The sequence below is a fragment of the Variovorax sp. AB1(2024) genome (assembly GCF_037482385.2).
Taxonomy (GTDB): domain Bacteria; phylum Pseudomonadota; class Gammaproteobacteria; order Burkholderiales; family Burkholderiaceae_C; genus Variovorax.
The window spans coordinates 1,580,500-1,638,170 of the sequence record NZ_JBBHKP020000001.1 but is presented as its reverse complement, the minus strand read 5'-3'; the positions used below and the strand labels follow the sequence as shown (position 1 = coordinate 1,638,170).

Below are 57,671 nucleotides of genomic sequence, written 5' to 3'. Positions count from 1 at the left end.
CGGCGTCTGGTCCGGCAAGCTGCAGAAGGGCTCCTGCGGCCGCGAATTCAGAGGAACGTGGCGCGACGCCACGGATGAAAGCACCCACCCGTTCGTGCTCAGCAAGACCGCCGCCCCAGAGGAAAAAAAGCCATGACGACGAAACGACCCCACATCCGGCTGCGCGAGCTGGCCGCCCTGGCCGCCTGCCTGGGCGGCGCCGCCGGCGCGCAGGCGCAGGCCGTCGACAAGCCCGCGAGCCCGCTGGCCGATTCGCAGCTCACCTGGCAGCAGTGCACCGCGCTGGGCGCCAACAACGAGGCGCGGCTGGCCTGCTTCGACCGCTGGGCGCAGCAGCAGACGCTGCCCTCGGTGTCGGTGCCCGTGGCGCCGCCGGTGCTCGCGAGCACGCAGCCGCCGGTGGACGGCACGATCCCGGCCACGCGCGTGGTCTCGGTCGCCACCACCGAAGGCTGCCGCGACCGCCAGTACTCGGCGCTGTCGCGCTTCTGGGAGCTGGAGAACGCCACCGACTGCGGCACCTTCGGCTTTCGCGGCTACCGGCCGCTCACCGTGTCGGTCTCGGCCGCCACCAACAAGCCGCAGACGCCCACCTCGCCGTCGCCCGACCACACCGGCCAGCCCGTCGCCTACCAGGCCAACGAGATGCGCATCGGCCTGTCGGTGCGCACCAAGCTCGCCCAGGGCCTGCTCACGCAGGGCGACCCGGTGAGGAAAGACTCGCTGTGGTTCGCCTACACGCAGCAGTCGACCTGGCAGCTGTTCAACGGCGCCATCTCGCGGCCGTTCCGCACCACCGACCACGAACCCGAGCTGATGTATGTCTACCCGACCGACTTCAAGCTGCCCGGCGGCTGGCGCTGGCGCTATTCGGGCCTGGGCATCGTGCACCAGTCGAACGGCCAGAGCCTGCCGCTGTCGCGCAGCTGGAACCGCGTCTACCTGATGGGCGGCGCCGAACTGGACGACCGCTTCACCATCACCGGCCGCATCTGGAAGCGCATTTCCGAGAGCGCCGCCAAGGACGACAACCCCGACATCGCCGACTACATCGGCCGTGCCGAAGTCACCGGCCGCTGGAACCTCGACCGCGACAACCAGCTGGCCGTGACCGTGCGCAACAACCTGCGCGACAGCGGCCGCGGCTCGATCCGCCTCGAGTGGCTCAAGGCCATCGGCGATCCGACCAAGAGCAACCTGCGCTTCCACACGCAGCTGTTCTCGGGCTACGGCGACACGCTGGTGGACTACAACCGTAAGCGCACGGTGCTCAGCATCGGCCTCAGCCTCGTGGATTTCTGACCTCTTTCATACGCAGACAAAACCAATGAGCGCAGACCTCACCCCCGTCGACGACACGCAGCGCGAGATCATCGCGGCGCTGCATGTCGCGCCCGTCTTCGATGCCGCCCGCGAGCTGGAGCGCCGCGTCGACTTTCTCGCAAGCTACCTGAAGCAGATCGGCCTGAAGACGCTGGTGCTGGGCATCAGCGGCGGCGTCGATTCGCTGACCGCCGGCTGCCTGGCGCAGCGCGCGGTCGAGAAGCTGCGCGCCACCGGCCATGACGCCACCTTCATCGCCATGCGCCTGCCCTACGGCGTGCAGAAGGACGAAGCCGAGGCGCAGGCTTCGCTCGCCGTCATCAGGCCCGACCGCACCATCACCGTCGACATCCGCCCCGCGGCCGACGGCATGCTGGCCGCGCTGAAGGCCGGCGACCTGAGCTTCCGCGACGCGGCACATGAAGACTTCGTGCTCGGCAACATCAAGGCGCGCGAGCGCATGGTGGCGCAGTTCGCGGTGGCCGGCGCGCACGACGGCATCGTCATCGGCACCGATCACGCGGCCGAGGCGCTGATGGGCTTCTTCACCAAGTTCGGCGACGGCGCGGCCGACATCACGCCGCTCACCGGCCTGAACAAGCGCCGCGTGCGCGCTGTGGCGCAGCTGCTGGGCGCGCCCGATTCGCTGGTCTACAAGGTGCCCACGGCCGACCTCGAATCGCTGGTGCCCGGCAAGCCCGACGAAGACGCCTTCGGCGTGACCTATGAGCAGATCGACGATTTCCTCGAAGGCAAGCCGGTGTCGGCCGAGGCGCGCGCAATCATCCTGTCGACGCACCGCAAGAGCGCACACAAGCGCGCGCTGCCCGTCGAGCCCCCGGCACCCGCCGCGCTCGGCTGAAGCTGGCGGCCACTCTGTGGCCCGGCCGCTCCTGCCGGGGCCCGGAGGGGCGCGGTGTAGACTGCTAGGTTTTTCGATTTGACGGTAATGGTGCAAGCGTCACGGCGCACAGGTTTCACCGGTTCGCCGCTCGTGCGCTTGCTTTCCAGGCTGACCGACAGCGACGTCGGGCAACCCCGGCAGACGACCGCGGAGCGGCTGAGCCAGTGGTTCGGCTGGACCGACGACATCTCGCTGTCCGCGGCGTTGAACGCCGGCCCGGCGAGTTCTCTCTCCAGTGCAAAAAAAGCCTCCTCGAGCGCCGAGGAAGCCGAGTGCGCCCGCGTGCGCGCCGCGCTGACCAAGGCCATCGCCTCCGACGGCGCGGCCCCCGCGGACGCCACCGACTTCGCTCCGCTGCGCCAGCGCTACCTGGCCCGGCAACAGGCGATGGAAGCCGGCATCGGCCCGCTGCGCAGCCGCCTGCGGACCACGCTGGCGGGCCGTTCGCAGGCCATGGCCAAACTGGCGGCGGTCGACGTCGTGATGGAGCAGGTGCTGGCCGTGCAGGAACGCAGCCTGCTCTCGGGCGTGCCCGCGCTGCTGGAGAAGCGTTTCAGGCGCCTGCGGCAGGCGGCGCTGGAGGCCCAGGCCGAACAGGCCACCGAACCGGCAGCCGATCAGACAACGCCGGACCCGTCTGCCGGTGCCGCGTGGCAGGACGTGTTCCACAAAGACCTCCAGGACGTGCTGCTCGCCGAACTGGACTTTCGATTTCAACCGGTCGAAGGGCTGCTCGAAGCCCTTCGCATGAAGCAACCAGGCTGACATGACCAGATTTCTTCCTCACGCTGTGTTCGCAGCGGGCTTGGCCGTCGTGGGCTGGGTCGCCGTCGGCTACGTCGGCGCGAACCCGCTGGCGCTGGCCGTCACAGCGCTCGTCGCTGCGTTCTATCTGATGGGCGCGCTCGAACTGCGCCGTTTCCAGCAAGCCACCGACACCCTGTCGCGCGCCGTGGCCGAACTGTCCGAAGCGCCCGCCAGCCTCGGCGCCTGGCTCTCCCGCCTGCCCGCCTCGCTGCAGAACGCGGTGCGCCTGCGCATCGAGGGCGAGCGCGTCGGCCTGCCCGGCCCCGCCCTCACGCCCTACCTGGCCGGCTTCCTGGTGCTGCTGGGCATGCTCGGCACCTTCCTGGGCATGGTGGTCACGCTCAACGGCACCGGCCTTGCGCTCGACAGCGCGACCGACCTGCAGGCCGTGCGCTCGTCGCTCTCGGCACCGGTGAAGGGCCTGGGGCTGGCCTTCGGCACTTCGGTGGCGGGCGTGGCCGCCTCGGCGATGCTGGGCCTGATGTCGGCGCTGTGCCGGCGCGAGCGGCTGCAGGCCGGCCAACTGCTCGACAGCAAGATCGCGACCACGCTGCGCGTGTTCTCGCAGGTCCACCAGCGCGAGGAATCGTTCAAGCTGCTGCAGCAGCAGGCGCTGGCCATGCCCGAGCTGGTCGGCCAGCTGCAGGCCATGATGGCCGCGCTGGCGCAGCAGAGCCAGGCGCAGAACGACCGCCTCATCAGCAGCCAGGACAGCTTCCACGGCAAGGCCGAGGCGGTGTACGCCGGTCTTGCCACTTCCGTCGACCAGTCGCTGCGCCAGAGCCTGACCGAGAGCGCGCGCATCGCCGGCGCGGCGATCCAGCCGGTGGTCGAGGCCACCATGGCGGCCATCGCGCGCGAGACCGCCGCGCTGCACGGCACGCTCTCGCAGACCGTGCAGCAGCAGCTCGAAGGCTTGTCGAGCCGCTTCGCGGCCACCACGGCCGGCGTGGCCGACACCTGGCAAGCCGCGCTGGCCGAACACCGGCAGACGAGCGAAGCCCTCTCCGGCGAAGTGCGCGGCTCGCACGACCGCTTTGCCGAAACCTTCGCGCAGCGCTCGGCCGCGCTGGTCGACAACGTTGCCGCGCAGCTCGAACGCACCGTGGGCAGCGTCTCGCACACCTGGAGCGGCGCGCTCGCCGAGCACCAGCGCGTGAGCGAGAAGCTCTCGGCCGATTCGCAGCAGGCGCTGACCGCCGCCGCCGCCACCTTCGAACAGCACTCGGCCTCGCTGCTTCGCACCGTGGGCCAGGCGCATGCCGAAGTGCAGACCGACATCGCGGCGCGCGACGAACAACGGCTGGCCGTGTGGACGCAATCGCTGGCGGCGATGGCGGCAGCCCTGAAGGAAGAATGGCAACAGGCCGGCACCCATGCGGCAGGCCGGCAGCAGCACCTGCTCGACACGATCTCGCAGGTGTCGTCGCGCGACGAACAGAAGCTCGCTGCGTGGACGCAGTCGCTGGCTGCGATGGCGGCGGCGCTCAGGGAAGAATGGCAGCAGGCCGGCGTGCATGCGACCGGCCAGCAGCAGCTGCTGCTCGATTCGATCGCGCAGATTTCGTCGCGCGACGAACAGCGCCTCTCTGCCTGGACCCAATCGCTCGCATCGATGGCCGCGGCGCTCAAGGAAGAATGGCAGCAGGCCGGCGCCCACACCACCGGCCAGCAGCAGCAACTGCTTGACGCCATCTCGCAGATTTCCTCGCGCGACGAGCAGCGCCTCTCTGCATGGACGCAGTCGCTCGCATCGATGGCCGACTCGCTGAAGGAAGAATGGCAGCAGGCCGGCGCGCAGTCCGCGAGCCGGCAGCACGAGCTGCTCGAACAGGTGGCGCAGACCGCGCGCGAGATGTCGTCGCAGACCGACGCGCACGCCAAGGCCACCGTCGCCGAGATCGCCCAGCTGCTGCAGGCCGCCTCCGAGGCCCCGCGCGCGGCGGCCGAAGTGGTCGCCGAGCTGCGCCAGAAGCTGTCGGACAGCATGGCGCGCGACAACGCGATGCTGGAAGAACGCAGCCGCATCCTCGAGACGCTTTCCACGCTGCTCGACGCGGTCAACCATGCCTCCACCGAGCAGCGCGCGGCGGTCGACTCGCTGGTGGCCGCATCGGCCGAGGTGCTGGAGCGCGTGGGCGGCCGCTTCACCGAACAGGTCGAGGCCGAGACCGGCAAGATGACCGGCATTGCCGCGCAGATCACCGGCGGCGCGGCCGAGGTGGCGAGCATGGGCGAGGCCTTCGGCCTGGCGGTGCAGATGTTCAGCCAGTCGAACGACAAGATGGGCGCGCAGCTGCAGCGCATCGAGGCCGCGCTCGGCAAGTCGATCGCGCGCAGCGACGAACAGCTGGCCTATTACGTGGCGCAGGCGCGCGAGGTCATCGACCTGAGCATCATGTCGCAGAAGCAGATCGTCGAAGACCTGCAGCAGCTCGCCAGCCGGCAGGCCGCGGTGGGCAGCGAGGCGTGATGCGCGACGACATCGACGAAAGCGGCCTGGAGCCGGGCGTGCCCGTGTGGGCCGTCTTCGGCGACCTGATGTCGGGGCTGCTCGGCGCGTTCGTGCTGATTCTGGTGTGTGCGCTGGGCATGCAGATGGAGCTTGCGTCCAAACTGGAAACCGAAGTGCAGCAGCGGCGCGCCGAGGCGCAGCGCCGCGAGCAGCTCGAACAGGCGCTGGCGGGCCCGCTCGCGGCCGGCCGCGTGACGCTGAACAACGGCCGCATCGGCATCAGCGGCAATGTGCTGTTCGCCTTCAATTCCGCCGACCTACAGCCCGAGGGGCGGCAGTTGCTCAAGAGCCTGTCGGCGCCGCTGGCCGCCTACCTGGGCAGCCGCGACGAGATCCTGATGGTCAGCGGCTTCACCGACGACCGGCAGATGCGCGGCGACGCGCGACGCTTCGCGGACAACTGGGAGCTGTCGGCCCAGCGCGCGCTCACGGTGACGCGCGCGCTGATCGAGGAAGGCATGCCGTCGTCGTCGGTGTTCGCGGCGGCCTTCGGCTCCGAGCAGGCGGTGGCGTCGAATGCCGATGCCGAGGGACGCTCGAAGAACCGGCGCGTGGAGATGGCGCCGACGCCGCGGCCGTCTTCCGCCGGCACCGCCAACGCGAAGCGCCGTGAATAGCCAGGAGGAAGTCAGCGCCGGCAACGTGGCGGCGGTCCAGGCGTGGATTGCGCGCGGCGACCACCGCTTCGACCCGGTGCGCTTCCGCTTCATCGAGGCACTGGCCCGGCGCGCGGACACGCACGAGGGCGAGGCGCGCCGCCTGCTCGACGAGCGCGTGGCCACGTTGCTCGCTGCGTATGGCAAGGACATGGCGGCCGCCCGTGCGGCAGCCGCAGCGGACGGGCCGCAGGATGCACGGCAGCAGCCGCGCGAACGCAGCGCCCTCGCGGAACTGGTCGACCACGCCGCCCAGAATTCGCCCCTCCCCGCCGGCATGCAGGCGGTGCCCGCCGACGCCGCGCCCGGCCAGTCGCCCGCGCTGGAACTGAAGACGCTGCGCTACTTCCGCAGCACCTGGTCGAAGCTCAGCGCCGACCTGCGGCTCACGCAGTCGCTGGCCAAGGTGCCGGAGAACGCGGGGCCGCTCAACTCGCACCACCTGGTGCACCGCGCGCTCACGCTGATGCGCGACCTGTCGCCGGAGTACCTGAACCACTTCATGTCGTACGTCGACACCTTGTCGTGGGTCGAGCAGGCGAACAGCGCCAGCGCCTCGGCCGCCGCGAGCACCACGCGGGCCGAGGCCAGCGGCAGGAAGACGGCGCGCGCCGGCAAGGCCGGCTGACGCGGCAGGTGCTTTCGCGAGCGATCTCGGGCACAGTGCCGACCGGGAGAAGGTGACCGGCGCGGCGGCAAGGTGCAAGATCGCGGGCCGGTGCATCGACGACACACGGGCAGAACCCACGCGAGGATCCATGAGACAAGACATGCGACAGACCTTCGACGCCATGCGCGCCGCCAGCCTGCGCGCCCAGACGCCGCCGTGGCCCGAACGCGCCGACCGCCTGCAGCGCCTGCGCGCGCTGGTGAAGGACAACCGCGAAAAGATCGCCGCCGCCATCAGCGCCGACTTCCACCACCGTGCGTTTCAAGAGACCGAGCTGGCCGAGGTGTTCCCGGCGCTCGAGGGCATCGCGCACGCCCTGCGCCACGGCAGGCACTGGATGCGGGTGCGCCGCCGCTCGACCGGCCTGTGGTTCAAGCCCGCGTCGTCGAAGATCATGCCGCAGCCGCTGGGCGTGGTCGGCATCGTGGTGCCGTGGAACTACCCGCTGTACCTGGCCGTGGGACCGATGACGGCCGCGCTGGCGGCGGGCAACCGCGTGATGGTGAAGCAGTCGGAGTTCACGCCGCGCTTCGCCGAGCTGTTCGCGGCGCTGGTGGCCAAGGCCTTCGCGCCCGACGAGATCGCCGTGGTCAACGGCGACGCAGAGGCCGCGCGCGAGTTCTCCGCCCTGCCCTTCGACCACCTGCTCTTCACCGGCTCGACCGCCGTGGGCCACCACGTGATGCGCGCGGCCAGCGACAACCTCACGCCGGTGACGCTGGAGCTGGGCGGCAAGTCGCCGGCGATCATCGGGCCCGGGGCCGACTTCGACAAGGCGGTGGAACGCATCCTCGTGGGCAAGACGCTGAACGCGGGCCAGACCTGCATCGCGCCCGACTACGTGCTGGTGCCCGAGGGCCAGCAGCAGCGCTTTGCCGACAGCGCGCGGCGCGTGTTCGCGTCGATGTACCCGGACCTGGGCAACGGCAACACCGACTACACCAGCATCGTGAGCCCGCGCCACTTCGCGCGGCTGCAGGAGCTGGCGGCCACCGCCCAGCAGGAAGGCGCCGCGGCCGTGCCGCTGTCCGACACCGCGCCCGATGCCGCCACGCGCCGCTTTCCGCCGGTGCTGCTGACCGGCGTGAAAGACGGCATGCGCGTGATGCGCGAAGAGATCTTCGGCCCGCTGCTGCCGGTGCTGCCCTACGCCGGCATCGACGAAGCCATCGCCTACGTCAACGCGCATCCGCGCCCGCTCGCGCTCTACCTGTTCGAGAAGAACGGCGCGACCATCGACCAGGTGATGCGCCAGACCGTGTCGGGCGGCGTGTCCATCAACGACACGCTGCTGCACATCGCGCAGGACGACCTGCCCTTCGGCGGCGTCGGCGCGAGCGGCATGGGCGCGTACCACGGGGAGTACGGCTTCGAGACCTTCTCCAAGCTGAAGCCGATCTTCCGGCAGTCGGCGTTCAACGGCGCGGGGCTGCTCAAGCCGCCGTACGGCAAGACCTTCGCGCGGATGATGAAGCTGTTGGTGCGCTGAACCGCCAGCGCACCGCGCGGCGCCGCTATGTAGCAGTCTAGCGACAAAGTTCCAGTTTTATTGCATACGAAAGGTAAAGATTACAGTCCATTGCTATTGAGAGTTATTACCATTCGCGCAGCCGTGACGCATGTTTCTCCTTTGTGAAAAGCCCAGCGTGCAGCCAGCCAGGCGTTCGTCCAGGCGGCCAAGCAAGAGACACGGCCGACAACAACTCTCAGAGGACTATGAACTACGTCAAGAGCCGCAAGCATTCGCCTGCGCGTTACCTTTCTGGCCGCATGGCCACCACCGCCACACTGGTCGCCATCGGCTCGGTGTCCGCGCATGCCCAGGGCACGCTGAACGAAGTCCGCGTCGAAGCCTCGACCGACTACAAGGTCGAGAAATCGGCCTCGCCCAAGTTCACGGCGCCGCTGCTGGACACGCCCAAGTCGGTCACCGTCATCCCGCAGGAAGTGATCCGCCAGACCGGCGCGACCACGCTGGTCGACGCGCTGCGCACCACGCCCGGCATCACCTTCGGCGCCGGCGAAGGCGGCAACCCGGTGGGCGACCGCCCCTTCATCCGCGGCTTCGATGCGCAGAGCGACACCTACGTGGACGGCTTGCGCGACGGCGCGGCCCAGACGCGCGAAATCTTCAACGTGGAGTCGGTCGAGGTCGTGAAGGGCCCGAGTTCCGCGTTCGGCGGACGCGGCTCGGCCGGCGGCTCGGTGAACATCATCAGCAAGGCGCCGCAAGCCGAGAACTTCTTCAGCGGCACCATCGGCCTGGGCACCGATTCCTACCAGCGCGAGACGCTGGACATCAACCGCAAGATCTCCGACAGCGTCGCGGCCCGCCTGAACCTGATGAACTTCAAGTCGGACATCGCCGGGCGCGGTCCGGTCAACGTCAAGCGCTGGGGCGTGGCGCCGAGCGTGACCTTCGGCATGAACTCGCCGACGCAGGTCACGCTGAGCTACTACCACTACGAGACCAACGACCTGCCCGACTCGGGCATCCCCTTCAACAACCCGTTCACCTCGGGCGTGTACCTGAACCGCAACGGCGACGGCCAGCCCATTTCGGTGCCGCGCGGCACCTACTACGGCCTGGTGGGCCGCGACTACCAGCGCACCAAGGTCGACGCCGGCACCGTCGACGTGAAGCACGACTTCGGCGGCGGCCTGGTGCTGCGCAACGTCACGCGCTCGAGCACCTCGACCAACGACTACATCTGGTCCCAGCCCGACGACAGCCGCGGCAACTTCCTGGTCAACGGCAACGTCTGGCGCCGGCCCAACAACCGCGCGTCCGACTCCGAGTCGCTGGTCAACCAGACCAGCCTGACCGGCAAGTTCGAGACCGCCGGCATCAAGCACAGCTTCACCACCGGCATCGAGCTGGGCAAGGAAGCCACCACCAAGGGCAACTACCTGTTCCTGCAGGACGCGAAGACCGGTTTCGAGACCTACCCGCGAACGGGCGTGAGCGGCCTGAACTGCGCCGTGGGCTCGGGCATCCGCAGCAACTTCAACTGCACCTCGGCGCTCAGCCCGACGCCGTACGACCCGTGGACCGGCGCCATCACCAGGTCGCCGGCGGTGACCGAAGTGAAGACCACCACCAGTTCGGTCTACGCCTTCGACACCATCGAGTTCAACCCGCAGTGGTCGCTGAACCTCGGCCTGCGCTGGGACGACTACAAGACGCGCGCGGTCACGCCGGCCTACATCGCGCCGATCGCGACCACGGCCTCCGTGCCCAGCAATGCCCTGAGCGGCTCGACCAGCGTGTCCGTGCCCGCCGGCCGCATGGTCCCGGGCATCGAGCTCGAGAACAAGGCCTCGTTCCTGAACTACCAGGTCGGCGCGGTCTACAAGCCGGCGCCCAACGGCAGCATCTACGTGTCCTACGGCACCTCGTCGACTCCGCCCGGCACCGACGGCGGCGACGGCGCCGACGGCATCAGCGCGGCCATCCGCAACCTGAAGCCGCAGGAAAGCCGCAGCCTCGAACTCGGCACCAAGTGGGAAGTGCTGGACCGCCGCCTGGTGCTGACCTCGGCGATCTTCCGCACCGACATGAAGAACGCCCGCGTGGTTGCGGCCGACGGCTCGACGCAGAACGTCGGCAAGAAGCGCGTGGAAGGCATCGAGTTCGGCGTGGCCGGCAGCATCACCCGCGACTGGCAGGTGTTCGGCGGCTACACGCACCTGAACGCCAAGCTCACGGACAACGGCTACACGCTGTCGGGCACGACGTACGTCGCCTCGCCGTTCAACGGCAACATGTTCCCGAACACGCCGAAGGACAGCGCGACGCTGTGGACCACCTACACCGTGATGCCCGGCCTCACGATCGGCGGCGGCGCCACCTACGTGAGCAAGCAGTACGGCAACGTCAACAACACGAAGTGGATTCCTTCCTACGTGAAGTACGACGCGATGGTGAGCTACGTGGTCAACAAGAACCTCAGCCTGCAGCTGAACGTCCAGAACCTGACCAACAAGTACTACTTCGACAAGGCCTATGCGTCGCACTACGCGACCGTTGGCGCGGGCCGCTCGGCTTCGCTGACCGCATCGTTCTCGTTCTGAAGCGGCACAGGGCACCCGCGGGTGCCCGCCTGTTCCTCGTGCCGGTCCCGGCCGGAGCATTCATACTCGGCGGCAAACGCCGGCCATGGATGGCTCCGGCGACCGCACGATGGAACCCAACCTCCCCTTCCTGCAGATCAGGAACCTGCGCACGCGCGGCGCAGGCGCCATCGACCTGAGCGCCGCGCGCGGCGAGTGCATCTGCATCCTCGGCAAGTCGGGCTCCGGCAAGAGCGTTTTCCTGCGGCTGGTGGCCGACCTCGACCCCGGCGAAGGCACCGTCACCCTCGACGGCATCGGGCGCAAGACACTGAGCGGCCCCCAATGGCGCCGGCGCGTGGTCTACCAGGCGGCGGAGCCCGCATGGTGGGCGCCCACCGTGGCCGCGCATTTCCCCGACGACACCCATGCCCGGCTCGGCGGCTGGATGGAAGAGATCGGCCTTTCCCCCGGCCTGCTCGACACCGAGATCCCCCGCCTCTCGACCGGCGAGCGCCAGCGCCTGGCGCTGCTGCGCTCGCTCGCGCGCGAGCCCGCGGTGCTGCTGCTCGACGAGCCCACCGCGTCGCTGGACACCGAATCGACGCTGGTCGTCGAGGCACTGCTGGCCCGCCGGCTGGCGCAGGGCCTGACGATCCTGATGGTCACACACTCGCGCGAGCAGGCCGCGCGCATCGGCCAGCGCCGCTTCGAGATGGCGGACGGCCAGTTGAGGAGCATGCCGTGAACGCCACCATCCACCTCGACGCCACCGACCTGATGCTGGCCACGCTGCTGGTGCTGCTGAACGCCGGCGCCTCGCTGGCGCTGCACCTGCGGCTGCACCGCCAGGTGCTGTGGGCGGCGGCGCGCATGGTGGTGCAACTGCTGCTGGTGGGGCTGGTGCTGCGCTTCGTGTTCAGCGCGGCGTCGCCGACTGTCACCCTCACCATCGTCGTGCTGATGATCCTCGCTGCGGCGCGCGAAGTGGCGGTGCGCCCGTCGCACCGGCTGGCGCGCGGCGGCAACTTCCGCATCGGCGCGGCGGCCGTGGGCATATCGAGCGTGGCGACCGTGGTGCTGGCGCTCATGACAGCGATCCGCCCGCAGCCCTGGTACGACCCGCGCTATGCGATACCGCTCATGGGCATCGTGCTGGGCAGCGTGCTCAATTCCGCGAGCCTGGGCCTGGACAGCTTCTTCGAGGGCGTGACCACCGGGCGCGCGCGCATCGAGGCGCAACTGGCGCTGGGCGCGACCATCCACGAGGCGCTGTCGGAGCTCACGCGCTCGTCGATACGGCGCGGGATGATCCCGATCATCAACCAGATGTCGGCCGCCGGCGTCATCACCCTGCCTGGCATCATGACCGGCCAGCTGCTGGCCGGCATGGACCCGGTGGAAGCCGCCAAGTACCAGATCCTGCTGCTGTTCCTGCTGACCGGCGCGGGCGGCCTGGCGGCGGCGGGCTCGGTCTACATGGCGGCGCGCTCGATGACCGACGAGCGCCAGCGGCTGCGCTCCGACCGCCTGGGCTGAGGCCGGCTGCGACACTGCTTCCCCGTATTTCTTCCTGCTTCACTGGAGACAAGATGGCTATAGACACTTTGCACATCGGCGTGGTCGGCTGCTCGGCCGAAGGCGCGGCGCTGTGCTATCGCACGCTGTGCGTGGAAGGCGCGCGCTACCTCGGGCAGCCGCATGCGCACCCGGAGGTCTCGGTGCACACGCACTCGCTCGCCAGCTATGTCGACTGCCTCGACCGCGGCGACATCGACGGCGTGGCGCAACTGATGCTGTCCTCCGCGCACAAGCTCGCGGCAGCCGGCGCCGACTTCCTGATCTGCCCCGACAACACGATCCACCAGGCGATGCACCGCGTGCTGCCGCAATCGCCGCTGCCCTGGCTGCACATTGCCGAAGTGGCGGCGGCGGAAGCCGCGTCGCGCGGCTTTCGCCGCGTGGGCGTGCTGGGCACGCGCTGGCTGGTCGACAGCGAGGTCTATCCGCAGGCGCTGGCGGACGCGGGCCTCGCCGCCGTGCGGCTCGATGCCGCGGAGCGCGCGGAAGTCGGCCGCATCATCATGGACGAGCTGGTGTGCGGCGTGTTCCGCCCCGAGTCGACGGCGGTGCTCCAGCAGATGATCGAAGCGCTGAAGGCGCGCGGCTGCGATGCCGTCGCGCTCGGCTGCACCGAGCTGCCGCTGGTGCTGAACGACGGCAACTCCGCGCTGCCCACGCTCGACTCCACGCGCCTGCTCGCGCACGCGGCGCTGCGCCGCGCCACGGCGCGCTGAGGCCCCTCGGCCCCTGCCGCTCAGAACTTGCCGAGCACGTTCAGGAACCAGCCCTTGCTGCGGTAGCTCATGTCGGTGAGGTTGTCCGAGTAGTCGGTGAAGTTGTAGCCCACGCCCACCTTCAGGTTCTCGTTGACGTGGTAGTACGCCGCCGTGACCCAGCCGTTCTTGCGGTCCTGCAGTTCCCTGGCGCGCAGCGAGCGCCACTCGACCATCCAGTCCCAGTTGCGCACCAGCTTCCAGTCGACGCGCAGCACCGCGAGTTCGGCCGAGCTCTTGAACCACGGCGCCGAGCTGTCGCGGCTCGCGCGCAGGTCGCCGCGCCGCCAGGCGTACTTGCCGCCCAGCGTCCAGCGCTCGTTGAGGTCCCAGGTGGCGTCGATGGCGAACACGTGGCTGCGCTGCTGGTAGTCGACGGCGGTGGTCGACACCGTGCCCAGGCTCGAATCGACGCCGCTCGACACCACCTGCCCCGGCGACGACAGGTCGTACAGGAAGGTGTACTTGAACAGCAGGTTCAGCCGGTCGTTGAACGCGGGGCGCAGCGCGTAGCCGAGCATGGCCTCCGTGTACTTGGCCGCGGCCAGCACGCCGGTGCTGCTGTCGCTGTCGGCCCAGTTGAACTTGCCGAGCCAGCGCGAGTCGTCGTCCACCTTCCAGGTGAATGAGTTCTTCAGCAGCCAGCTGGTGCGGGTCTCGGAAGTCGTGCGGTCCTTGCGGTACTCCAGGCCGCCGCTGTACTTCAGGCGCTCGCTCGAGTAGCCGGTGGTGAAGGCGACGGCCTCGCGCCGCGTGGCGCCCAGCGTCTCGGCGCCGACCCAGCCGTTCTCGAAGTTCACGCCGAAGGTCCAGCGCGTGTCCGGCGCGTACTGCACGCCGTAGGCATGCGTGAGGCCCGGCTGCGTGCCGGTGGCCTGGCGGTGCTCGGTGAACATCGTGAGGCCGTCGCCCACGCGCGAGCGCACGCCCGTCACCAGGGTGCCGCCGCGGCCGATGAGGTTCTCGTCGGTGCGGCCGGTGTCGGACACGTAGGTCATGTAGAGGTTGGAGCGGTCGTCGTACTGGTAGTCGACGCCGGCCTTGCCCGCGAAGCCGCCGTCGCCGGTGGAGAGCTCGCCGCGCAGCGCCAGCTTGTCGCTGACGCGGTAGCGCCCGCCGAAGCCCAGGCGGTCGTTCTCCAGCCGCGTGCCGGTGCGCCGCAGCGTCTTCTGCGTGAAGCCGTAGGCGCTCCAGCGGTCGCTGCCGGTGTATTCGAGCTGCACGGCGGCATCGGCGCGCTCGCCGGACACCGCCTGCGTGGTCGGCAGCGAAGGGCTGGTGATGAGCGCGTCGCCGGTCTTTTCGTCGTACCGCAGGCCCAGGCCCAGCTTCCACTCGGGCGTCAAGGCCAGCGAATACTGTGCGTCGAACACGCTGCTGTTGTAGCCGTCGCGCTCGTCGCGGCGGTCGGCCTTCAGGCGCAGCTCGCCGTTCTCGGCCTTCTCGCCGAAGGGCACGGTGGCCTGCACGCCGAACTGGCGCGTGGCGTTGCTCGCGTACTGGCCCGGCGCGGAGAAGCCGGCGTCGCGCGACTGCGCATAGGCGCTCACGCGCCCGCCGCCGCGGATGTCGAAGTCGCCCAGGTCGGCCTGGCCTTCCAGGCGCCAGGCGCTGGCGCTGCCGGTGGGGCCGTTGCCCAGCGTGTTGCCGACCGCGCCGTTGCGCCCGGTGAAGCTGAAGCCGCCGTCCATCGAGTCGAGCTGGCCGGTGCCCGGGCCCTTGCTGCGCGCGAACTCGCCCTTGAAGTAGGTGTTCTCGGTCTTGCGCAGCGTGAGGTCGGCGCCGGCCAGGCGCTGGTCGCCGCCGATCTGGTCCTGGCGCGACGCGGTCACGCCCACGCCCACGTGGTCGTTGGCCCACCAGGAGACACGGCCGCCCACGGCGAGCGTGTCGAGCGAGGTGGTGAGCGGCGTGTATTCGTAGTCCACCACCAGGTAGGTCGGCATGCCGGTGAAGCCGCCGGCGCGCACCAGCGAGCCGTCGTCGGACAGGCTGGGCAGCGGCGCCGACAGCAGCACGCGGCCCTGCAGGTAGTCGATCTCGTAGTCGGAGCTCGGCACGAGCTGCGTGCGCTTGAGCACGAAGCCGGAATCCTTGTCGCGGATTTCCAGCGTCACGCGCTCGGCGCCGCGCGTGATGTCCTGGTTGCGCAGGTAGTAGAGCGAGCCGCCGGTGCCGCGGAATTCCTCGCGCGCGGCCAGCGTGCCGGGCTCGGCCGCGAAGGCGTCGATCTTCAGCCGCGCCTCGCCGAAAGAGGTCGACTCCTCGCCCAGGTAGCGGCCATGGAAGCCGTAGAGGCCGCGGCTCACGCGGGTGAGTTCGGTGTCGCCGAAGTTGAGCTTGAAGTTGCCCCACATCGCCTGCGAGCGGCCGTCGTCCACGCGCAGGTAGAAGCGGCCCTGCGTGGGCGCGTCCTGGATGGCGGTGGAGTCGTCGCCGAAGGTGGTCCACGAGTCCTCGGGGTCGAAGCGGCGGAACAGCGAGGTCGGGTCCTTGCGGTCGAGGTTGCGGAACAGTTCCTTGAGCGGGCGTTCCTCGGTGTCGACGCTGGCCGTCAGCGTCCAGCGGTCGTTGAGCTGGCCCTTGGCATAGCCGGCGATGCGGCCTTCGCTCCAGCCGCCGCCGCCGTAGCGGTTCTTGTCGTTGGTCATGATCGCGGCCGGGCCGCTCACGCTGTTGCTGCCCACCGTGAGGTCGGCCTGCCCGACGAAGAACCAGTCGCTCGCGGGCAGCTCGAAGTCGCGGCGGTAGGCGCGCGTGGCGCCCTGCGCGTCGGTGACCGAGATCTCGCCGGTCTGCACGCGGCGCGGCACCAGCTGCTGGAACACGAAGCGCCCGCTCTCGTCCACCGGCACCGCGAAGCCCAGCGCGCGCACCGTCTCGCCGGGGCGGATGGCCGCGCCGCTGGCGGTGACCGTGCCTGCGCTCAGCGGAATGTTGGCGATGGCGATGTTGTTCATGCCGTAGCCGCGCAGCAGCTCGCGCGCCGGGTCGGGCGGCGTGCCGGTCTCGGGCCTGTGGCGCTGCGCCAGCGTGAGCGAGAGATCGTCGGTCTCGTCGAAGCGGCCCTGACGGTCGTACACGCGGACGCGGTAGTACAGCTTGCCGCTCGCTCCTTCGGCGACGCGGTTCAGCAAGCCCTCGGGCACCTGCCATTCGCCGCGCAACGCGGCGTCCAGCGGCACGGTCGCGACCAGACGGCGCTGCATCGCCTCGTTGGCGGTGAACACGCGCAGCTCGGCCTTCGAAGTGAACAGCAGGTAGTTGCTGTAGCCGGCGAAGCGCACGGTGTCGCCGGCCACCACGGTGGTGGGCCAGGCGCTGGCGCTCAGGCGGCGCGGCTGGGAAAGGTTGTCGTGCTGCAGGCGCAGCTGGTTGCGCTCGAGCTGCACGTCGACGCAGCGCTGGCGGTCGGCGCTGTTGGTGCCGTCGCCGGCCGCGGCCTTGCCGTCGGCCGTGAGCAGCTGGCCGTCCACGCTCAGGCGCAGCGGCGCGTCGTCGGTGCCGAAGGCGGTGAAGGTGCGGCACACGCCGGGGTCGGCCGCCGCCGGCGCGGGCGCGACGGCCACGGGCGCATCGCGCCAGTACACGCGCACTTCGACGCGGCGGTTGGCGGCCCAGTTGGCGGGGTCGGTGGCGGGCGTGGCCACGGGTGCGTCGGGTCCGCGCGAGGAAGCGGCCGCCGCGTCTTCGGGCAGGCCCAGGCGCTGCGTGAGGTAGCGCGCCACCTGCTGCGCGCGCGCCAGCCCCAGCGCATGGTTGTCGGCGAAGCGTTCGCGCGACCTCGCGCTCAGCGCCTGGGTGTCGGTGTGGCCGACGATCTCGAAGCGCAGGCCGTCGCGCCCTTTCACCTGCGCGGCGATGCGGTCGAGCTGCGCGCGGTCGGCCGGCGCGAGCCCGTCGGCGCCCGATTCGAAATGCGGCACTCCGGTGTCGCTGCGCTCGGCGCCCGGCACGGGCGGCGGCGTCGGGCCCGCGGCAGCTGCCGGCGCGCTCGCGTCGCCCAGCACGAAGGTGGCCTTGGGCAGTTCGCGCTCGCTGCTGCGCGGCAGGTGGCGCGCGCCGTCGATGTCCACGGCGCGCGGGTCGGCCGCGGCCTGGTCGTGCATGCGGCCGCGCACGGCCGACTCCTGCGCGGCCGCGAGCCCCATGCCCATGCAGGCGGCGGTGACGGCGCCTGCGAGGGCGATGCGCTTGGGTAGCTTTCTTTTCATGTCGGCTCGCTGGCTCGGGTTCTGTGCGAAGGGGCGGTTCATGGCTTGCCGCCCTCCGGCGTGGCGGCGGGCACCAGTTCGACCTCGACGTCGAGGTTGAACAGCGGCGGCGCGTTGCCGTCGGCGCGGGCGCGCTGCTCGCCCAGCTGCTTCCAGCGCGCGAGCACCGCGGCCTTCACCGCGTCGGTGCGCTGGCGGCCGAGCGATGCGGGCTCGCCGGGCGCGGCGCGGTAGGCCAGCCGCAGCACCGATGTCTTCTCCGCCAGCACGCTCACCGTGCGGTCGAGCTCGGGCACGAAGCCGGCGCGCAGCGCGGCGCCGCCGTCCTCGAAGGCCGCGCCCTGCAGCGCGAGCCGCACCACGCGGTGCACGGTGGCGCCGAAGTTGATCTTCAGCACCTTGCCGCGCGTGGCGCGCTCGGCCGCCGGGTTCTCGCTGGTGGTGCGATAGCCCGAGGGCAGCGTGCGCTCGTCGAGCTTCAGCACCAGGTTGCTGCCGGTGCCTTCCTTCGGAATGGCGGCGCAGGCGATGTGGTAGCGGCCCTCGGCGTCGGTGGTCACCAGCACGCCGTTGACGGTGGCGATGCGCACGTTCGCGATGCCGGGCTCGCCGTCGTCCTGGTAGCCGTTGGCGTTTTTGTCGTCGTAGACCTTGCCGATCACGTCGGTGCAGTCGAACAGCGCGTCTGGCACCACGCGCACGGTGGCGGTGGCCAGGTTCGACAAGGTGCGGCCGCCCACGCCCTGCGTGGCGACGACCTGGTTGACGAACTCGCCCTCGCCCACGCCGACCCCCACGCCCGCGACCATCAGGTATTCCTTGGTCTCGTTGGGCGCGAAGTTCTGCCCGGGCACCACCAGCTGGCGGCCGTTGAGCTGCGGCACCACCGGCAGCGCCACGCCACCCGGCAGGCTGCGCACGGTGAGCGAGCCCGGCACGTAGCGGAAGCCCGGCGGCAGCGTGTCGACCACGGCCACGCCCGGCACGGGGTTGCCGCGCGTGTTGCGCGCCGTGATGCGGTACGGCAGCAGCTCGCCCTTCTTCACGGTGAGCTTCGAGGTGGTCTTGCGCAGCTCGATGAGCGTGGCGTCCGACGGGTCCAGCGGGATATTGTTGGCCACCACGTGCTGGCCGCCGCCGCCCGGCATCTGGAACACCATGTAGTAGCCCGCGCCCGGCACCAGCGCCGCGCCGGGGCTCACCACGCAGGGGTTGGTCTGCGAGGGCGCCGGGCCGTTGGGCGGCGGCGAGCACGACTGCGTGCCCAGCGCGCCGGCGGCCGCCGGGTAGATCGACGACGGCAGGTAGTTGCCAGGCGGCGTCACCACCAGGCGGTACTCGCCGGCCGGTGCGCCCGGCAGCACGAAGAAGTCGTAGTAGCCCGACGGGCCGGTCGTGTAGCTGTCGCGGCCGTCGAACAGGTGCTGCGCCGGATCGAAGCCGGGCGGGCCCACCAGCCGCACCACGGCGCCGGGCACGGGCGTGCCGCTGACGCTGTCGTACACCACGCCGCCCGGGTCGTACGGCAAGTCCTGCTTCTGCACGTTGGCGCCGGGGTTCACGCGCACCTTGATGGTGAAGCGCGGATCGCTCGGCGAGGGCGTGGGGTACGGGCCGCCGGCGCCGTTCTGCGATGCGTCGGTCGGCCACACGCCGCCCACGTAGCGGCCGTCGGGCGAGCGGAAGCGCACGCGGTATTCGCCGGGCACGAGGTCGCCGAAGCGGTAGCCGCCGTCGGCCGCGGTGGTCACGCTGTAGAGCACGGTGGCCGCGTTCTCGGCGCAGGCGTTGCCGCCGTCGGCGCAGCGCAGCAGCTCCACGGTCCAGCCTTCGCCGTTGCCTTCGCCCGAATCGCGGCTGCGGTTGTGGTTCTGGTCGAACCACACGTTGCCGGTGAGCGAGGCGGGCTGGCTGCTGTGCTCGGTGAAGTCGTAGCCGGTGCCGCGCGCGTCGAGCCCCGTGATGTTCACGCGGATCTGGTTCGGGCCCTGCGCGGTGCCGCCCAGGGTGCCGGGCACGGCGATGCCGTCCTCGTAGCCGGCGGGCTGCGTCTCGGTGACGGTGTAGCCGCCGCTGCCGGGCAGTGGCAGGCCGGGCAGCTCGTAGCGGCCGTTGGCATCGGTGACGGCGGTGCGCGTCACCGGCTGGCCCGCCGCGTCGGTGCCGGTGAGCGTGATGGTGACGCCCGGAATGGGCAGGTCCTGCGGCTCGCGCGTGCCGTTGCGGTTGGCGTCGTTGTAGACGGTGCCCGCCAGCGATGCGCCGCGCTCGCCGAAGTTGTAGTTGTCGCCGTTGCCGCCGCGGTACGCGATGGCGCCGATGACGTCGTTGCCCAGCGTGCCGCTGGGCACGCCGTCGAGCGTGCCCACGGCGTCCAGGCCGTCGGCATAGGTCACGGGCTGCGTCTCGCGGATGGTGTAGCCCGCGGCGTCGGCCGGCAGCAGGCCGGTGAAGACGTAGCGGCCGGTGGCGTCGGTGACCACGGAGGCGTTCACCGCCAGGCCGCTGGCCGAGCGGCCGGTCAGCGTGAGCGTGACGCCGGCAATGCCGGGCTCGCCGGCCTGGCGCACGCCGTCGTTGTTGTTGTCGACGTACACCCAGCCCGCGATCTGGCCGCCGCGCTCGCCGAAGTTGTAGTCGATGCCAACGTCTTCCGACACCAGCGCGATGCCGCCGAAACGGTCGTTCACGTTGCCCGGGTTGGCCACGCCGCGCGCAGCGCCGTTCACGGTGCCGAGCGACTCGGGGCCGTCGGCCACGCCGGCGGGCTGCGTCTCGTCGACCTGGTAGGTGCCGGGCACGAGCTTGTCGAACAGGTAGCCGCCGTCGGCGCCGGTCTGCACCGTGCGGTCCACGGCATTGCCCAGGAAGTCGGTGCCGGTGACGCGCACCGTGGTGCCGGCGATGCCGGGCTCGCCGCTGTCGCGCACGCCGTTCGACGGCGCCACGTCGGCATACACGTAGCCGGCCAGGCTCGCGGGCTTCACGGCCGAGAAGTTGTTGCCGGCCGAGCCCGCGCCCACCGCGCCGAGCACGATGTTCTGGATCACGTTGGCGGTCGAGCCGTTGGGCCCGTTGCTCACGCCGCTGCCGCCGGTGGGCACGCTGCCCGCCGTGCTGCCCGCGCCGCTGACGTTGCCTGCGCGCGTGATGCCGGGCTCGTAGCCCTGCGGGCGCGTCTCGGTCACGGTGTAGCTGCCGGGCGCGAGGTTCGGGAAGCTGTAGTCGCCGCTGGCGTCGGTGGTGGTGGTGCGCGTGACGCTCTGGCCGTTGACGTCGGTGCCCGTGAGCGTGATGGTCACGCCCGCGATGCCCGGCTCGCCCGGCGCGTTCTGCGCGCCGTTGCCGTTGCGGTCGTAGTACACGCGGCCCGAGATGCCGCCCGGCAGCAGCTCGCCGAAGTAGTACTCGCCCTGCACCAGCGGCACGTTGGTGCCCGAGACGGTCACGCCGGTGATGGCGTTGCCGCCGGCCTGCGGCGTGCCGGGCAGTGCGTTGTTGTTGGCCTTGCCCGGCGCATAGTTGGCCGGCTGCGTCTCGGTGATGGTGTAGCCGCCGGCGCCCGAAGGCGGCACGTTGCGGAACTCGTAGCCGCCGACGGTGCCGGTGGCCACCGCGACGATGTTCACCGGGTTGCCCGCGGCGTCGGTGCCCGTGAGGCGCAGTTCCACGTTCGGGATGCCGGTGTCGCCTGCCTGCGGCACGCCGTCGTTGTTGGCATCGACGAACACGCGCACGCTGATGCGGCTGAGCAGTTCGCCGAAGTCGTAGCCGGTGGCGTTGACGTTGGAGCGCAAGGCGATGGCGCTCACCACGTCGTTGCCCAGCGTGCCACCGGCCGTGCCGGCCGCGTCGCTGCCGTCGGCGAAGCCCGCGGGCTGGGTTTCGGTCAGCGTGTAGTTGCCGGGCGTGAGATTGGCGAAGGCGTAGTTGCCGGTGCCGGTGGCCGTGGTGGTGGTCTTCGACACCGCATTGCCGAACATGTCGGTGCCGGTGAGCGTCACGGTCACGCCTGCGATGCCGGGGTCGCCCGCGCTCGCGGCGTTGCTGTAGTCGGCGTCCTGGTAGACGCGGCCGGCCAGGCTGGACGCGCGCACTTCGCCGAAGTTGTTGGCCGACGAGGTGCCGCCCGTGCCCAGCACGATGTTGTCGATGCGGTTGGCGTTGGAGCCGTTCGGGCCGCTGGTGACGCCCGCGCCGCCGGTGGGCACGCTGCCTTGCGCGCTGCCCGCGCCGCTGACGCTCCCCGCGCGGGTGATGCCCGGCAGGTACGCGGCGGGCTGGTCCTCGACCACGTTGTAGGTGCCGGCGGGCACGGTGAAGCCCCAGTTGCCGTTGCCGTCCGTGGTGGTGGTGAGCAGAACGGCATTGCCCAGGTAGTCGGTGCCGGTCAGGCGCATGGTGACGCCGGCGATGCCGGACTCGTCGGCATCGACCTGGCCGTTGCCGTTCAGGTCTTCATACACGCGGCCGGACAGCGCGCTGTTCTGCACCGTGACCCGGCCTTCGTTGAAGTTGTTGCCGGCGTTGGGGTCGGCGCCGCCGTTGGTGTCGCCCGAGCCGGTGGTGACGATGTGCGCGCGGTTGACGATGTCCGTGCCGTTGGCCGGCGGATTGCCGCTCGCGAAGCGCACCGGAATGCGCACGGTGGCGGTGCCGTTGGCGGGCATCGAGGTGATCGCGCAAGTTACCGCCGTGCCGCCGGAGGCGCCGGTGCAGGTGGGCGCCGCGGGCGTGAAGCTGCCGCTGGTCACGGTGAACACGGGCGTGCCGTCCAGCACCAGGGCCGCGGGCAGCGTGTCGGTGAAGCTGGTGGTCTCGGCGCTGTCGGGGCCGTTGTTGCGCAGCTGCACGAACCAGTCGAAGGGCTGGCCCGACGACGCGGTAGTCAGCGGCGTGCTGGTGCCCTTGACCACGGCCGCCTTCGAGACCACCTGCACGTCGGCCTTGAAGCGGAAGGTGGTGTTCTCGGCCACCGTGTTGTTGCCCTGCACCGCGTCGTAGACGTTGCGCGCGGCGTCGAAGAAATCGACCTTGGCGTTGTTCTGGAACGTACCGCGCGACACGCCGCGCAGCACCACGCGGAACTGCAGCGAATTGATGTCGCCGGTAGCGGTGGCGCCGGCGCCGCCGAGCGTCGGAATGGTGAACACCACCTGTCCGCCGGCCGAGCCGATGGCCGCGCCGCCGGCCAGCGCGAAGCTGGTGCCTGCCGGCGCATCCGCCGGGATGCTCACCGACACCAGCGTGGGCGCTGCCTCGCCGTTGGGGCCGGGCAGCGGCAGGAGGTCGATCATGTGCACGTCTTCCGCGGTCGACGCGCTGTTGTTCGACACCGTGATGGTGTAGCCCACGTCGTCGCCCACGTTCACGGGATCGACGTCGTCGCGCTTGGTGACCACCAGGTCGTACACCGGCGCGGTGATCGTGGCCGGCACCGATGCATCGTTGTTGGCCGTGCTGAGCTCCGGCGTTGCCGTGGAGATGTGCACGTTGTTGGTCACCGTGGTGCCGTTGAGCACGTACAGCGGACGCACGCGCACCGTGACGGTCTGCTGCACGTTGCGGTCGAGCGAGGTCCAGGCGCACTCGAGCTGGTTGTTGGTGGTGCCGGTGGGTTGCGTGGTGCTGGGCTTGGTGGTGCAGCTGCCGCCGCCCGAGGCGTCGGCCGAGATGAACATCAGCCCGGCCGGCAGCGTGTCGACCACGTGCACGTCGTAGGCGCGGCTGAGGCTGCCCTGCGCCAGGCTCTGGTTGCGGGCCGTGAGCGTGTAGGTGAGCAGCTGGCCGACCGGCACCGAGCCGGGGCTGGCCGACTTGGTTACCGTCACGTCGCTGCGCGCGGTCAGGTAGGCGGTGGTGCTGCCGTCGTTGTTGGCCAGGTTGGGGTCGGCCGGCGTGGCCGCCACGGCGCGCGCCGTGTTGTTGATCTGGAAGCCGTGGTCGTTGGCCGATGCGCCGTCACCGTAGTGCCGGGCGACGACCTGGATGACCGGGCACAGCGGCAAGGCGCTGGCGGGGTCGGTGCTGGCGCGGCAGACCGGCAGGGTCGACAGCGTGCAACCGGAGAGCGAGGCGTTGCCGAAGCCGCCGCCGTTTGCAGGCAGCGCACAGGTACCGCTGAAGGTGCCGGCGTTGGCCGTCTGCGAGACGCTGCCGGCGCCGATCACCTGCGCGAAGGTGTCGGTGACGACGACGCTCTGCGCCTCGGAGGGCCCGTCGTTCACCACCTCGATCTGCCACGTGACGTCCTGGCCCGCGATCTGGCGGTTGCCGGCGCTGTCGCCGATGCCCACCACGCGCTTGAGCACTCGCACGTCGGCGGCGGTGGCGTTGTCGTTCACGCCGGTGCCCAGGCTCGTGCAGTCGTTGCCGGTGTTGGCGTCGGGGTCGGCGCCGAGCGTGGGCGCGGCGGCGGGCAGCGCCACGTTCACGCACATGGTGTTGACGACCTGGCCGCCAGCCGGCGGCAGCGCCGGGATGGTGGCGTTCACGATGATGTAGCCGCCGTTGCGCGCGCTGCTGCCGTTCGACTGGTCCACGCCGATGTCGGCCGTGAGCGTGCGCGTGCAGGTCACCGTCGCGGGGCCGGGCACGGGCACGGCGGGCGTGGGCACGACGGTGGCGCCGCCCTTGGTCACCGTGCAGGTGTAGCCGTCGCGCTGCGTGACGCTGTTGATCTGCACGCCGGCAGGCACGTCGTCCACCAGCTGGATGGTGCTTCCCGCCAGCAGGCGCGTGCCGCCCAGGTTGGTGCTGCCGACCTGGTAGTCGAAGGCCTGGCCCAGCGGCACGTTGTTCTGCGGCCAGCTGCGGCGCTTGTCGGCGCGGAAGTCGGCGGAAGAAGGCGCCACGTCGACCGGCACGCTGCCGGTGGCCGAACTGACGATGGGGCCCGTCGCGTTCACCGTGGCTTCGTTGACGACGCCGGTGCCGGCAGTCATGGCGATGACCGGCACCAGGATGTCGCCGAGCGCCACGCTGGCGCCGTTGTTGCCGCCGATGTTGCTGCGCGTGCAGCTCACCGTCTGGCCGCTGACGGAGCAGCTCCAGCCGGCGGGCGGGTTGATCTGCGTCTGGATCGCGAAGTTGGCGGGAATGGTGTCGGTCAGCGTCACGCCGGTGGGCGGGCTGCCGCTGAAGCTGGGGCTCAGCTTGAAGTTGAAGCGCTGGCCGACCAGCACCTGGCCGCCGTCATGGCTCTTGGCGAGCGCCAGCACGTAGCCCGCGGTCACGGTTGTGTTGGCCGTGGCGCTGTTGTTGGTGGAAACGCCGTCGCCCACGGAGCCCGCCGGCGCCACGGCCGGCTGGTGCGTGATGGTGGAGCCCGCGCCCGCGGTGACCACGCCGTTGATGCTGAAGGTGCGCGTGTTGCTGCCAGCCGTTGCCGGCGTGGCCGGCACGTTGCAGGTCAGCTGGCTCCCGCTGACCGAGCAGCCGGACGGCAGGTTGGTGTTGGAGACCGTCAGGCCCGTGGGAATGGGATAGGTCAGCGTCGAGCCGGTGCTGGTGTCCGGGCCGTTGTTGGTGACCGTGAAGACGATCGGCACCGTCGAGCCGCTCGGCGCGGTGACGGGCGCACTGATGGCCACGGCCACGTCGGCGCCCTGGTTGACGGTGATGGCCTTGGTCTCGCTGGCGCCGCCGCCGCTGGGCTCGGCGGTCACGGTCAGCGTGCCCTGCGTCTGCGTGCGCAGCAGCACCTTGAAGTCGAGCCGCTCGTTGGCCGCGAGCGTGATGCCCGAGCAGGTCAGCGTGCCCTGTCCGGCCGAACCCACGGCCACGTCGGCGGTGCAGGTGCCGGAAGGGACCGCGGAGGTGCCCATGTAGATGGCGTTGGCGGGAATCGTGTAGGTGAACGAGGCGCCCGGCGCGCCGATCGGCAGGCTGTCGGAGTCGGCGATGGTGACCGTGCTGGTGACCGTGCCGCCGGCGGGAAGAATGTCGGGGTCGTGGACCAGGCTCGATATCTGCGGCACCGCGTGCGCGCCCGCGGCGAGCAGCAGCCCCGCCAGCGGTACGGCAAGCCTGCCCAGCGTGCGCCGCCAGCGCCCCGAGGGCGCCTGCGCGCAGGTGGAGAACAGGTCGCGTCGCACCGACGCGACCGGCAGATTCGATGGGGTGCTGGACATCCCGTCCCTCGTGATGGCTCTGATGGACCGGGCACCGACCATTTACAGGTGCGCCGCTCGATGCGGCGACGTGCTCCGGAAAGTGCGGGAGTCTCGAAGCGGAGGGCGGGAGCCGCTTTTGGGATTCAGGACAAAAAGTTTGCTTTGGATGACATTTGTTTACGAATGCAACGTAACGTGAACTTAGTCACATGGCATTTCAGGCCCGCTCCCATACGCTCGGTGGCATGTCTTACTGGTCGACCACACCCCCCCGGCGCGCGCACATCCTTGTCATCGACGACAACATCGAGGAGCTGCAGTTGCTGCTGGGCGCGCTGCGCGGCGCGGGCCACCGGATCAGCCTTGCGTTCGATGCGCTGCAGGGCTACCGCCGCGTCACCGCGCTGCAGCCCGACCTCGTGCTGCTGGACGTGCGCATGGGCACGACCGACGGCTTCACGACCTGCAGGCTGCTGAAGGCCGACAGCGCGACCGCGCACATTCCGGTGATCTTCCTGACCTCGTCGAGCGCCGTGGACGAGCGGATCGCGGGCTTGCGCGAAGGCGCGGTCGACTACATCCTCAAGCCCTTCGAACCCTCCGAAGTGCTGGCGCGCGTGGCGGTGCACCTGGCGCTGGCCAGCAGCAGCAGCCATGCGCAGGCCTGCATGGCGCAGGCCGAGAGCGTGCTGGAGAACGCGCGCTCGGACAACGCCGACCGCGTGATCGCGCAGGCGGCCGAACGGCTGGTGCTGTCCAACCTTGCGAGCGTGCCCGCGTTGCCCGAGCTTGCCGCGCGCGTGGGCACGCACGAGAAGCGGCTGACGCGCGCGTTCCGCGAGCAGACCGGACGCACCGTGTACGAGTACGTGCGCGAGATGCGGCTGGCCGAAGCACAACGCCTGCTGGCGGCCTCCGCGCTCAACATGGAAGAAGTGGCGCATGCGGTGGGCTTCTCCGGCGCGGCCAATTTCTCGACCGCGTTCCGCGAGCGCTTCGGGCTCACGCCCTCGTCCTATCGCAACGCACGAGCGGCTCGGCCCATGCCGACGCCGACACGGGCGCCGGCGCCGTCGGCCTGAGGCGGCGGCGGTGGCGATCCGCGGCATCACCGCCGCCTTGCTGCTGTGCGCGGCTTCCTGGCTCGCGGGCCCGGTGCACGCGGCCACGTTGCGGATCGTCGATGCAGCCGCGCTGCCGCTCGTGCTCGACGAAAAAGTCGAGCTGCTCGAAGACCCTGGCGGAATGCTCTCGCGCGAAGACGCGGCCGCCTCGACCCGCTTCCAGCCCGGCACGCATGCGCAGATGCGCCAGGGCTTCAGGAACTCGGCCTTCTGGCTGCGCCTGGGAGTGGTGAACGACACCGGCACGGTGCAGCCGCTGCGGCTGGTGCTGAACGCCACCTGGCTGCAGCACGTCGACTTTCACGTGCAACGCGGCAACGGCACCGCGGCCGCGGGAGCTGCGTGGGTGCACGAGCGAGCCGGGGTGTCGGTGCCGCTGCACGGCGAACGGGACCGCGTGCCCACGCTGTCGCTCGACCTGCAACCCGGCGAGCAGGCGCGCCTGCTGGTGCGCGTGCAAAGCCACAGCAACCTCAAGTTCGCTCCCCAGCTCTACACGGCCGACGGCTGGCGTGACGCCGAGAGCAGCCATGCGCTGCTCGACGGCCTGCTGATCGGCGGACTGCTGGTGCTCGCCGTGTATTCGCTCACGCTGTGGCTCATCTCGCGCAACCCGCTGATGGCCTCGCAGAGCCTGGGCTTCACGCTGGTGGCGCTCTACGAGGCCACCTATCGCGGCCACGCCCGGCTCGCGCTGTGGCCCGACAGCATCGACTGGAGCTACCGCGCGGCCGGCGTGATAGCCGGCTGCAGCGTGCTGAGCCTGCTGCTGTACCTGCACGTGCTGTCGCGCCGCGGACCGGTGCGCCCGCCGGGGCTGCCGGTCATCGCGGTGCTGGCCGCGAGCCAGGTCGTCGCGGTGCTCGGCACGCTGCTGGGGCCGTACGCGCCCTTCGCGCGCCTCGGCAACCTGACCGTGCTGCTGCTGGTGATCGCACTCACCGCGAGCAGCTTCGTCTACATGCGGCGTGCCGGCCCCGGCGGCAAGCTGGCGTTCCCGGTGATGACCATCATCATGATCGGCGTGTGCCTGCGCCTGACCGAGCTTTCGCTGCCCACGCACATGCTGCCCGGCTTCGACGCCTATGCACTGGGCTTCCCCGGCATGCTGGTGGGCCTGGTCGCACTGTCGTCGTGGACGCACCATCTGTCGCGCCAGCGGCAATCCGCGCAGCGCACGCTGGTGCTCTGGCAAGCGGAAGAACAGCAACGCCTGCGCGACGAGGTGGCGCTCAAGACCCACGCGCTGAACGCCGCGCTCGAGCAGGCCGAGCACCAGGCTCGCGAACAGACGCGGCTCATGGCCTACGTGAGCCACGACCTGCGCGCCCCGCTCGCGACCATCATCGGCCACGTGCGGCGGCTGCGCGAAGAAATGCCGCAGCCGCCGCAGCGGCTGCAAGCCATCGAACGCAGCGCGACCTACCAGCTCTCGCTCATCGACGACCTGCTCGACTATGCGAAGGGCGAGCTGCTGCCGTTTTCCTTCGAGCTGCGGCCGGTGCGCCTGCAGGCGCTGATCGACGACATCGCCCAGTACGCCGACACGCTCGCACAGCGGCGCAACAACGCATTCGAACTCGAGGTGCAAGGCGCGCTGCCGCGTACGGTGCTGATCGACAGCAAGCGCTTTCACCAGCTGCTGCTCAACCTGCTGTCGAACGCCGCGAAGTTCACGCAAGGCGGCAAGATCGGCCTGCGCGTGCGGGCGCGGCCACGCGCCGACTCCTGGCGGCTGCAGTTCGAGGTGTGGGACAGCGGCAGCGGCATCGACCTGAACGAGCAGGCGCACATCCGCCAGGCCTTTGCGCAGGGCGCACCCAGCGCGAGCGGCAACGGGCTGGGGCTGGTCATCGCGCGGCGCATCGTGCAGCGCATGGGCGGGCGCCTGCTGCTCATGAGCCATCCGAACCTGGGCACGCGCGTGCGTTTCTCGGTGATCGTGAAGGATGCGCCGGATGAGCCGCGTTCGGTTGCCAGCCAAGCACCGCCGCAGCAGCCCCAGTCGTCGCGCCTGCGGCTGCGCCGCCCGCCGGCGCCCGTGCCGACCGTCGCGCCGCTGCCCGCCGCGGTACGCGCCGAACTCGAGGCGTTCGCGCGCGACGGCCGCTGGACCGACCTGCACGAATGGGCCGACCGGCTGGCGGCGGCCGATTCAGGCCACGAAGCGCTGGTCGATGCGGTGCGGCAGGCGCTCGACCGGCTGGACTTCGAGCACATCCGCCTGCTGGCGCGCGCGACGCCCAAGCTGTGAGCGTGCCCGACGCGGGCTTTGCACGCGGCGAGGCCTCTGTTTAGCATGCAAGGACCTCATTTTCAGGAGCCTTCATGCACGACATCGCCGCTCTCCAGAAGCTGCTGGACACGCTGTTCCCCGGCCTCATGGGCGTGCGCCTCACGGCGCTCGAACCCGACCGCGTGGTCGCGCAGATGGAAGTGCGGCCCGACCTGTGCACGGCCGGCGGCATCCTGCACGGCGGCGCCTACATGGCCTTCGCCGACACGCTGGGCGCCGTCGGCACCATCGTCAACCTGGCGGAAGGCAAGCGCACGACCACGACCGATTCAAGCACCAAGTTCATCGCCGGCGCGCGGGTGGGCAGCATCGTCACCGGCACCAGCGTCGCGCTGCACCGGGGACGCACGACCATGGTCTGGCAGACCACCGTCGCCGATGCGCAAGGCAAGCTGTGCGCCGTCGTCACGCAGACGCAACTGGTGCTTGAAGGGGCGGGGTGACATCCCCTGGGGTTTCTTCGGCCGAATGGCTCGACGCGTAGCGCTCGAGGAACAGGTAGAGCGCCAGGCCACCGGCCAGCGGCAGCAGATAGTAGAGCGCGCGGTAGGCCAGCACCGCGCCCATCAGCACGCCCTGCTTCACGCTGCCCGAGAGCAGCGCCAGGTACACCGCCTCCAGCACGCCGAGGCCGGCGGGAATAGGCGTCAGCACCCCGACGATGGACGCGGCGAGCAGCACGCCCAGCGTGGTCGCATAAGGCACCTTCTGTCCCAGCAGCAGATACATGGCGGCGCCCATCAACGCCCAGTTGGTGGTCGACAACGCAAGCTGCACCACTGCAAGACGCGCGGCCGGCAACTGCAGGCGACGGCCCCTGAAGCGCCATTCCCGCCCGCGCGCCAATGCACAGGCCGCGACATACGCCAATGCCAGCAGGATCATCACCACGCCGAGCAGGCGCAGCGCGCCCGCCCCGATATGCGCCTGGCTGGGCGGCACGATGGCCCCCGCCGCGAACAGGCCACCCGCCAGCAGGCCGTAACCCAGCCAGTTGGTCGCAAGACTCAGGCCGACGATCTGCGCCACCGTGGTGTCGTCTAGACCGGCACGCGCATAGAGCCGCGCGCGCATCGCGATGCCGCCGACCAGCGAGCCGAGGTTGAGGTTGAACGCGTAGCTCGTCACGGCGATCGCCCACGTGCGCCAGTACGGCAGGGGATGCCGCAGGTGGCGCTTGCCGATCAGGTCGAAGCATCCGTAGAGCGCATGGCTCGCCGTGGCGAGACCGAGCACCGCGAGCAGCAGCCAAGGCGAGTAGCGCTGGAGTGCCTGCCACGCGCCAGCCCAGTCGATCTTGTGCGCGTGCGAAAGGAGCAAGCCCAGCACGGCGATGCCGAACAGCGGCAAGGCCCAACGCCTGCAGCGTTGCCAGATCGTGCTGCCCGCGGCGTGCGCAGGGGCATCGGCGATGGCGGCCGAATGGGTGTTCATGGCGACGGCGGCCCGGCGGCTCAGGGCTTGGCGGGCTTGTCGCTTTTTTCGGGCGTCTTGTGCTCGGCGAGGCCCTTGTCGTGGAGCTTGCTGTTGCGCACGTCCTTCATCATGCGTTCGCCTTCGGCGTCACGGCCGTCGGTGGGAACGGACTCTTCTTGCGTGACTTCGGGCTCTTCGTGATGCGGCGAGCCTTTGCGGATCTGGGACATGGACATCTCCTCGGTGATGGCCGAGTTTGTCGAAGCCCGCGATGCCCACAGCGCCGTCCATCGGCGATGGCGGATGCAGGACATTTGCCATTCCGGCGCTGCGCACAGCCTGCGGGAAGGCGGAAATTGAAAAAGCCCTTGATCCTGTGAAGGAGCAAGGGCTTTGAATTGGTGGCCTGGGGCGGAATCGAACCACCGACACGCGGATTTTCAATCCGCTGCTCTACCAACTGAGCTACCGGGCCATCTGCATTTGTGTGCAGCCTTAAATTATACAGCGCTTCTGCGCCCTCTCGACAGATCCACACCAAGTTGTTTGAGTTTTCTGTAGAGATGGGTGCGCTCGAGGCCGGTTTTCTCGGCCACGCGGGTCATCGAACCGTTCTCCATCGCGAGGTGGAACTCGAAATAGGCCTTCTCGAAACCGTCGCGCGCATCGCGCAGCGGGCGGTCGAGGTCGAAGCTCTGGGTCGACTGGGGGCCGATGTCGGCCACGGGCACTGAAGCGAGCGATGCCATCAGCAGGCTGTCGCCGGTGGTGGTAATGGCGGTGGCCTGCGCCACGCCCGCCGGTACGGGGACCACGCCGGCTGCGGCGCGGCGCGCGCTCTCGCGCGCCAGCCCCTGCTCGACGGCCTTGAGCAGCTTCTGCAGCGTGATGGGCTTTTCGAGGAAGGCGAAGGCACCGATGCGCGTGGCGTCGACCGCCGTGTCGATGGTGGCGTGGCCGCTCATCATGATGACGGGCATGCTCAGCAGGCCTGCGGTGGACCACTCCTTGAGCAGCGTGACGCCGTCTGTGTCCGGCATCCAGATGTCGAGCAGGACGAGGTCCGGCCGCGCACGCTGGCGGGCCGCGCGGGCTTCGGCGGCGTTTTCCGCGAGCTCCACGTTGTGGCCTTCGTCATTGAGAATTTCGAAGAGCAGGTCCCGGATGCCCAGCTCGTCATCGACCACGAGAATGTTTGCCATGAGTGCTGCTTGTTGTGTGCGCTGGTATCTGCAATGGTGTGTAAGGTCCGCCGGTCCGGCCATCGCCTGGGCGACGGAAATCGTAAGCGCTCAGGCGGCGGAAGATTTCGAATCTTCGGTGTGAGCGACCGCTGCCCGCGGCTCGCTTGCCAGCGCGAATGATAGCGAGACTTGTGCCCCGGCTACAGCCCCGTCGACAACGCGGTTGGAAAGCTCGATGCGCGCACCGTGCTCATCCGCGATCTTCTTCACGACGGCAAGGCCCAAACCGGTACCTTTTGTTTTCGTCGTGACATAGGGTTCGAAGGCCCGCTTGAGAATGTTCTCGGCAAAGCCGGGGCCGCTGTCCTGCACGGTGAGCCGCACGCGCTGCCCCGAATCGCCCAGGCGCGTGCGGATGACGACCTCGCCCCGCCGGCCGGTGCCGCTGGCCGCGGCCTCGGCGGCGTCCTGCGCGTTTTGCAACAGGTTGTGAATCACCTGCCGGATCTGCTGCGCGTCGCCGCGGATCGGCGGGCAGCGCTCGTCGAGTTCGGAGCGCAGCACGATGGGCAGGCTCTCGGCGTTGTAGAGCTGGAGCACGTCGGCCAGCAGCGCGTTGAGGTCGACCGGCTTGAGGTCGGCGGCGGGCAGCCGCGCGTAGTCGCGGAATTCATTGACCAGCCGCTTCATCGCATCGACCTGGTCGACGATGGTCTTCACCGACTTCACGAGCACCGCCTGCTCGGGCGGTTGCACCTTGCCGGACAGCTTCATCTCGAGCCGCTCGGCGGACAGCTGGATCGGCGTCAGCGGGTTCTTGATTTCGTGCGCGAGGCGGCGCGCCACCTCGCCCCAGGCCTGGGCGCGCTGTGCCGAGACGATCTCCGAGATGTCGTCGAACACCAGCAGCCGCGCGGCACCGGGCAGCTCGGCGCCACGGGCGACGATGTTGATGGCGCCGTCCTGCTGCGGCATGTCGTGCCCCGAGGCGTGGAGCTCGAAGGCGTGCTGCCAATGGTCGAGGCCGTGCTGCATGCGCTCGACCAGGAAGTCGTCGAACTGCTGCTGCACCTTGGCGCCGAACTCCGCGAGCCCGGGCACGTCGACCAGCGGCTGGCCCTCGTAGGCCGCGAGGGGCGCACGCAGCACGCGGGTGGCGCCGGGGTTGGTCGAAAGCACCGTGCCCTTGGCGTCGAGCACGATCACGCCGGAGGTGAGGTTGTCCAGGATGGTCTGCAAATTGGCGCGGGCAGCGTCGAGCTGGCCCATGGTCTTCTCGACCGCGCCGCGCGCGTCGGCCAGCTGCTGCGTCATGACGGCGAACGAGCGCGTGAGGCCGCCCAGCTCGTCCTTGCCCTGCAGCACGGCCGTGGGCCGCAGGTCGCCGGCGGCCACCTGGCGCACGCCGTCGGCCAGCACCAGCAGCGGGCGCGCGAGCTGGTTGCCGAACAGCACGGCCAGCAACACCGCACCGAACACCGCAAGGAACAGGCTCAGCGTCAGCGTGCCGATGTACATGCGGCGCAAGCCTTCGCGCGCGAGCGCCCGCTCCTGGTATTCGCGGTTGGCCTCCTGCACCGCCAGCGCATTGGCCACCACGGCCGGCGGCAACGGACGCGTGACCTGCAGATAGCGCGGCGCGGTGTCGAAGTCGAAACCGGGGCGCTGCACCATGGCGAGCGCGCGAACGCTCGCGACCGGCGGCGTGGCACCGGGCATGGCGGTTTCGTCCAGGCCTTCGATGTGCGCGACCGCGCGTTCGGGCCGCACTTGGCGGAACTGCTGCGCGGTCGGCCGTTCGGGGTTGAGCTGGAAACGCGACGAGCCGGCGCTGGCCACCAGCTGGCCCGAACCGGTCCAGAGAATCACGTCGGTCGCCTCGAGCTGGTCGCGGATGCGCTCCAGCACCAGGCCCGCGCTGGCATCGGGTACCTGCGCGAGCTGTCCGCTGGCGCTGCGCGCCTTGGCGGCGAGGTCGTCGGACAGCGAGTCGAGCGTGGCGCGGCCGAGGTTCAGGCCGGCATCGAGCGCCCCTTCGACCTTGACGTCGAACCAGCTTTCGATCGAACGCGCGACGAACTGGTAGGACACCACGTAGACCAGCGCCCCCGGCACCACCCCCACCAGCGCGAAGATGGCCGCCAGCTTGATGAGCAGCCGGCTGCCGAACTTGCCCTGCCGCAGCCGACGCAGCAGCCGGAACGCGACCCAGCCGATCACCAGCACCAGCAGCACCGCCACCACCACGTTGATGCCGAACAGGCGTACGTAGTAGCGCTCGTACAGCGCGCGGTTGTTGGTGGCCTGCGCGAGCAGGAACATCAGCACCAGGCCGATGGCCGTGACCAGCGCGGCTCCCACGCCGATGGCCCAGCGCATTGCACGCGCGCGGCTCGCGGCGGGCGTGGCCGCTGCGCCGCTGCGCGGGGAGGTGCTCACTTTTCCTTCTCCACCGCGAGCCGCGCGGTGCGCTCGACGGCAATGTTCCAGTCGGCCTGCCCGACCACGCCGATCTGGAACGGGCGCGGCAACTGCGAGGTGTCGAGGCGGAAGCGGAAGGTCACCTGGTGCAGCGGGTCGTCGCCGATCTCGGCCGCGTCGCCCAGCCGCAGCCGCCCGACGCGCTTGATGGCGTCGAGCGCGTCGCTCAGGGTGTCGAAGTTCTGGTTCAGCGAAATGCCGAGGCCGGCAGCGCCGGTGATGGGCACCGGCGACACATTGAGCCGCCAGCGCCGAGTGAGCGGCTGGTAGGCCAGCCGCATGTGGCGCTGGACCTGCGCGACCTTGCGGTCGGTCCAGTACCAGCGCTCCTGGAAAATCTCGGCTTCAGCCACGAAATAGATGGCGATGCCCTTGTCGAGCACCTCCTCGACCAGCGAGGGCAGCTCGAACTGCACGACCGCGCTCAGGTAGACGCTGTCGTCGGCCTGTTCCAGCCGCATCTGGCTGATGGACGTGGTGGGACGCCCCTGCGCGGCCGCCGGAGCCGGCAGCCACGCCATCCACATCGCCCAGGCCCACAGCAGCACGGCCAGCAGGAGCGGCCCGCGCCGCGACTCAATGCGGGCGCTTTTCAAGCAGGGCGTAGAAGAAGCCGTCGTGATCACCAGAGGGATTGTCCGGGACGCCACGGGCATTCGACCCGCTTTGGGGCAGCAAATGGCCAGGCGATGGCAGCAATCGTGCGTCGGTGTTGTGTACAAGAAACGCATCAATTTGTTGCGAACCCTCTTCCCGGAAGACGGAACAGGTGCAGTAAAGAATCCGCCCGCCGGGGCGCACGAGCGGCCAGAGCGCGGCCAGCAGCGCGGCCTGCTGGACGGCGAGCTGGGCGGTATCGCTCTCGCGGCGCAGCCAGCGGACGTCGGGATGGCGGCGCACGATGCCCGACGCGGTGCATGGCGCGTCGAGCAGGATCGCGTCGAACGGCTTGCGGTCCCACCAGTCGGCGGGGCGGGCGGCATCGGCCACCAGCACGCGGGCCTTCAGGCCGATGCGCGACAGGGTCTCGTCGATGCGGCGGCTGCGCACGGCGTCGACTTCGAGCGCGGTCACGTCGATGGCGTCCGGGCCGGCCAGCTCGAGCAGGTGAGCGGTCTTGCCGCCGGGCGCGGCGCAGGCGTCGAGCACGCGCAGCGGCGCGCCGCCGGGCATGGCCGGCAGCAGGCCGTCGAGCAGCAGGGGCGCGGCCATTTGCGCGGCCGCGTCCTGCACCGAACAGGCGCCTTCGGCGAAGCCGGGCAGCTGCTGCACGGGCCGGGCACGCGCCAGTTGAAGGCCGCTGGGCCCCACGCGGATGGCGGAAAGGCCGGCGGCCTCGAGTTCCACCAGATAGGAGACAGCCGTCGATTTGCGGGCATTGACGCGCAAGGTCATCGGCGCCTGCGCGTTGTCGGCGGCGAGCACGCGCTGCCACTCGCGGGGATGGTCACGCTTGAGCCGCTCGATCCACCAGCGCGGATGGTTCCACTGCGCGACCGGCTCGGAGTCGGTCACGGCCACGAGCTCGTCGCGCTCGCGCAGGAAGCGCCGCAGGCAGGCGTTGATGAAGCTGGCCTGCGCCCGTGTGGCCGGGTTGCGCTTGGCGGCCTCGACGGCCTGGTCGACCAGCGTGAACGGCTCGTAGGGCGCGCGCTCGCTGTCCCATGCCAGCGCCAGGGCGGTGCACAGCAGCGCGTCGGGCAGCGGCGGCGGCGTGCGCTTGGCCAGATGGCGGCGCAGCGCTTCGGCGCGGCCGAGCCAGCGCAGCACCTGGAAGCCGAGCGCCTGCACGCCGGGCCGCAGCGCGGGCTCGACGGCTTCGAAGGCGACGGAACCCGAGGTGCCGGCGCGAATCGACGCCAGCGCCACCGCGGTCAATTGCAGCTGGCGCCAGAGCGGCGGTTGCAGCGACTGCGGAGCACCGCTGCTGGGGAGATCGGAAGGTAGTTCAGCCAAGTTGGGGGCGATGGTAACGGGCCCGCGGAAAGCAGGGCGCCGTGCAATGGAAAGAAAAAAACGACCGCGTCAGAGCAGCGGCGCGGCCGGACGCAGACGCACGGCCCATGCCACCAGCACTGCGGGGAACTGGGCGATCGCGGCGTTGTACTGTTTCACCGCAAGATTGAACTGGTTGCGCGCGATCTCCGCCGCCGCCGAAGGCTCGGGCCAGGCGATGGGGTCGGGCGCCCCCTGGAGCGACGGTGGCTGTTGTTGTTGCGCCGGCCGCGCGAGCGTGCCGTCGGGCTCGAACATCGTCACCGCATCCGGGTGCTGGCGCTGCCACGCGCCGATCCACACCTGCAGCGCAGTGGCCAGCGCGGCCATGCCGCCCGCATCGAGCGGCCTCGACCGCGTCGCGCCCAGCAGGATGCCCAGTTGCGTGGTCGATGCCTGCAGCGGCGCGATGGAAGACAGCAGCTCGTTCGCCGGCGCCTCGGCCGGCGGCGCGGCGGTGATGCTGGCCTGCACGAAATCGAGTTGCTTGCGCAGTGCCGCATCGAGCGTGCCGTAGCTCTGCAGCACGGCGGCGCGCAGGCGCACCAGCCGGTTGTAGGCGCCGACAAACCAGAACAGCAGCACCGCGATCACGATCCAGCTGGCCAGCGATTCAGGCAACAGACTCATCGACGACAAAACCTCATCAGCCAAAGCACAAAGAAAAACGCCCCCCAACCGGGGCGGTCGGGGGGCGTGGGGTACCGGTCATGGCCGGTGATGCTAACCAGTTATTCGGTCGCGGCGCCTTCGCTGGCGTCGACCGTGGTGGTCGCTGCATCGCTGTCGCCGGAGCCGGCCAGCTCGGCCGCTTCCGATTCGGCGATGGCGCGGCGCTCGGCCTCGTCCATGGCGTCCTTGACCTTGCGTGCCTGGTGGTACGCCATGCCGGTGCCCGCGGGAATCAGGCGGCCGACGATGACGTTTTCCTTCAGGCCGCGCAGCTCGTCGCGCTTGCCCATGATCGCGGCTTCGGTCAGCACGCGCGTCGTTTCCTGGAACGAAGCGGCGGAGATGAACGAGTCGGTCGACAGCGAAGCCTTCGTGATACCCAGCAGCAGGTTGGTGAACGTCGCGGGGATCTTGCCTTCGGCGCGCAGGGCGTCGTTGGTGTTGAGCATTTCGCTGCGTTCGACCTGTTCGCCGGAGATGTAGCCGGTCTCGCCGATGTTGTCGACCACGACGCGGCGCAGCATCTGGCGAACGATCACCTCGATGTGCTTGTCGTTGATCTTCACACCCTGCAGGCGGTACACGTCCTGCACTTCGTCCACGATGTAGCGCGCCAGTTCTTCGGAACCCAGCAGGCGCAGGATGTCCTGCGGGTCCGCCGGGCCGTCGACCACGGATTCGCCCTTGTTCACCACCTGGCCTTCGTGCACCAGGATGTTCTTTTCCTTCGGCACGAGGTCTTCCCAGACCGTGCCTTCCGGATCGGTGATCTGCAGGCGGATCTTGCCCTTGGTCTCCTTGCCGAACGACACCGTGCCGGTCATTTCGGCCAGCATGCCCTTGTCCTTCGGCGAGCGGGCTTCGAACAGCTCGGCAACGCGCGGCAGACCGCCGGTGATGTCGCGGGTCTTCTGGCCTTCGACCGGAATACGCGCCAGCACTTCGCCGGGGCCCACGTCCTGGCCGTCACGCACCTGCACCAGCGCGCCGATCGGGAAGCCGATCGTCACCGAGTGGTCGGTGCCCGGGATCTTCACTTCGGCGCCGGAGGCGTCGATGAGCTTCACCTGCGGGCGCACGACCTTGGCAGCGCCGCGGCGCTTCGGGTCGATGACCACCAGGGTCGACAGGCCGGTCACTTCGTCCACCTGCTTCGCAACCGTGAGGCCTTCCTCGACGTTCTCGAACTGCGTCTTGCCGGCGAACTCGGTAATGATCGGGCGGGTCAGCGGATCCCAGTTGGCGAGCACGTGGCCGGCCTTGATCTGCTGGTCCGCCTTGACCGTCAGCGTGGCGCCGTACGGCACCTTGTGACGCTCGCGCTCACGGCCGTGCTCGTCATGGATGACGATCTCGCCCGAACGCGAAATCACGACCAGCTCGCCCTTGCTGTTGGTCACGTAGCGCATCGTGGCGTTGAAGCCGATCGAGCCGTTCGACTTGGCTTCCACGCTCGAGGCGATGGCAGCGCGCGAAGCGGCACCGCCGATGTGGAAGGTACGCATCGTCAGCTGCGTGCCGGGTTCACCGATGGACTGCGCGGCGATCACACCGACCGCTTCGCCGATGTTGATCAGGCCGCCGCGGCCCAGGTCGCGGCCGTAGCAGGTCGCGCAGATGCCGAAGCGGGTTTCGCAGGTCAGCGCGGTGCGGACCTTGACCTCGTCGACGCCTTGCGCTTCCAGCGCCTCGATGGTGTCCTCGTCGAACATCTCGCCGGCCTTCAGCAGCACCGAGCGGTTTTCCGGGTGCAGCACGTCGTCGGCTGCGGTGCGGCCGAGGATACGGTCGCGCAGCGATTCGATCACTTCACCGCCTTCGACGATGGCGCGCATCAGGTAGCCGCCGTGCGTGCCGCAGTCCTGCTCGGTCACGACCAGGTCTTGCGTCACGTCGACCAGACGACGGGTCAGGTAACCCGAGTTCGCCGTCTTCAGCGCCGTGTCGGCCAGACCCTTGCGGGCACCGTGGGTGGAGATGAAGTACTCCAGCACGTTCAGGCCTTCGCGGAAGTTCGCGGTAATGGGCGTCTCGATGATCGAGCCGTCCGGCTTGGCCATCAGGCCACGCATACCGGCCACCTGGCGAATCTGGGCCGCGGAACCGCGGGCGCCCGAGTCGGCCATCATGTAGATCGAGTTGAAGGACTCCTGCTCGACTTCCTTGCCATGGCGGTCGATGACCTTCTGCTTCGACAGCTTGGCCATCATGACCTTCGACACTTCGTCGCCGGCCTTGCCCCAGATGTCCACCACCTTGTTGTAGCGTTCGCCGGAGGTCACGAGACCGGAGACGTACTGCTGTTCGATCTCCTTCACTTCCTTGGCGGAGCGCTCGATGATGCCGTGCTTCTCGGCAGGCACCAGCATGTCGTCGATGGCGATCGAGATACCGGCCTTGGTCGCGAGGCGGAAGCCGTTCTGCAGCAGCTTGTCGGCGAACACCACGGTCTCTTTCAGGCCGCACTTGCGGAACGAGACGTTGATGAGCTTGGAGATTTCCTTCTTCTTCAGCGCCTTGTTGATGTTCGAGAACGGCAGGCCCTTCGGCAGGATCTCGGACAGCAGGGCACGGCCCACGGTGGTGTCCACGAGCGAGGTCGACGGCGTGAATTCGCCGGTTTCCTTGTTCTTGGTGTACTCCGTGATGCGCACTGCCACCTTGGCGGTGAGTTCGACTTCGTTGGCGTCGAGCGCGCGCTGCACTTCACCGATGTCGGAGAAGATCAGGCCCTCGCCCTTGCCGTTGATGCGGTCGCGGGTCGTGTAGTACAGACCCAGCACCACGTCCTGCGAAGGAACGATCGACGGTTCGCCCGAAGCCGGGAACAGCACGTTGTTGGAGGCCAGCATCAGCGTGCGGGCTTCCATCTGCGCTTCCACCGACAGCGGCACGTGGACGGCCATCTGGTCGCCGTCGAAGTCGGCGTTGAATGCCGCGCAGACGAGCGGGTGCAGCTGGATGGCCTTGCCTTCGATCAGGATCGGCTCGAAGGCCTGGATGCCCAGTCGGTGCAGCGTGGGAGCGCGGTTCAGCATGACCGGGTGCTCCTTGATGACCTCTTCCAGGATGTCCCAGACCACCGGCGTGCCCGATTCGACTTCCTTCTTGGCAGCCTTGATCGTCGTCGCGATGCCCATGGCTTCCAGGCGCGAGAAGATGAAGGGCTTGAACAGCTCGAGCGCCATCAGCTTCGGCAGGCCGCACTGGTGCAGCTTGAGCGTCGGGCCCACCACGATGACCGAACGGCCCGAGTAGTCGACGCGCTTGCCCAGCAGATTCTGGCGGAAGCGGCCGCTCTTGCCCTTGATCATGTCGGCCAGCGACTTCAGCGCGCGCTTGTTGGCGCCCGTCATGGCCTTGCCACGGCGGCCGTTGTCCAGCAGCGAGTCGACCGCCTCTTGCAGCATCCGCTTTTCGTTGCGCGCGATGATTTCCGGAGCCTTCAGCTCCAGCAGGCGGCGCAGGCGCGAGTTGCGGTTGATGACGCGGCGGTACAGGTCGTTCAGGTCGGAGGTCGCGAAGCGGCCGCCGTCCAGCGGCACCAGCGGACGCAGGTCCGGCGGCAGCACGGGCAGCACGTCGAGCACCATCCACTCGGGCTTGATGCCCGACTTGCGGAAGGCTTCCAGCACCTTCAGGCGCTTGGAGTTCTTCTTGACCTTGACTTCGGAGCCGGTCAGGTCGCCGCGCAGGCGTTCGATCTCGCTGTCGAGTTCGATGCCCTCGAGCAGGTCCTTGATGCCTTCGGCGCCCATCTTGGCGATGAATTCGTCGCCGTATTCCTTGCGCTTCGCGTCGTAGTCGTCCTCGGACATGATGCCGAACTTCTTCAGCGGGGTCATGCCGGGGTCGGTGATCACGTAGGCTTCGAAGTACAGCACGCGTTCGATGTCGCGCAGCGTCATGTCGAGCACGAGGCCCAGGCGCGACGGCAGCGACTTCAGGAACCAGATGTGGGCGCAGGGCGCGGCCAGGTCGATGTGACCCATGCGCTCGCGACGCACCTTGGTCTGCGTGACTTCAACGCCGCACTTCTCGCAGATCACGCCGCGGTGCTTCAGGCGCTTGTACTTGCCGCACAGGCACTCGTAGTCCTTGATGGGGCCGAAGATCTTGGCGCAGAACAGGCCGTCGCGCTCGGGCTTGAACGTGCGGTAGTTGATCGTCTCCGGCTTCTTCACCTCGCCGAAAGACCACGAACGGATCTTCTCGGGCGAAGCCATGCCGATCTTGATGGCATCGAAATGCTCATCGGGCGTGAATTGCTTGAACAGGTCGAGTAGCGATTTCATAAGACTCTTTCCCTTTTCAAATTAAGAACGCTCGAGCTCGATGTCGAGACCCAGCGAACGAATTTCCTTGACCAGCACGTTGAACGATTCCGGCATGCCGGCTTCGATCGAGTGCTCGCCCTTGACGATGCTTTCGTACACCTTGGTACGGCCTTGCACGTCGTCGGACTTCACGGTCAGCATTTCCTGCAGGACGTAGGCGGCGCCGTAAGCTTCCAGCGCCCACACTTCCATTTCCCCGAAACGCTGGCCGCCGAACTGCGCCTTGCCGCCCAGCGGTTGCTGCGTGACGAGCGAGTACGGGCCGGTGGAACGGGCGTGCATCTTGTCGTCGACCAGGTGGTGCAGCTTCAGGAAGTGCATGTAGCCGACGGTGACGGGACGCTCGAACTGGTCGCCGGTGCGGCCGTCGAACAGGTACGCCTGCGTGCGCGTTTCGGTCAGGCCCTTGAGCTTGGCGATGTCGTCCGGGTAGGCGAGCTTCAGCATGCCGCGGATTTCCTCTTCCGAGGCGCCGTCGAACACCGGCGTCGCGAACGTGGCGCCGCTTTGCAGGTTGGCGGCCATCGCGAGCAGTTCGGTGTCGCTCAGCTGGCTGAGGTCTTCCGGACGGCCCGAGCCGTTGTACAGCTGCTCCATGAACTTGCGCAGCTCGGCCACCTTGGCCTCCTGCTGCAGCAGGTCGCCGATGCGCTGGCCCACGCCCTTGCCGGCCCAGCCCAGATGCACTTCGAGCACCTGGCCCACGTTCATCCGCGAGGGCACGCCCAGCGGGTTCAGGCAGATGTCGCAAGGCGTGCCGTCGGCCATGTGGGGCATGTCTTCGACCGGAACGATCTTCGACACCACACCCTTGTTGCCATGGCGGCCTGCCATCTTGTCGCCGGGCTGCAGGCGGCGCTTGACGGCCAGGTAGACCTTGACCATCTTGAGCACGCCCGCGGGCAGCTCGTCGCCCTGCGTGAGCTTCTTGCGCTTTTCTTCGAACGCGAGGTCGAAGCTGTGGCGCGTCTGTTCCAGCGAGTTCTTGATCGACTCGAGCTGCGTCGCCACTTCGTCTTCCGCCGGGCGGATGTCGAACCAGTGGAACTTCTCGACCGACGACAGGTAGGCCTTGTCGAGCTTGGTGCCCTTGGCCAGCTTGTTCGGACCGCCGTTGGCGACCTTGCCGGTCAGCAGCTTCTCGATACGGTCGAACGCGTCGGCTTCGACGATGCGAAGCTGGTCGTTCAGGTCGAGGCGGAAGCGCTTGAGCTCGTCGTCGATGATCTGCTGGGCGCGCTTGTCGCGCGTGATGCCTTCGCGGGTGAACACCTGCACGTCGATCACGGTGCCTTGCGAGCCCTGATCCACACGCAGCGAGGTGTCCTTCACGTCGGAAGCCTTCTCGCCGAAGATGGCGCGAAGCAGCTTCTCTTCAGGCGTCAGCGTGGTCTCGCCCTTCGGCGTGACCTTGCCCACCAGCGTGTCGCCCGGCTGCACTTCGGCGCCGACATAGATGATGCCGGATTCGTCGAGGCGGTTGAGCTGCTGCTCGGCCAAGTTCGGGATGTCGCGCGTGATTTCTTCGGCACCGAGCTTGGTGTCGCGAGCCATCACCACCAGTTCCTCGATGTGGATCGAGGTGTAGCGGTCTTCCGCGACGACGCGTTCCGAGATCAGGATCGAGTCTTCGAAGTTGTAGCCGTTCCAGGGCATGAACGCGATCAGCATGTTCTGGCCGAGAGCCAGTTCGCCGAGGTCGGTCGATGCGCCGTCGGCCACCACGTCGCCCTTGGCGATCTTGTCGCCGCGCTTGACGATGGGACGCTGGTGGATGTTGGTGTTCTGGTTCGAACGCTGATACTTGATCAGGTTGTAGATGTCCACACCGACTTCACCGGCAGCCGCTTCGGCGTCGTTCACGCGCACCACGACACGGGTCGCATCGACGTAGTCGACGATACCGCCACGGGTGGCCGTGACCACGGTGCCCGAGTCGACCGCGGAAACGCGTTCGATACCGGTACCGACCATCGGCTTTTCGGGGCGCAGCACGGGCACCGCCTGACGCTGCATGTTGGCGCCCATCAGCGCGCGGTTCGCGTCGTCGTGCTCGAGGAACGGCACGAGCGAGGCGGCCACCGACACGATCTGCGCGGGCGACACGTCCATGTACTGGATGCGTTCGGCACCGACCAGGATCGATTCGCCGGCTTCGCGCGCGGAGACCAGGTCGCCGGTCAGCACGCCGTCCTTGTCCAGGGCCGCGTTGGCCTGGGCGATGACGTACTTGCCTTCCTCGATGGCCGACAGGTAGTCGATCTCGTTGGTGACCTTGCTGTCGACCACGCGGCGGTACGGCGTCTCGATGAAGCCGTATTCGTTCAGGCGGGCGTACAGGGCCAGCGAGTTGATCAGGCCGATGTTCGGGCCTTCGGGCGTTTCGATCGGGCACACGCGGCCGTAATGGGTCACGTGCACGTCGCGCACTTCGAAGCCTGCACGTTCACGCGTCAGACCGCCCGGGCCAAGGGCCGACACGCGGCGCTTGTGGGTGATTTCGGACAGCGGGTTCGTCTGGTCCATGAACTGCGACAGCTGCGAAGCACCGAAGAATTCCTTCAGCGCGGCCGAGATCGGCTTGCTGTTGATCAGGTCGTGCGGCATCAGCGGCTCTTGCTCCGCTTGACCCAGACGTTCCTTCACGGCCTTCTCGATACGTGCCAGGCCGGTGCGGTACTGGTTTTCGGCCAGTTCGCCAACGCAACGCACGCGGCGGTTGCCCAGGTGGTCGATGTCGTCGACTTCGCCGTTGCCGTTGCGCAGGTCGACGAGGATCTTGACCACGGCCAGGATGTCTTCGTTGGTCAGCACCATCGGGCCGGTCGATTCGTCGCGGCCGACCTTGGCGTTGAACTTCATGCGGCCGACGCGCGACAGGTCGTACGTGTCCGGGTTGTAGAACAGGCGCTGGAACAGGGCCTGCACTGCGTCTTCCGTCGGCGGCTCGCCGGGGCGCATCATGCGGTAGATGGCCACGCGCGCTGCGAACTCGTCGACGGTTTCGTCGATGCGCAACGTCTGCGAGATGTACGCGCCCTGGTCCAGTTCGTTCGTGTAGATGACCTGCACGTCCTGCACGCCGGCCGTGCGCAGCTTCTTCAGCAGCGCTTCGGTCAGCTCGTCGTTGGCCTTGGCCAGGATTTCACCGGAGTCGGCATCGACGATGTTGCGGGCGATCACGCGGCCGATCAGGAAGTCTTCCGGCACGCTGATGTGCGTGGTGCCGCCCTGTTCGAGTTCGCGCGTGTGGCGCGCGGTGACGCGCTTGTCCTTGGCGACCACGACCTTGCCCGACTTGTCGGTGATGTCGAAGCGCGCGACTTCGCCGCGCAGGCGCTCGGAGACGAACTCCATCTGCGCGCCGCTGTCCATCAGGCGGAAGTTGTCGTTCACGAAGAAGTTCGCGAGGATCGATTCCGGGTTCAGGCCGATGGCCTTCAGCAGGATCGTGACCGGCATCTTGCGGCGACGGTCGACGCGGAAGTACAGCATGTCCTTCGGGTCGAACTCGAAGTCGAGCCACGAACCGCGGTAGGGGATCACGCGGGCCGAGAACAGCAGCTTGCCCGAGCTGTGCGTCTTGCCCTTGTCGTGTTCGAAGAACACGCCCGGCGAACGGTGCAGCTGCGAAACGATCACGCGTTCCGTGCCGTTGATGATGAACGAACCCTTGTCCGTCATGAGCGGCACTTCGCCCATGTAGACCTCTTGTTCCTTCACTTCCTTGACCACCTTCGACTGCGAAGTCGACGACTCGCGGTCATAGATGATGAGCTGGACCTTGGCGCGCACCGCCGAGGCGAAGGTCAGACCGCGGGTCTGGCATTCGCGCACGTCGAAGGCGGGTTTCGCGAGGTTGTACTCGAGGAACTTCATCTCGACAAAACCGTTGTGCGAGACGATCGGGAAGGCGGCGTCGAACGCGGCCTGCAGGCCTTCGACGGTACGTTGTTTCGGGGGAATGCCGGCTTGCAGGAACGCGGTGTACGCGTCTTTCTGCATCTGCAGCAGGTAGGGGATTTCTACGACGCTGTCGCGATTGCCGAAACTTTTTCGGATGCGCTTGCGTTCGGTGTAACTGTACGCGGACGATTGGGCCATGAGAGCTCCGGAGCTTGAGATCTTCAGCGACTTGTCAGAGGTGCCGAGGCACCACTGCTTGGCGGCTGGCCACTACCAGCCGTTGGCGGACAGCGATGCGTTGCACATCGCCCGAACCAAGGGGTCTTCTGCAGTCGGGGTCAGAAGACACTCGAAAACCGCGTCGATGCGGCGGCTTTCGGGTGCGCTCTGAAAGCGGCAAAGGCTGGAGGGCCTTTTCAGGCGCCTCCAGCCCTCTAGGGGGTCTGAATTACTTCAGTTCCACCTTGGCGCCGGCGTCTTCCAGCTTCTTCTTGGCGGCTTCAGCGTCAGCCTTCGACAGGCCTTCCTTGACAGCCTTGGGAGCGGCTTCCACCAGGTCCTTGGCTTCCTTGAGGCCCAGGCCGGTGATTTCGCGCACTGCCTTGATCGCCGAGACCTTGTTCGCGCCAGCATCCATCAGCATGACGTTGAACTCGGTCTTCTCTTCAGCGGCCGGAGCGGCAGCGCCGCCGCCAGCTGCGGGAGCGGCCATTGCAGCGGCGCTCACGCCGAACTTCTCTTCGATGGCCTTGACCAGGTCGTTGAGTTCCAGGACCGTCATGCTGTCGAGCGCGGTCAGAAATGCGTCTTTATCGAATGCCATTTTTGTTTCCTAACAATTGGGTTGAATATTTCAAACGCAGGCTCAAGCGGCCTGTGCTTCTGCCGGTGCATCGGCGGGTGCAGCTTCGCCACCACCACGCTTCTCGGCCAGCGCCGCGAGCACGCGGGCGGTACGAGAGATGGGGGATTGCATCAAGCCCAGCAGTTGCGCCAGCAGCACTTCCTTCGAAGGGATGTTGGCCAGTTGCTTCACGCCGTCGACGTCCAGGGCCTTGCCACCGAAGGCGCCGCCGCGAATGACCAGCTTGTCGTTGGTCTTCGCGAAATCGGCCACCACCTTGGCGGCGGCCACAGCGTCTTCGGAGAAGCCGTAGATCAGCGGACCGGTCATCTGGTCGCCAACAATCTCAAACGCGCTACCAGCGACAGCACGGCGGGCCAGGGTGTTCTTCAGAACACTCAGGCTCACACCCTTGCTGCGAGCTTCGTTGCGCAGTTTGGTCATGTCGGCCACCGTGATGCCACGGTATTCCGCCATCACGAGCGTTTGAGCTTTTGCGGCGAGGCTGGTCACATCACTGATGACCGCTTCTTTCTCACTGCGATTCAGACTCAAGGTCTACTCCTTTTAATGCGACCTTCGGCCAGGGCCTCGGATCGCGCTTCATGCAGCGACCAACTGTCAGGAACAAAAAACAAATTCCTTGCAGCGGGATCGCCATCTGCGCTGGATACCGGACAGGGAGGTCCGGCGATTAAGTGCAGCACCCTGCACACCAGCGGTCTTGGATGGCCCGCGGCAACCGAAGCCGCCGCGACCCACCACATCCGCCCCACCCTTGCGAGGTGGAGCAAATCTCTTTAGCTCGCCGAGATGGTTTGCGTGTCCACGCGGACACCCAGACCCATGGTCGACGACACGGCCACCTTGCGCAGGTACACGCCCTTGCTGGTCGCGGGCTTGGCCTTGACCAGAGCGTCGATCAGCGCGGCGAGGTTGCCTTGCAGCTTGTCGTTGTCGAACGAGCGACGGCCGATCGTGCCGTGCACGATGCCGGCCTTGTCGACGCGGAACTGAACCTGACCGGCCTTGGCGTTCTTCACTGCCGTGGCGACGTCCGGGGTCACGGTGCCGACCTTCGGGTTCGGCATCAGGCCGCGCGGGCCGAGGATCTGACCGAGCGTACCGACGACGCGCATGGCATCGGGGGCAGCGATCACGACGTCGAAAGGCATGTCGCCAGCCTTGACCATGGCGGCCAGGTCGTCCATGCCGACGATGTCGGCGCCGGCGGCCTTGGCTTCTTCAGCCTTGGCGCCCTGGGCGAACACGGCGACGCGCTTGGTCTTGCCGGTGCCGTTGGGCAGCACGACGGCGCCACGCACGACCTGGTCCGACTTCTTCGCATCGATGCCGAGCTGCACAGCCACGTCGATCGATTCGTCGAACTTGGCGGTGGCAGCGTCCTTGACGATGGTGATCGCGTCAGCCAGCGGGTACAGCTTGTTGCTGTCGACCTTGCCTTCGAGCGACTTTTGCTTCTTGGTGATCTTGGACATTTACACGCCCTCCACATTCACGCCCATCGAGCGGGCGGTACCGGCGATGGTGCGAACTGCTGCGTCCATGTCGGCCGCGGTCAGGTCCTTCATCTTGGTCTTTGCGATCTCTTCGAGCTGGGCGCGCGTGATCTTGCCGACCTTGTCGGTGTGCGGACGTGCGGAACCCTTGTCGAGCTTGATCGCCTTCTTGATCAGCACGCCGGCCGGCGGCGACTTGATGATGAAGGTGAAGCTCTTGTCGGCGAAAGCGGTGATGACCACCGGCAGTGCCAGACCCGGCTCGTAGCTCTGCGTTTGCGCGTTGAACGCCTTGCAGAATTCCATGATGTTCAGACCACGCTGACCGAGTGCGGGACCGATCGGCGGGGACGGGTTGGCCTTACCAGCTGGGACTTGCAGCTTGATGAAGCCGACGATTTTTTTCGCCATGCTTTGCTCCTTGCGGGTGATATCGCCTTGGCTTGCGGCCAAGGCTCCCCGGGGTTAAACGACTCTTCGGGATCAAGGCCGCGCGCCGAGTCGGACAGCGCGCAGCCGGAAACAATGACACCGGCGCAAAGGCCGGTGGGTCGTCAGGTCTTTTCGACCTGGCTGAATTCGAGTTCCACAGGGGTCGCACGGCCGAAAATCATGACCGACACGCTGACCTTGCTCTTCTCGTAGTTGACTTCCTCGACCGTGCCGTTGAAGTCGGTGAACGGGCCTTCCTTGACGCGCACGAATTCGCCGACGGTGAATTCGACCTTGTGGCGCGGCTTTTCGGTGCCCTGCTGCATCTGGCTGACGATGTCCTCGACCTCTTTCTGCGAGATCGGGGCCGGACGGTTCTTGGCACCGCCCACGAAACCGGTCACCTTGTTGGTGTGCTTCACCAGGTGCCAGCTCTCGTCGTCCATGATCATTTCGACCAGCACATAGCCCGGGAAGAAGCGGCGCTCCGTGGTGCGCTTCTGGCCGTTCTTGATTTCGACCACTTCTTCGGTCGGAACCAGGATGCGGCCGAACTTGTCCTGCATGCCGGCGCGGTTGATGCGCTCGGTGATGTTGCGCTCGACAGCCTTTTCCATGCCCGAATAGGCATGCACCACGTACCAACGCAGATCTGGGTTGGCGGCGGGAGCAAGCACGGAGGTGTTTTCTTCCTCCGGCGTGCTCGGCGTGGTTTCAACTGCGTCGTCGGTCATTTATTTTCTCCAGCCCAGAATGAGGTCGAAAAACACCCATTCGAGCGTCTTGTCGGTGAGCCAGAGGAAGACGGACATGATCGCCACGAAGGCGAACACATAGGCCGTCATCTGCATCGCTTCCTTGCGGGTCGGCCAGACGACCTTCTTGACCTCGCGCCACGAGTCGCGGCCGAAGGCCCACAACTGACGGCCACTCTCGGAGCTGCCGAAGGCGGCCACGGCCGCAGCCAGGCCGACCAGCAGCGCAGCCCATTGCACCACCGAGCCTTGGCGCGACAGCAGGTAGAACGCCACGATGGCGCCCACTGCCAGCACGACAGCCACGGCCAATTTGGCCTTGTCGGCGCCGGTGCTCACGGTTTCGATTTGAGATGTGGCCATGGTTGGCTGATTTCCTGTGGCCTGTAGGCCTTCAATTCAATGCGTCTCTTGAGACGCCGAAGCCCATCGGGTCACGATGGGCTTTAGGGGTGCCACCTAAGTGGCAGGGGCAGTAGGAATCGAACCTACAACCTTCGGTTTTGGAGACCGACGCTCTGCCAATTGAGCTATACCCCTCCGGTACTCTTTGCGCCCGACTTAGATGTCGAGGATCTTGGCAACGACGCCCGAACCCACGGTGCGGCCGCCTTCACGGATGGCGAAGCGCAGGCCTTCTTCCATCGCGATCGGGTTGATCAGCTTGACGGTGATGCTGACGTTGTCGCCGGGCATGACCATTTCCTTGTCCTTGGGCAGCTCGATCGCGCCGGTCACGTCCGTCGTGCGGAAGTAGAACTGCGGGCGATAGTTGTTGAAGAACGGCGTGTGACGGCCGCCTTCGTCCTTCGACAGGACATACACCTCGGCGGTGAAGTGCGTGTGCGGCTTGATCGAGCCGGGCTTGCACAGCACTTGGCCGCGCTCGACTTCTTCGCGCTTCGTGCCGCGCAGCAGCACGCCCACGTTGTCGCCGGCTTGACCCTGGTCCAGCAGCTTGCGGAACATTTCCACGCCGGTGCAGGTGGTCTTGACCGTCGGGCGGATGCCCACGATTTCGATTTCTTCACCAACCTTGATCACGCCGCGCTCGACGGCGCCGGTCACCACGGTGCCGCGACCCGAGATCGAGAACACGTCTTCCACGGGCATCAGGAACGTGCCGTCCACGGCGCGCTCGGGCGTCGGGATGTACGTGTCCAGGGCTTCGGCCAGCTTCATGATGGCGCCTTCGCCCAGTTCGCCCTTGTCGCCTTCCAGGGCGAGCTTGGCCGAGCCGTGGATGATGGGGGTGTCGTCGCCGGGGAATTCGTACTTGTCGAGGAGTTCGCGAACTTCCATTTCGACCAGCTCGAGCAGTTCCTTGTCGTCGACCATGTCGCACTTGTTCAGGAACACGATGATGTAGCCCACGCCCACCTGGCGAGCCAGCAGGATGTGTTCACGGGTCTGGGGCATCGGGCCGTCGGCGGCCGAGCACACCAGGATCGCGCCGTCCATCTGGGCGGCGCCGGTGATCATGTTCTTCACGTAGTCGGCGTGGCCGGGGCAGTCGACGTGTGCGTAGTGGCGGTTGGCCGTTTCGTACTCGACGTGCGCGGTGTTGATCGTGATGCCGCGGGCCTTTTCTTCAGGCGCAGCGTCGATCTGGTCGTAGGCCTTGGCTTCGCCGCCGAACTTGGCCGACAGCACCGTTGCGATCGCAGCCGTCAGCGTGGTCTTGCCGTGGTCGACGTGACCGATCGTGCCCACGTTGACGTGAGGCTTGGTGCGGGTGAATTTACCTTTTGCCATTTTTCGACTCCGAAAAAAACGTTTTCAACGTATGCAGATGGGTTGCAAAGCTGCCGTTGCAACCCCCAAAAACTGGTGCCCTTTGCGGGAATCGGACCCGCGACCTCTCCCTTACCAAGGGAGTGCTCTACCACTGAGCCAAAAGGGCTTTTGTAACAAAGTTACGAATTCACATCGCCTCAACAACGAACCGAGTCTCTGGAGCGGGAGACGGGAATCGAACCCGCGTCATCAGCTTGGAAGGCTGGGGTTCTACCATTGAACTACTCCCGCATCGGGGGCACTTCAAGGCACCCAAAGCGCTAGATCCAATCGCTCTTAGAAACCAAATTCATCGCTGGTGGAGAGGGCTGGATTCGAACCAGCGTACTCGTAAGAGGGCAGATTTACAGTCTGCTGCCATTAACCACTCGGCCACCTCTCCGGCGAACCTCGAAATATAGCACGGTTTTGTGACTACCCGGAAACCCATGCATCAACGAAGATGCAGGAAAACCGCTCGAAGCGTTAGCCCACGATTATCGCCTAAGTTTTCACCCCGCCGGCTGCTGCGCCTCACGCCAGGCACGGGCTTCGCCAAAATGGCCGCAGCCGATGAACGGCACAGGCGGCCTCAGGGCCGAAAGAGGCGACGGATGATTCGACATCAGCACCTTATGTCGCCCAACATCAATCAACGCCCGCTTACTTTGCGCGTGCGAACCCCAGAGCATAAAAACAACAGGTTTTTCTCCACCTGAAACATGGCGGATGACGGTATCCGTCAGCACCTCCCAGCCCTTGCCTGCGTGGCTGGCGGGCTGGGCCTCCTCGACCGTCAGGCAGGTGTTGAGCAGCAGCACGCCATGCGTCGCCCACTTCACCAAGCTGCCGCCCGGATTGGGGAATGCAGGGGGCGGCGTGCCGAGATCACGCTGCAGTTCCTTGAAGATGTTGCGCAGCGACGGCGGCAGCGCCACCCCGGGCGCCACCGAGAACGCCAGCCCTTCGGCCTGCCCGCGCCCGTGGTACGGGTCCTGACCCAGGATGACCACGCGCACGTCCTCCGGCGGCGTGAGCTCCAGCGCCCGCAGCGGCTGCGGCGGGAAGATCACCGCGCCAGCATCGAGCCGCTCGCGCAGAAAGCCCTGCAGCTTCTGCCCCGCCGCGCTGGCAAAGAAATCATCGACCAACAGCTGCCAGCCCGGCGCCACGGGCCAGTCGGCGGGATCGCTGCTCGACAGCTGGTCTGGCCGGCTCATTTGAACAACGCAGCGAGGGCCTCGCCGGGTTCCTTGGCACGCATGAAGGCCTCGCCGACCAGGAAGGCGTTGACGCCTGCGGCCCGCAGCGTGGCCACGTCCTCGCGCGTACCGATGCCCGACTCCGTCACTGGCAGGCGGTCGTTCGGCAGCCTGGGCAGCAGGTCGATGGTCGCCTGGATCGACACCTCGAAGTTGCGCAGATTGCGGTTGTTGACGCCGATCAGCGCCGTCCTGAGCTTCAGCGCGCGGTCGAGTTCGGCCGCGTCGTGCACCTCCACCAGCACCGCCATGTCCAGCCCGCGCGCGATGGCTTCGTAGTCCTTCATCTGTGCGTCGTCGAGGCATGCGGCGATCAGCAGGATCGCATCGGCGCCCATCGCGCGCGATTCGTACACCTGGTATTCATCGACGATGAAATCCTTGCGCAGCACCGGCAGGTCGCACGAGGCACGCGCCTGCTTGAGATAGTCGACGCCGCCCTGGAAGAACTGCTTTTCGGTCAATACCGAGAGGCAAGCCGCACTGACCGTGCCGTCGCCCTCCGCATAGCTCTGCGCGATGTCGGCCGGAATGAAGTCCGCGCGCAGCACGCCCTTGCTCGGGCTGGCCTTCTTGACTTCGGCAATCACCGCAGCGTGGCCCGCGGCGATCTTGGCGCGCAAGGCGGCTTCGAAATCACGCGTGAGCATGCGGCTCTCCGCGTCGAAGCGCACGGCTTCGAGCGACGCGCGCTTGCGGGCCGCGGCGACCTCCTGGTGCTTGACGGCAACGATCTTGTCGAGGATGTCGGACATGGGGTTTCTGGTGCTCCCGGTTTCTCTGTGTTCAGACGGTGGCGGATGCCTTGACCAGCTCCGCGAGCTTGGCCTTGGCGGCACCCGACGCAATGGCGGCACGCGAACGCTCGACGCCCGCGGCCACTGAATCGACCACGTTGGCCGCGTACAGCGCGGCGCCGGCGTTCAGCAGCACGATGTCCAGCGCGGGGCCGGCCTGATTGTCGAGCACACCCAGCAGCATGGCCTTCGACTGCTCCGGCGTTTCCACGCGCAGCGCGCGGTTGCTCGACATCGCGAAGCCGAAATCCTCGGGGTGCAGTTCGTACTCGCGGATCTCGCCGTCCTTCAGTTCGCCCACCATGGTGGCCGCGCCGAGCGAAATCTCATCCATGCCGTCGCGGCCGTAGACCACCATCGCATGCTCGGTGCCCAGGCGCTGCAGCGCGCGCACCTGGATGCCCACGAGGTCGGGGTGGAACACGCCCATCAGGATGTTCGGCGCGCCGGCCGGATTGGTCAGCGGCCCGAGGATGTTGAAGATCGTCTTGATGCCGAGCTCCTTGCGCACCGGCGCGACGTTCTTCATCGCGGGATGGTGGTTCGGCGCGAACATGAAGCCGATGCCGCACTCCTCGATGGAGCGCGCGATCTGCTCGGGCTTCAGGTTGATGTTCACGCCCAGCGACTCCAGCACGTCGGCGCTGCCCGACTTGCTCGACACGCTGCGCCCGCCGTGCTTGCTCACCTTGGCGCCCGCGGCGGCTGCCACGAACATCGAGCAGGTCGAGATGTTGAAGGTGTGCGAGCCGTCGCCACCGGTGCCGACGATGTCGACGAGGTTGGTCGTATCGATCACCGGCACCTTGGTCGACACCTCGCGCATCACCTGCGCGGCGGCGGTGATCTCGCCGATGGTTTCCTTCTTCACGCGCAGGCCGGTGATCAGCGCGGCCATCATCACCGGCGAGCACTCGCCGCTCATGATGAGGCGCACGATGTGCAGCATCTCGTCGTGGAAGACTTCGCGGTGTTCGATGGTGCGCTGCAGCGCTTCCTGGGGGGTGATCATGGAAAGTCTCCTCGGGGTGAATCAGCGGCCGACGCGAACGGCGGGCGCATCGGTGAACGCAAGCTTGAGGCCGAAGCCGATGAACAGCACGCCGGCGGCGCGGTCGAGCCAGTGCATGCCCTTCTGAACGGCGCTGCGGCGCGCCATCCAGCCCGCGGCGACGGCCCAGCCGATGTTCACGGGAATGGCGTTGACGTTGAACAGCACGCCCAGCAGCACGAAGCAGAGCGCCGTGTTGCCGGCGCCGGGCGCGATGAATTGCGGCACGAAGGCCAGGAAGAAAAGCGCGACCTTGGGGTTGAGCACGTTGGTCCAGAAGCCGCCCAGGAAGATCGCCTTCAGGCTGCGCTCGCCGGCCGCCGCCGCCTCGGCCCGCAGGTCGGCCGGCGGCTTCGCGCGCGACAGCAACATGCGCGCGCCGAGGTACAGCAGGTACGCCGCGCCGATGTACTTGAGCACCGTGAAGGCGGTGGCCGACGTCGCCATCAGCGTGCCGACGCCCACGGCGGCGGCGAAGATGTGGATGAAGCAGCCCGCCGTGATGCCGAGTCCCGCCATGATGCCGGCGCGCACGCCGGAGCGCAGCGAATTGGTCACGACGTACAGCACGTCGGGCCCCGGTGTCAGGTTGAGCAGCCAGCCGGCGGCGATGAAGGCGAGCAGATGAGGAAGATCGGGCATCTCGCTCCCCCGGGGCTCAGGCGTTGAAGAATCCGCGAATCGCTGTGACCGCGCGGTCGACGCCGGCGGCATCGACATCGAGGTGCGTCACGAAGCGCAGCCGGTAGAGCCCCGTCGCAAGAATGCCCTGCTGGTTCAGGCTCGCGAGCAGCTCCGCGGATCGCGCCTGCGCGGCACCCGCAAGATCGACGAACACGATGTTGGTGTGCGGCGCCTCGACCTTCAGACCCTCGATGCCCTCGAGCCCCTGTGCGAGCCGCTGCGCCAGCGCATGGTCGTCGGCCAGGCGGTCGATGTGATGGTCGAGCGCATGCGATGCCGCCGCCGCCAGCAGGCCGGCCTGCCGCATGCCGCCGCCCGCCATCTTGCGAACGCGGTGCGCACGCGCGATGAGCTCGCGCGAGCCCACCAGCGCCGAGCCGATGGGCGCGCCCAGGCCCTTGCTGAAGCACACCGACACGCTGTCGAAGCACTGCGCGATGCGGCGGGCTTCCGCGCGGATGTCGCTGCGCTTGTTCAACGCAGCCTGCGCGGTCGCCGCATTGAAGATCCGTGCGCCGTCCAGATGCCGCTGCAGCCCCTTGCTCTTCGCCAGGTCGGTCGCAGCCTGCACGTAGTCGAAGGGCAGCAGCTTGCCGCCCAGCGTGTTCTCCAGCGCCAGCAGCCGCGTGCGCGCGAAGTGCGCGTCGTCGGGCTTGACGGCGGCCTCGATCTGCGCGAGCGGCAGCGTGCCGTCGGGCGCATGGTCGAGCGGCTGCGGCTGCACGCTGCCGAACACCGCCGCGCCGCCGCCTTCCCAGCGGTAGCAATGCGCCTGCTGGCCGACGATGTATTCGTCGCCCCGGCCGCAGTGCGAAAGAATCGCGCAAAGGTTGCTCTGCGTGCCGGTCGGCACGAACAGCGCGGCCTCGAAGCCGAGCATGGCGGCGATCTTTTCCTGCAGCGCATTCACGCTCGGATCGGTGCCGAAGACGTCGTCGCCCAGCGGCGCCGCCATCATGGCCTCGCGCATCGCGGGCGTGGGTTGGGTGACGGTGTCGCTGCGCAGGTCGACGAGGTGGGTGCGGTCGGTCATGATGGCTCAGTCCAGGAAGTTCTTGAGCATGGCGTGGCCGTGCTCCGTCAGGATGGATTCGGGGTGGAACTGCACGCCTTCGATGCGCACGTCGTGCGCGAATCCGGTGTGCCGCACCCCCATGATCTCGCCGTCGTCGGTCCAGGCGGTGACAGCCAGCGCCTTGGGACAACTCTCGCGCTCGATGGACAGCGAGTGATAGCGGTTGACGACGAACTTCTGCGGCAGCCCCGCGAACACGCCTTCCTGCGTGGTCGTGATCTCGCTGGTCTTGCCGTGCATCAGCTGCTGCGCGCGCACGATCTTGCCGCCGAAGGCCGCGCCGATGGCCTGGTGCCCCAGGCACACGCCCAGAATGGGCAGCTTGCCGGCAAATGCCTCGATGGCGGCCACCGACACGCCCGCTTCCGCCGGCGAACACGGCCCGGGCGACACCACCAGCCGCGTCACGCCGGAGGCGATGAGTTCGCCGATCTGCGCCACGGTGATCTCGTCGTTGCGGTGCACCTGCACGTCCGCGCCCAGCTCGCCGAAGTACTGGACGATGTTGTAGGTGAAGCTGTCGTAGTTGTCGATCATCAGCAGTTTCATGGCTTGCTCACAATCCGGTGGACGCCCTTGACGACGGGGAACACGTTGAAGTTGATCAGCAGGCCCAGCTTGAGGCCCGACAGCCGCAGCGCGGCCAGCACCTGCGCGCGATGCAGGTCGGTCAGCACGTCGACCGCCTTGAGCTCCACGATGACCGACTGCTCGATCACGAAGCCCGCGCGGTAGACTTCGCCCAGCGAGCGGCCCTTGTAACTGGCCGACAGCGCCACGTCGCGCGTGAAGCCGATCTCGCGCTCGGCCAGCTCGATGGCCAGCGCCGCGGCATAGGCGGCTTCGTCGAGCCCCGTGCCGAGCACGCGCTGCACCTCGACGGCGGCGCCGATGATCTCGTGCGAGAAGTCGTTCTGAATATCCTGTGCGTTGCTCATCATTCCAGGCCTTCCTCGACCAGTTCGGCGGCACGCAGGAGTGCGCGCGCCTTGGCTTCCGTTTCCTTCCACTCGAGCTCGGGCACCGAGTCGGCCACCACGCCGGCCGCGGCCTGCACGTGCAGCATCTGGTCCTTCACGATGCCGGTGCGGATGGCGATGGCCACGTCCATGTCGCCCGCATAGCTGATGTAGCCGCAGGCGCCTCCGTAGAGGCCGCGCTTGGTGGGCTCCAGCTGGTCGATCAGCTCCATCGCATGCACCTTGGGGGCGCCGGTCAGCGTGCCGGCCGGGAAGGTGGCCTTGAGCACGTCGATGGCGGTCATGCCGTCCTTCAGCGTGCCTTCAACGTTGCTCACGATGTGCATCACGTGGCTGTAGCGCTCCACCGCGAAGGCTTCGGTCACCTTCACGGTGCCGGTCTTGGCGATGCGGCCGATGTCGTTGCGCGCGAGGTCGATCAGCATCACGTGCTCGGCGCGCTCCTTCGGGTCGTTGATGAGCTCCACCTCGGCCGCCTTGTCCAGCTCGATCGACGCGCCGCGCGGACGCGTGCCGGCCAGCGGGCGGATGGTGATCTTCTGCTCGCCCTCGCCCGTGTTTTCCTGGCGCACCAGGATCTCGGGCGACGCGCCCACCACGTGGAAGTCGCCGAGGTTGTAGTAGTACATGTAGGGCGAAGGGTTCAGCGAGCGCAGCGCGCGGTACAGCGACAGCGGCGACTCGGTGTAGCGCTTGCTGATGCGCTGTCCCACCTGCACCTGCATGAAGTCGCCGGCGGCGATCATTTCCTTGGCGCGCTCCACGGCCGCAAGGTAGTCGGCCTTGGCGAAGCTGCGCTCGGGCGGATGCGGCTGCGTGGGCTTCACGATGGGGGCGCTCACCGAGTACTTGAGCTTTTCCTTGAGTTCCCTCAGGCGGCGCTTGCCCACTGCATAGGCCTCGGGCTGCTTCGGATCGGCATAGACGATGAGGTACAGCTTGCCCGAGAGGTTGTCGATGACGGCCAGTTCCTCGCACTGCAGCAGCAGGATGTCGGGGCAGCCCAGCGTGTCGGGCGGGCAGCTTTTTTCGAGCTTGCGCTCGATGTGGCGCACGGTGTCGTAGCCGAAATAGCCGGCAAGGCCGCCGCAGAAGCGGGGAAGGCCCGGGCGCAGCGCCACCTTGAAGCGCTTCTGGTACTCGGCGACGAAGTCGAGCGGATTGCCCTTGACGGTTTCCACCACCTGCCCGTCGGTCACCACTTCGGTGACGGCCTCGGCGCCGAAGCCGCTGGCGCGCAGCAAGGTCCTCGCGGGCAGCCCGATGAAGCTGTAGCGCCCGAAGCGCTCGCCGCCCACCACGGATTCGAGCAGGAAGCTGTGCTTGCCGCCGCCTTGCGAATGGGCGAGCTTGAGATAGAGGGAAAGAGGCGTCTCGAGGTCGGCGAAGGCCTCGGCCATCAGCGGAATGCGGTTGTAGCCCTGGGCGCTGAGGCTCTTGAATTCAAGTTCGGTGATCACGGGTTCGTTCTCCAATTGCCAGCCGACGCTCC

At 68.0% G+C, this 57,671-nt stretch carries 42 protein-coding genes and 5 tRNA genes (1 of these 47 running past the window's edge); 16 read left to right on the top strand and 31 right to left on the bottom strand.

What is annotated here, in order from left to right; genetic code table 11:
- From WIX39_RS07705 to WIX39_RS07650, 12 genes are all read left to right on the top strand, one after another.
- Window positions 1-136, top strand: the 3' end of a protein-coding gene (locus tag WIX39_RS07705; RefSeq protein WP_409194793.1) for a hypothetical protein. 344 nt of this gene lie to the left of the window's left edge; 136 of the gene's 480 nt are visible here — the last part of the coding sequence; its start codon lies beyond the left edge, outside the window; its stop codon occupies window positions 134-136.
- Window positions 133-1,302 (top strand): phospholipase A, encoded by a 1,170-nt coding sequence (locus tag WIX39_RS07700; protein WP_409194792.1) that lies wholly within the window; start codon window positions 133-135, stop codon window positions 1,300-1,302. Before WIX39_RS07705 ends, WIX39_RS07700 begins: the two co-directional genes overlap by 4 nt.
- Window positions 1,303-1,327: 25 nt before the next feature.
- A complete protein-coding gene (gene nadE, locus WIX39_RS07695; protein WP_409194791.1) occupies window positions 1,328-2,185 on the top strand; it encodes an ammonia-dependent NAD(+) synthetase in 858 nt (285 codons plus the stop codon).
- A gap of 87 nt (window positions 2,186-2,272) precedes the next feature.
- Window positions 2,273-2,992, top strand: a complete 720-nt coding sequence (locus WIX39_RS07690; protein ID WP_285413446.1) for a DUF3348 domain-containing protein — start codon at window positions 2,273-2,275, stop codon at window positions 2,990-2,992.
- Between the two features lies 1 nt (window position 2,993).
- Complete coding sequence (locus tag WIX39_RS07685) at window positions 2,994-5,507, top strand: DUF802 domain-containing protein (protein ID WP_409194790.1); 2,514 nt, start codon at window positions 2,994-2,996, stop codon at window positions 5,505-5,507.
- On the top strand, window positions 5,507-6,166 hold the full coding sequence (locus WIX39_RS07680) for an OmpA family protein (RefSeq protein ID WP_409194789.1): 660 nt from the start codon (window positions 5,507-5,509) through the stop codon (window positions 6,164-6,166). Before WIX39_RS07685 ends, WIX39_RS07680 begins: the two co-directional genes overlap by 1 nt.
- Complete coding sequence (locus WIX39_RS07675) at window positions 6,159-6,833, top strand: DUF2894 domain-containing protein (protein ID WP_409194788.1); 675 nt, start codon at window positions 6,159-6,161, stop codon at window positions 6,831-6,833. Before WIX39_RS07680 ends, WIX39_RS07675 begins: the two co-directional genes overlap by 8 nt.
- A gap of 142 nt (window positions 6,834-6,975) precedes the next feature.
- The gene (locus tag WIX39_RS07670) at window positions 6,976-8,364 is read left to right on the top strand and encodes a coniferyl aldehyde dehydrogenase (RefSeq protein WP_409194787.1); all 1,389 of its coding nucleotides are present in this window, start codon (window positions 6,976-6,978) and stop codon (window positions 8,362-8,364) included.
- A gap of 281 nt (window positions 8,365-8,645) precedes the next feature.
- Window positions 8,646-10,949, top strand: coding sequence for a TonB-dependent receptor (locus WIX39_RS07665; protein ID WP_275892589.1), 2,304 nt, complete (start codon window positions 8,646-8,648; stop codon window positions 10,947-10,949).
- Between the two features lie 109 nt (window positions 10,950-11,058).
- Complete coding sequence (locus WIX39_RS07660) at window positions 11,059-11,676, top strand: ABC transporter ATP-binding protein (RefSeq protein WP_409194786.1); 618 nt, start codon at window positions 11,059-11,061, stop codon at window positions 11,674-11,676.
- Between the two features lie 32 nt (window positions 11,677-11,708).
- On the top strand, window positions 11,709-12,467 hold the full coding sequence (locus WIX39_RS07655) for an ABC transporter permease (protein ID WP_409196329.1): 759 nt from the start codon (window positions 11,709-11,711) through the stop codon (window positions 12,465-12,467).
- A 53-nt stretch (window positions 12,468-12,520) separates the two neighbouring features.
- Window positions 12,521-13,225 (top strand): aspartate/glutamate racemase family protein, encoded by a 705-nt coding sequence (locus WIX39_RS07650; protein ID WP_409194785.1) that lies wholly within the window; start codon window positions 12,521-12,523, stop codon window positions 13,223-13,225.
- Between the two features lie 20 nt (window positions 13,226-13,245).
- On the opposite strand, the gene WIX39_RS07645 is transcribed toward WIX39_RS07650, so the two are convergent.
- Complete coding sequence (locus tag WIX39_RS07645; protein WP_409194784.1) at window positions 13,246-17,478, bottom strand: OmpA family protein; 4,233 nt, start codon at window positions 17,476-17,478, stop codon at window positions 13,246-13,248.
- Window positions 17,479-17,516: 38 nt separating this feature from the next.
- Window positions 17,517-25,610, bottom strand: a complete 8,094-nt coding sequence (locus tag WIX39_RS07640; RefSeq protein WP_409194783.1) for an SdrD B-like domain-containing protein — start codon at window positions 25,608-25,610, stop codon at window positions 17,517-17,519.
- Window positions 25,611-25,837: 227 nt separating this feature from the next.
- Between WIX39_RS07640 and WIX39_RS07635 the strand changes: the two genes are divergently transcribed.
- The 3 genes from WIX39_RS07635 (at window position 25,838) to WIX39_RS07625 (ending at window position 29,455) form a co-directional block, all read left to right on the top strand.
- Window positions 25,838-26,674 (top strand): response regulator transcription factor, encoded by an 837-nt coding sequence (locus WIX39_RS07635; protein WP_106935867.1) that lies wholly within the window; start codon window positions 25,838-25,840, stop codon window positions 26,672-26,674.
- Between the two features lie 10 nt (window positions 26,675-26,684).
- The gene (locus WIX39_RS07630; protein WP_409194782.1) at window positions 26,685-28,970 is read left to right on the top strand and encodes a sensor histidine kinase; all 2,286 of its coding nucleotides are present in this window, start codon (window positions 26,685-26,687) and stop codon (window positions 28,968-28,970) included.
- A 74-nt stretch (window positions 28,971-29,044) separates the two neighbouring features.
- On the top strand, window positions 29,045-29,455 hold the full coding sequence (locus WIX39_RS07625; protein ID WP_106935869.1) for a PaaI family thioesterase: 411 nt from the start codon (window positions 29,045-29,047) through the stop codon (window positions 29,453-29,455).
- Here WIX39_RS07625 and WIX39_RS07620 read toward each other — a convergent pair.
- Together WIX39_RS07620 and WIX39_RS07615 are read right to left on the bottom strand one after the other, a co-directional pair.
- Entirely contained in the window at window positions 29,418-30,446 is a 1,029-nt protein-coding gene (locus WIX39_RS07620) for a lysylphosphatidylglycerol synthase domain-containing protein (protein ID WP_106935870.1), read from the bottom strand. The genes WIX39_RS07625 and WIX39_RS07620 overlap by 38 nt on opposite strands.
- Window positions 30,447-30,466: 20 nt before the next feature.
- Window positions 30,467-30,658, bottom strand: a complete 192-nt coding sequence (locus WIX39_RS07615; RefSeq protein ID WP_081269572.1) for a hypothetical protein — start codon at window positions 30,656-30,658, stop codon at window positions 30,467-30,469.
- Between WIX39_RS07615 and WIX39_RS07610 the strand changes: the two genes are divergently transcribed.
- Complete coding sequence (locus WIX39_RS07610) at window positions 30,657-30,788, top strand: hypothetical protein (RefSeq protein ID WP_267898695.1); 132 nt, start codon at window positions 30,657-30,659, stop codon at window positions 30,786-30,788. The two genes, WIX39_RS07615 and WIX39_RS07610, sit on opposite strands and share 2 nt — an antisense overlap.
- A gap of 39 nt (window positions 30,789-30,827) precedes the next feature.
- On the opposite strand, the gene WIX39_RS07605 is transcribed toward WIX39_RS07610, so the two are convergent.
- From WIX39_RS07605 to trpE, 27 genes are all read right to left on the bottom strand, one after another.
- Window positions 30,828-30,903: transfer RNA gene (locus WIX39_RS07605), tRNA-Phe, on the bottom strand.
- Window positions 30,904-30,928: 25 nt separating this feature from the next.
- Window positions 30,929-31,630: a response regulator gene (locus tag WIX39_RS07600; RefSeq protein ID WP_081269565.1), complete on the bottom strand. Its 702-nt coding sequence runs from the start codon at window positions 31,628-31,630 to the stop codon at window positions 30,929-30,931.
- 90 nt (window positions 31,631-31,720) lie between these two features.
- Window positions 31,721-34,051 carry a sensor histidine kinase gene (locus WIX39_RS07595; RefSeq protein WP_409194781.1) on the bottom strand — a complete coding sequence of 777 codons (2,331 nt, stop codon included), beginning with the start codon at window positions 34,049-34,051 and terminating at the stop codon, window positions 31,721-31,723.
- Window positions 34,048-34,689 (bottom strand): DUF4390 domain-containing protein, encoded by a 642-nt coding sequence (locus tag WIX39_RS07590; RefSeq protein WP_081269563.1) that lies wholly within the window; start codon window positions 34,687-34,689, stop codon window positions 34,048-34,050. Before WIX39_RS07590 ends, WIX39_RS07595 begins: the two co-directional genes overlap by 4 nt.
- Window positions 34,670-36,049 (bottom strand): 16S rRNA (cytosine(967)-C(5))-methyltransferase RsmB, encoded by a 1,380-nt coding sequence (gene rsmB, locus WIX39_RS07585; RefSeq protein ID WP_409194780.1) that lies wholly within the window; start codon window positions 36,047-36,049, stop codon window positions 34,670-34,672. Before rsmB ends, WIX39_RS07590 begins: the two co-directional genes overlap by 20 nt.
- A 69-nt stretch (window positions 36,050-36,118) precedes the next feature.
- Window positions 36,119-36,718 (bottom strand): lema family protein, encoded by a 600-nt coding sequence (locus tag WIX39_RS07580; RefSeq protein ID WP_081269562.1) that lies wholly within the window; start codon window positions 36,716-36,718, stop codon window positions 36,119-36,121.
- A 101-nt stretch (window positions 36,719-36,819) separates the two neighbouring features.
- Complete coding sequence (rpoC, locus tag WIX39_RS07575; RefSeq protein ID WP_081269561.1) at window positions 36,820-41,055, bottom strand: DNA-directed RNA polymerase subunit beta'; 4,236 nt, start codon at window positions 41,053-41,055, stop codon at window positions 36,820-36,822.
- Window positions 41,056-41,076: 21 nt separating this feature from the next.
- On the bottom strand, window positions 41,077-45,201 hold the full coding sequence (rpoB, locus tag WIX39_RS07570; RefSeq protein WP_081269560.1) for a DNA-directed RNA polymerase subunit beta: 4,125 nt from the start codon (window positions 45,199-45,201) through the stop codon (window positions 41,077-41,079).
- Window positions 45,202-45,451: 250 nt separating this feature from the next.
- The gene (rplL, locus tag WIX39_RS07565) at window positions 45,452-45,826 is read right to left on the bottom strand and encodes a 50S ribosomal protein L7/L12 (protein ID WP_081269559.1); all 375 of its coding nucleotides are present in this window, start codon (window positions 45,824-45,826) and stop codon (window positions 45,452-45,454) included.
- Between the two features lie 42 nt (window positions 45,827-45,868).
- Window positions 45,869-46,402: a 50S ribosomal protein L10 gene (gene rplJ, locus WIX39_RS07560; protein WP_081269558.1), complete on the bottom strand. Its 534-nt coding sequence runs from the start codon at window positions 46,400-46,402 to the stop codon at window positions 45,869-45,871.
- Window positions 46,403-46,647: 245 nt separating this feature from the next.
- The gene (gene rplA / locus WIX39_RS07555) at window positions 46,648-47,346 is read right to left on the bottom strand and encodes a 50S ribosomal protein L1 (protein ID WP_081269557.1); all 699 of its coding nucleotides are present in this window, start codon (window positions 47,344-47,346) and stop codon (window positions 46,648-46,650) included.
- Window positions 47,347-47,778: a 50S ribosomal protein L11 gene (gene rplK / locus WIX39_RS07550; RefSeq protein ID WP_019658337.1), complete on the bottom strand. Its 432-nt coding sequence runs from the start codon at window positions 47,776-47,778 to the stop codon at window positions 47,347-47,349.
- 143 nt (window positions 47,779-47,921) lie between these two features.
- Window positions 47,922-48,533, bottom strand: coding sequence for a transcription termination/antitermination protein NusG (gene nusG / locus WIX39_RS07545; RefSeq protein ID WP_081269556.1), 612 nt, complete (start codon window positions 48,531-48,533; stop codon window positions 47,922-47,924).
- The gene (gene secE, locus WIX39_RS07540) at window positions 48,534-48,917 is read right to left on the bottom strand and encodes a preprotein translocase subunit SecE (RefSeq protein ID WP_081269555.1); all 384 of its coding nucleotides are present in this window, start codon (window positions 48,915-48,917) and stop codon (window positions 48,534-48,536) included. It abuts the gene before it with no gap.
- A gap of 101 nt (window positions 48,918-49,018) precedes the next feature.
- Window positions 49,019-49,094: transfer RNA gene (locus WIX39_RS07535), tRNA-Trp, on the bottom strand.
- A 21-nt stretch (window positions 49,095-49,115) separates the two neighbouring features.
- Entirely contained in the window at window positions 49,116-50,309 is a 1,194-nt protein-coding gene (gene tuf, locus WIX39_RS07530) for an elongation factor Tu (protein ID WP_093060175.1), read from the bottom strand.
- A gap of 73 nt (window positions 50,310-50,382) precedes the next feature.
- A tRNA-Thr gene (locus tag WIX39_RS07525) sits at window positions 50,383-50,457 on the bottom strand.
- A gap of 51 nt (window positions 50,458-50,508) precedes the next feature.
- A tRNA-Gly gene (locus tag WIX39_RS07520) sits at window positions 50,509-50,582 on the bottom strand.
- A gap of 65 nt (window positions 50,583-50,647) precedes the next feature.
- Window positions 50,648-50,733, bottom strand: a tRNA-Tyr gene (locus WIX39_RS07515).
- Between the two features lie 109 nt (window positions 50,734-50,842).
- Window positions 50,843-51,550 (bottom strand): uracil-DNA glycosylase, encoded by a 708-nt coding sequence (locus WIX39_RS07510; RefSeq protein WP_409194779.1) that lies wholly within the window; start codon window positions 51,548-51,550, stop codon window positions 50,843-50,845.
- Window positions 51,547-52,347: an indole-3-glycerol phosphate synthase TrpC gene (trpC, locus tag WIX39_RS07505; protein ID WP_409194778.1), complete on the bottom strand. Its 801-nt coding sequence runs from the start codon at window positions 52,345-52,347 to the stop codon at window positions 51,547-51,549. The genes WIX39_RS07510 and trpC overlap by 4 nt, the downstream gene beginning before the upstream one ends.
- Before the next feature lie 31 nt (window positions 52,348-52,378).
- Window positions 52,379-53,401 carry an anthranilate phosphoribosyltransferase gene (gene trpD, locus WIX39_RS07500; RefSeq protein WP_106935876.1) on the bottom strand — a complete coding sequence of 341 codons (1,023 nt, stop codon included), beginning with the start codon at window positions 53,399-53,401 and terminating at the stop codon, window positions 52,379-52,381.
- 21 nt (window positions 53,402-53,422) lie between these two features.
- Window positions 53,423-54,082 carry a LysE family translocator gene (locus WIX39_RS07495; protein ID WP_409194777.1) on the bottom strand — a complete coding sequence of 220 codons (660 nt, stop codon included), beginning with the start codon at window positions 54,080-54,082 and terminating at the stop codon, window positions 53,423-53,425.
- Window positions 54,083-54,098: 16 nt separating this feature from the next.
- Entirely contained in the window at window positions 54,099-55,157 is a 1,059-nt protein-coding gene (ltaE, locus tag WIX39_RS07490) for a low-specificity L-threonine aldolase (protein ID WP_409194776.1), read from the bottom strand.
- Between the two features lie 6 nt (window positions 55,158-55,163).
- The gene (locus WIX39_RS07485) at window positions 55,164-55,748 is read right to left on the bottom strand and encodes an aminodeoxychorismate/anthranilate synthase component II (protein WP_081268451.1); all 585 of its coding nucleotides are present in this window, start codon (window positions 55,746-55,748) and stop codon (window positions 55,164-55,166) included.
- A complete protein-coding gene (locus tag WIX39_RS07480) occupies window positions 55,745-56,137 on the bottom strand; it encodes a GxxExxY protein (RefSeq protein WP_409194775.1) in 393 nt (130 codons plus the stop codon). The genes WIX39_RS07485 and WIX39_RS07480 overlap by 4 nt, the downstream gene beginning before the upstream one ends.
- Window positions 56,137-57,639, bottom strand: coding sequence for an anthranilate synthase component I (gene trpE / locus WIX39_RS07475; protein WP_081268564.1), 1,503 nt, complete (start codon window positions 57,637-57,639; stop codon window positions 56,137-56,139). Before trpE ends, WIX39_RS07480 begins: the two co-directional genes overlap by 1 nt.
- Window positions 57,640-57,671 lie beyond the last annotated feature (32 nt).

What these genes read in the sequence shown, in the direction of transcription:
- WIX39_RS07700 (WP_409194792.1), top strand. Translation starts at nt 133, where the DNA reads ATGACGACGAAACGACCCCACATCCGGCTGCGCGAGCTGGCCGCCCTG.
- nadE (WP_409194791.1), top strand. Translation starts at nt 1,328, where the DNA reads ATGAGCGCAGACCTCACCCCCGTCGACGACACGCAGCGCGAGATCATC.
- WIX39_RS07690 (WP_285413446.1), top strand. Translation starts at nt 2,273, where the DNA reads ATGGTGCAAGCGTCACGGCGCACAGGTTTCACCGGTTCGCCGCTCGTG.
- WIX39_RS07685 (WP_409194790.1), top strand. Translation starts at nt 2,994, where the DNA reads ATGACCAGATTTCTTCCTCACGCTGTGTTCGCAGCGGGCTTGGCCGTC.
- WIX39_RS07680 (WP_409194789.1), top strand. Translation starts at nt 5,507, where the DNA reads ATGCGCGACGACATCGACGAAAGCGGCCTGGAGCCGGGCGTGCCCGTG.
- WIX39_RS07670 (WP_409194787.1), top strand. Translation starts at nt 6,976, where the DNA reads ATGCGACAGACCTTCGACGCCATGCGCGCCGCCAGCCTGCGCGCCCAG.
- WIX39_RS07665 (WP_275892589.1), top strand. Translation starts at nt 8,646, where the DNA reads ATGGCCACCACCGCCACACTGGTCGCCATCGGCTCGGTGTCCGCGCAT.
- WIX39_RS07660 (WP_409194786.1), top strand. Translation starts at nt 11,059, where the DNA reads ATGGAACCCAACCTCCCCTTCCTGCAGATCAGGAACCTGCGCACGCGC.
- WIX39_RS07655 (WP_409196329.1), top strand. Translation starts at nt 11,709, where the DNA reads ATGCTGGCCACGCTGCTGGTGCTGCTGAACGCCGGCGCCTCGCTGGCG.
- WIX39_RS07650 (WP_409194785.1), top strand. Translation starts at nt 12,521, where the DNA reads ATGGCTATAGACACTTTGCACATCGGCGTGGTCGGCTGCTCGGCCGAA.
- WIX39_RS07645 (WP_409194784.1), bottom strand. Translation starts at nt 17,478, where the DNA reads ATGAAAAGAAAGCTACCCAAGCGCATCGCCCTCGCAGGCGCCGTCACC.
- WIX39_RS07640 (WP_409194783.1), bottom strand. Translation starts at nt 25,610, where the DNA reads ATGTCCAGCACCCCATCGAATCTGCCGGTCGCGTCGGTGCGACGCGAC.
- WIX39_RS07635 (WP_106935867.1), top strand. Translation starts at nt 25,838, where the DNA reads ATGTCTTACTGGTCGACCACACCCCCCCGGCGCGCGCACATCCTTGTC.
- WIX39_RS07625 (WP_106935869.1), top strand. Translation starts at nt 29,045, where the DNA reads ATGCACGACATCGCCGCTCTCCAGAAGCTGCTGGACACGCTGTTCCCC.
- WIX39_RS07620 (WP_106935870.1), bottom strand. Translation starts at nt 30,446, where the DNA reads ATGAACACCCATTCGGCCGCCATCGCCGATGCCCCTGCGCACGCCGCG.
- WIX39_RS07610 (WP_267898695.1), top strand. Translation starts at nt 30,657, where the DNA reads ATGGACATCTCCTCGGTGATGGCCGAGTTTGTCGAAGCCCGCGATGCC.
- WIX39_RS07615 (WP_081269572.1), bottom strand. Translation starts at nt 30,658, where the DNA reads ATGTCCCAGATCCGCAAAGGCTCGCCGCATCACGAAGAGCCCGAAGTC.
- WIX39_RS07600 (WP_081269565.1), bottom strand. Translation starts at nt 31,630, where the DNA reads ATGGCAAACATTCTCGTGGTCGATGACGAGCTGGGCATCCGGGACCTG.
- WIX39_RS07580 (WP_081269562.1), bottom strand. Translation starts at nt 36,718, where the DNA reads ATGAGTCTGTTGCCTGAATCGCTGGCCAGCTGGATCGTGATCGCGGTG.
- rpoC (WP_081269561.1), bottom strand. Translation starts at nt 41,055, where the DNA reads ATGAAATCGCTACTCGACCTGTTCAAGCAATTCACGCCCGATGAGCAT.
- rpoB (WP_081269560.1), bottom strand. Translation starts at nt 45,201, where the DNA reads ATGGCCCAATCGTCCGCGTACAGTTACACCGAACGCAAGCGCATCCGA.
- rplL (WP_081269559.1), bottom strand. Translation starts at nt 45,826, where the DNA reads ATGGCATTCGATAAAGACGCATTTCTGACCGCGCTCGACAGCATGACG.
- rplA (WP_081269557.1), bottom strand. Translation starts at nt 47,346, where the DNA reads ATGTCCAAGATCACCAAGAAGCAAAAGTCGCTCGAAGGCAAGGTCGAC.
- rplK (WP_019658337.1), bottom strand. Translation starts at nt 47,778, where the DNA reads ATGGCGAAAAAAATCGTCGGCTTCATCAAGCTGCAAGTCCCAGCTGGT.
- nusG (WP_081269556.1), bottom strand. Translation starts at nt 48,533, where the DNA reads ATGACCGACGACGCAGTTGAAACCACGCCGAGCACGCCGGAGGAAGAA.
- secE (WP_081269555.1), bottom strand. Translation starts at nt 48,917, where the DNA reads ATGGCCACATCTCAAATCGAAACCGTGAGCACCGGCGCCGACAAGGCC.
- tuf (WP_093060175.1), bottom strand. Translation starts at nt 50,309, where the DNA reads ATGGCAAAAGGTAAATTCACCCGCACCAAGCCTCACGTCAACGTGGGC.
- WIX39_RS07510 (WP_409194779.1), bottom strand. Translation starts at nt 51,550, where the DNA reads ATGAGCCGGCCAGACCAGCTGTCGAGCAGCGATCCCGCCGACTGGCCC.
- trpC (WP_409194778.1), bottom strand. Translation starts at nt 52,347, where the DNA reads ATGTCCGACATCCTCGACAAGATCGTTGCCGTCAAGCACCAGGAGGTC.
- trpD (WP_106935876.1), bottom strand. Translation starts at nt 53,401, where the DNA reads ATGATCACCCCCCAGGAAGCGCTGCAGCGCACCATCGAACACCGCGAA.
- WIX39_RS07495 (WP_409194777.1), bottom strand. Translation starts at nt 54,082, where the DNA reads ATGCCCGATCTTCCTCATCTGCTCGCCTTCATCGCCGCCGGCTGGCTG.
- ltaE (WP_409194776.1), bottom strand. Translation starts at nt 55,157, where the DNA reads ATGACCGACCGCACCCACCTCGTCGACCTGCGCAGCGACACCGTCACC.
- WIX39_RS07485 (WP_081268451.1), bottom strand. Translation starts at nt 55,748, where the DNA reads ATGAAACTGCTGATGATCGACAACTACGACAGCTTCACCTACAACATC.
- WIX39_RS07480 (WP_409194775.1), bottom strand. Translation starts at nt 56,137, where the DNA reads ATGAGCAACGCACAGGATATTCAGAACGACTTCTCGCACGAGATCATC.